The following is a 56,087-nucleotide window of genomic DNA, read 5'->3' on the forward strand; positions in this document are numbered from 1 at the left end:
TATGAAGAAAATGGCGAGCAGATCCACGATGGCCGTAACAATATCGGCGTTATCAGCCTGAACCTGCCGCGTATTGCGCTGGAAGCAAAGGGTGATGAATCTGCCTTCTGGAAACTGCTCGATGAGCGCCTGGAACTGGCATACAAGGCACTGATGACGCGCATTGCACGTCTGGATGGCGTTAAAGCTCGCGTGGCACCTATCCTGTATATGGAAGGAGCTTGCGGCGTGCGTCTGAAAGCAGACGACGACGTTTCTGAGATTTTCAAAAATGGCCGCGCGTCGATTTCCCTGGGTTACATCGGTATCCACGAAACGGTGAATGCGCTGTTTGGCAATCAACACGTTTACGATAGCGAAGAGCTGCGTGCTAAAGCCGTCGCAATTGTTGAGCGCCTGCGCCTGGCGACCGACACCTGGAAAGATGAAACCGGCTACGGTTTCAGCCTTTACAGTACGCCAAGTGAAAATCTGTGTGACCGTTTCTGCCGTCTTGATACCGCCGAATTTGGCGTAGTTCCGGGCGTGACCGACAAAGGTTACTACACCAACAGCTTCCACTTAGACGTTGAGAAGAAAGTTAACCCATACGACAAAATCGACTTTGAAGCGCCATACCCACCAGTGGCCAACGGCGGTTTCATCTGTTACGGCGAATATCCAAATATTCAGCACAACCTGCAAGCGCTGGAAGATGTCTGGGATTATAGCTACAAACACGTTCCGTATTACGGCACCAACACGCCAATTGACGAATGCTACGAGTGCGGTTTTACCGGTGAATTTGAGTGCACTAGCAAAGGTTTCACCTGCCCTAAATGTGGCAACCACGATGCCGCTCGAGTATCCGTAACGCGCCGCGTCTGCGGTTATCTGGGCAGCCCGGATGCACGTCCATTTAACGCCGGTAAGCAGGAAGAAGTGAAGCGCCGCGTGAAGCATTTGGGTAACGGGCAGATTGGTTAATGCGTTGTCATCAATACTACCCGGTAGATATCGTTAACGGGCCTGGGACACGCTGCACGCTGTTTGTTTCTGGCTGCGTGCATGAATGCCCCGGGTGTTACAACAAAAGCACCTGGCGGTTAAATTCAGGCACGGCGTTCACGCAGGAAATGGAAGATCGGATAATCAACGATCTGAATGACACGCGTATTCGCCGCCAGGGATTGTCGCTTTCGGGCGGCGATCCGCTTCACCCGCAAAACATCGCGGATGTGCTGAAACTGGTGCAGCGAGTGCGGGCGGAATGCCCTGGCAAAGATATCTGGCTGTGGACGGGTTATAAGCTTGGTGAGTTAACGGCAGCTCAGCGCGAAGTGGTTGATTTAATCAATGTGCTGATCGACGGTAAATTTGTTCAGGATCTCAAAGATCCGGCGCTTATCTGGCGTGGTAGCAGCAACCAGGTTGTGCATCATTTACGGTAAAGCCCCTTAAGGGGCTTTTGCTATTTCCCGCAACTGCCGCGAGTCCAGAATGTTCACACCTTCGCGAGACGGATTCAGCGCTTCTCGCAACATCGCTTTTGCCACATCCCTCGCTTCAATTGACTTCCATTTCCCTGGCATGATTTTAAACAGCGGCGCAAACAGCGATTCATTAAAGCGTTGCGATTCACGGTGCCCAAGCAACATGGACGGGCGAGCAATGGTTAAACGTGGCCAGTCTTGCGCGATCAGCGCCTCTTCCATTTCGCCTTTCACACGATTGTAGAAAAACGGTGATTTACTATTAGCGCCAATCGCGCTCACCACCAGCATATGCTTCGCGCCAAGGCGTTGAGCGGTTATGGCGGTATCCACCACCAGCGTGTAATCCGCCAGCACAAAAGCTTCTTTGCTGCCCGCTTCTTTCATCGTGGTGCCGAGACAACAAAACACAGTATCAAGCGGCTCGGTTAATTGTGTGAGTGCATCACTCAATTGAGGATCGTGGGGATTGGTGACTTTATTCATTGCAGGCAACGGACGCCGTGTCGCCGCAGTGATATGGCTGACTTGCGGCGCCTCGATCAACATGCGTAATAGATGTCCGCCAATGAGGCCCGTGGCCCCTGTTAACAAAACCCGGCTCATAAGTTCTCCTGTCGCTTATTCACCAAGCTTAGTGTCATCTCGCAGCCAGTGCAGTTTTTTCCCAAAACCGAGTGTGTTATCTGTCATTTTCAGCTCATCGAGCCGAATTTCCCAGACCGGAGCAGACATCACTCTCGCTACAGGGAAGCGTTTGCAGTAAAGGTTACGAATATTTGCCGCTTCAGATTCTTCAATCAGCGTAATCTCCCCACGGAACTGCACGCCACGAATAAGTGCGACGGTTTTCGGCTGCCCGTTAACGGTTCCGGCCACACTGGCTTGTTTACCAATCAACTCGCCATGGCGGGTGTGGGATTCGCTTAACAGATAAAAAGCCACGCGCTGCGCATCGTATAAATAGAACGCATTAGCGCACCATAAATCACTATGACCGCCAGCGCAGTAAGTCAGTACATGCTGTTTGTTCAGCCAGCGACTGATGGCATTGAGAGTTTCCATGGACAACCTGAAGAGTGATATTCTGCGTAAAACGTTAATTATGCGCCTGACCTATGTCTCCCTGGTATCTCTATTTAGTTCGCACTCTTGATAACCGTTTATATACCGGTATAACCACCGATGTGGAACGCCGCTTCTCGCAGCATCAGGCTGGAAAAGGCGCTAAAGCATTACGCGGGAGAGGTGAATTGACGCTGGCATTCAGCCATCTGGTTGGCGATCGTTCAAGCGCCTTGCGCCTGGAATATCGCATTAAGCAGCTAACTAAAGCGCAGAAAGAGATGTTGGTAAAAGGAGCGTTGTCGTTTGAAGACCTGCTGGCAAGCCTTCAAACGTCATCAGAGATCAAAACTCTCGGTTAAAATGCTCGTGATATTCCACTAATCCACTTACGCCATTAAGCGCGTCATCGGCCAGCGGGTGAATCAGGAAATAGGCTTCGGTATCAGGCCACGCACAACGCAAATCGAATTGTGCAGCAGGAACAAAACCAAAACGCCCGTACAATGCCGGTTCGCCTAACGTGACAACCGCCGCGTAGCCAAACTCATTGAGTGAATCCAGCCCTTCATAGACCAGTTGTTTTGCCAGCCCCTGACCACGATAAGCTTCATCAACTGCCAGCGGCGCTAAACCAACCCACTGAAGCTCTTCACCTTCTACCGCAACCGGGCTAAAGGCGGCATAACCGACAACCTGACCTTCGTCATCGGTCGCCACAACGCCAAGTGTTAACAGGCCGTCTTCTCGTAAATCCTTCACTAAATCTGCCTCACCATTGCCCTTAAAGGAACGGCGAAGTAAAGCGTCGATGCCGGGAGCATCAATAGGTATTTCTACACGAATTAGCATGGCTCACCTACCGAGTTACTTTCTGGAACAGGTTTGTGTTTCATACCTGCTTCGACAAAATCAGCCAGTTGCAGCAGCAGTATGCGTAAAGGTTTCGGCATCGCATCCAGCTCAATGGCATCCATTAAATTTTTGACGTACAGACCCAATTCGGTGTCCCCTTCAATAACCAGGCGACGTTGGAAAAACAGGGTATCGGGATCTTGTTTGCGTGCAGCGATCATCAACAAATCATTCGCCGTTGCGCTAAAGCTGACATCAGCAGGAGCGTCTTCACGAACCACCAGTTTATTATCTTGTACCGAAGTAAACCACTTCAGGCCGAGATCGCGGACTTCAATGCTTAACCAACGATCCTCAAGAAATTCGAGCTCACCCTCTTCCATTGCCTGACGAAACTGCCAGCCCAGAACCTGTTCAAGTACCTGGCGCTTCAGAGTAAAGGGCGTCAGTTTAACCGGTGTTCTTAACAATGACGGGCCTAAATGGACCAGGCGTGAACGCAATTTATCCAACACGAGCTTTACTCCTTGAGAAATTTGAACGCTATTTTGCCACACCAGCCATTCTCCGTAGCGGTGCAAATCAACAATTACGCGGGTTATCGATACCTCTATATTGATGTCATCAATACGCCATTAACTGCCTTAAATCAAAATTTGTCGTGGACGGGTTAACTAAAATCCCAGTTCGTTAACAATTTTGTGGCCCTTGCCCTGGGCTGCATGGGGTGCCTCAAAGGTTACCCGATGATTCAGGATAAATTATGGAGTTGCTTTGCCCAGCCGGAAACTTACCGGCGTTGAAAGCGGCCATCGATAATGGTGCCGATGCGGTTTACATTGGTCTTAAAGATGACACCAACGCCCGCCATTTTGCTGGACTGAATTTCACGGAGAAGAAACTGCAAGAAGCGGTGAGTTACGTGCATCTACATGGCCGTAAATTGCATATCGCTATCAATACGTTTGCGCACCCTGACGGCTATGTGCGCTGGCAACGAGCAGTGGATATGGCAGCGCAACTCGGAGCCGATGCTTTAATTCTCGCCGATCTGGCGATGCTTGAGTACGCAGCAGAACGATATCCGCAGATTGAGCGCCATGTTTCGGTACAGGCCTCCGCCACCAATGAAGAAGCGATTCGTTTTTATCATCGCCATTTCGATGTCGCGCGAGTGGTTCTGCCGCGCGTGTTATCCATTCATCAGGTAAAACAGTTAGCCAGGGTAACTCCAGTGCCGCTGGAAGTCTTTGCTTTTGGCAGCCTGTGCATTATGGCTGAAGGCCGTTGCTACCTTTCTTCTTATCTGACTGGTGAATCGCCAAATACAGTTGGAGCCTGTTCTCCTGCACGGTTTGTGCGCTGGCAGCAAACGCCGCAAGGGCTTGAGTCTCGTCTCAACGATGTACTAATTGACCGTTATCAGGATGGCGAAAACGCAGGTTATCCGACGCTGTGTAAAGGCCGCTATCTGGTAGATGACCAGAAATATCACGCGCTTGAAGAGCCAACCAGCCTGAACACGCTTGAACTGCTGCCTGAATTACTCGCGGCAAATATTGCTTCGGTGAAAATTGAAGGCCGCCAGCGCAGCCCGGCGTATGTCACCCAGGTCGCCAAAGTCTGGCGTCAGGCTATCGACCGCTGCATGGCCGATCCGGAAAACTATCGCGCTCAACCCGCATGGATGGAAGCGCTAGGCGAGATGGCCGAAGGCACGCAAACCACACTCGGTGCCTATCACCGTAAATGGCAGTAGGAAAACCCATGAAATATTCATTAGGGCCGGTGCTCTATTACTGGCCAAAAGAGACGCTGGAAAAATTTTATCAGGCTGCCGCAAACAGCAGTGCTGAGACTATTTATCTTGGCGAGTCAGTGTGTAGTAAGCGTCGTGCGACAAAAACTGGCGACTGGTTAGATATGGCGAAAAACCTCGCAGACCAGGGCAAACAAGTGGTGCTTTCGACCCTCGCACTAGTTCAGGCTCCGTCTGAACTCAACGAGCTAAAACGCTACGTTGAGAATGGCGATTTCCTGATTGAAGCCAATGACCTGGGTGCCGTGAATATGGCGGCAGAGCGCAAGCTGCCGTTTGTCGCCGGTCATGCGCTTAACTGCTATAATGCGGTGACTCTGCGTCTGTTACTCAAACAAGGCATGATTCGTTGGTGCATGCCTGTGGAGCTGTCACGCGACTGGCTGGCAAACATGCTGACTCAGTGTGATGAGCTGGGTATTCGCAACAAGTTTGAAGTGGAAGTCCTGAGCTACGGTCATTTACCGCTGGCCTATTCTGCGCGCTGCTTTACCGCTCGTTCTGAAGATAAGCCAAAAGATGAATGCGAGACCTGCTGCATTAAATATCCTGTAGGGCGCAATATGCTTTCGCAGGAAAACCAGCAAGTGTTTGTGCTCAACGGCATTCAGACCATGAGCGGCTATGTGTACAACCTCGGTAATGAACTGGCATCGATGAAAGGACTGGTCGATATGGTACGTTTATCGCCGATGGGGATGGAGACATTGCGCGTACTGGAAGCCTTCCGCAAAAATGAGAATGGCAATGCGCCTTTGACGCTAGCGCAGCAAAGTGATTGCAATGGTTACTGGCGACGCGTCGCTGGATTAGAACTGGTGACTCAGAGCTGAGAAAAGGCTCACTTTGTTACTTAATTGTTGATGGTTCTGCGCAATACTAAGGCTAATTATCAGCAAACGAAGTTACCCACTTCGTCTAACAAAGTGAGCCGTTATGTCTGACATCACCCAAGTTCCTTTCTCTCTACTCGATTTAGCCCCGATTCCACAAGGCTCCCAGCCTCGTGATGCGTTCCATCGTTCTCTTGATTTAGCCCGCCTTGCCGAAAAGCGCGGCTACCATCGCTATTGGCTGGCTGAACACCACAATATGACCGGTATCGCCAGTGCGGCGACATCCGTGCTGATTGGCTATCTTGCGGCGAATACCGAAACTTTGCGCCTGGGTTCAGGCGGCGTGATGTTGCCAAACCATTCGCCGTTAGTGATTGCTGAGCAGTTTGGCACGCTTGAGACGCTCTATCCGGGCCGTATCGATCTAGGTCTGGGCCGCGCACCGGGAAGCGACCAGCGCACAATGATGGCGTTGCGCCGCCATATGAGCGGCGATATCGACAACTTCCCACGCGATGTCAGTGAGTTGGTTTCGTGGTTTGACGCAACCGACCCCAACCCGGCGGTACGCCCGGTTCCGGGTTACAACGCGAAAATCCCCGTCTGGCTGTTAGGTTCCAGCTTGTATAGCGCGCAGCTTGCCGCGCAACTTGGGTTGCCGTTTGCCTTTGCTTCGCACTTTGCTCCAGATATGTTGTTCCAGGCGCTGCAACTTTACCGAGCTCAATTCAAACCGTCTGCGCGTCTGGAAAAACCGTATGCGATGGTGTGTATAAATATCGTTGCCGCCGACAGCAACCGTGATGCCGAATTCCTGTTTACCTCTATGCAGCAGGCTTTCGCTAAACTCCGTCGCGGTGAGACTGGCCAACTACCACCGCCAATTGAAAATATGGATAATTTCTGGAGTCCCGCCGAGAAGTATGGCGTTCAGCAAGCGTTGAGCATGTCGCTCGTGGGCGATAAAGCGAAAGTGCGCCACGGGCTGATTTCACTGCTGCGGGAAACCCAGGCCGATGAAATCATGGTGAACGGGCAGATTTTTGATACCGAAGCCCGACTACATTCATTTGATTTGGCAATGGATGTGCATGAAAGTTTGACGAGTTAATGATGTCGCCCCTCAATGGAGGGGCGACAAATTTAATGATAAACCGGTAATAGATCGAAGCTTGAAAGGATATGAATTGCTGCGTTGGTCACGCCAAAGATCAGAATCAGCGCAATCATTTTATTGCCGCCCCACACCCGATAAATTGGGCTGCCAAACTTTTTACGGGAGGCTTTTGCCAACAGCGCGGGAACGATTGCCGCCCAGATAGTCGCCGCCAGCCCGGCAAAACCAATCGCGTAGATAAACCCATCAGGCCAGATTACACCACCTAACATTGGCGGGATAAATGTCACCAACGCGGTTTTCAGGCGCCCGGTCGGTGAGTCATCGAACTTAAATAAATCAGCAAGGTAATCGAATAATCCTAACGTCACGCCCAGGAAGGAACTCGCAACGGCAAAGTTAGAGAATACGATCAACAGCAAGTCCAGCGCGCGGCTATTCAACACACCGCTCAATGCCCCAACCAGCACATCAATATTTCCGCCTTTGTCGGCAATAGCAATAAAATCACTGCGCGGAATATTTCCCATACTGCCCACCAACCAAATGATGTACAGCACCAATGCCATCAGCGTTCCCCAAATCAGACAGCGCTTAATGGTTTGCGGATCTTTGCCGTAATACTTCATCAGACTCGGCACATTACCGTGATAGCCAAATGAGGCGAGACAAAATGGCAGTGTCATAAAGAGATACGGCAAATAGCTCGGATTAATCGCTTTGCTATCCAGTAATGTTGCCGGTTCGACGTGCCACATCAAGCCGCCAAACGTCATAAAGAAAGTGAGTATTTTTGCACCGAGAACGATAGTGGTCATGCGGCTAACGGCGCGCGTGCTCATCCAGACAATAAACGCCACCACCAGGGCAAAGATCAATCCGGCAAATCTTGCGGGGAAATCGACAGACATTTTGCCAAGCGTGTGATGGATAACTGAACCGCTCGCCGAAATATAGGCGTAGGTCAGGATATACAGCACAAACGCGATGGACAGGCCGTTAATCAGATTCCAGCCTTTGCCCAATAAGTCTTTAGTCACGGTATCGAAACTCGAGCCGACTCGATAATTAAGATTGGCTTCGAGAATCATCAAACCAGAGTGCAGCATACAAAACCACGTCACCAGCAGCGCAGCGAGTGACCAGAAAAACCACGCACCAGACATAACCACTGGCAGAGAAAACATCCCCGCACCAATAATTGTGCCGCCAATAATCATGACCCCGCCGAAAATAGACGGCGATGCGTGAGTGGTAGATAAGGTTGCCATACGAATTCCTGAAACAATGAACGACTGTCGAAGCGACAGGTTTGCTGTGAAACATTGTACCAGTACATGAGTACAATTTGGATAAAAAAAATCCCGGTTACAATAACCAGGATTTTTATCACTGCCTGCTGATTAACAGCAGGCATAAACTTCTGTCAATTAAGCTTCAGTTGTACGACGACGAGTTGGAGCTGCGCCATCTTCACGACGTGGGCCACGACCGCCTTCACGACGTTCGCCGCTGAAGCTACGTGGAGCACCAGCACCTGCAGGGCCATCACGACGTGGACCGCGACCGCCTTCACGACGCTCACCACCACCGAAGCTACGGCCAGCACCTGCACCAGCACCGCCGCCACGACGTTCGCCGCCACGATCGGTACGAGGTTGTGCATCACCCATCAACTGCATATTCATTGGTTTGTTCAGAATACGAGTACGGGTAAAGTGCTGCAGGATTTCGCCCGGCATGCCTTTTGGCAGTTCGATAGTAGAGTGAGTACCGAACAGCTTGATGTTACCGATGTAACGGCTGCTGATATCACCTTCGTTAGCGATAGCGCCAACGATATGACGAACTTCAACACCATCATCACGGCCAACTTCAATACGGTACAGTTCCATATCGCCAACATCGCGGCGTTCGCGACGTGGTGCATCGCCATCACGCTGTGGACGATCTGAACGCTCTGGACGGTCACCGCGTGGTGCACGATCTGGACGATCGCCACGTGGTGCACGGTCTGAACGCTCGAAACGCTCATCACGTTCACGGAATTCACGACGTGGACGCATCGGTGCATCTGGTGGCAGGATCAGAGGACGTTCGCCCTGTGCCATTTTCAGCAGTGCTGCAGCCAGTGTTTCCATATCCAGCGCTTCTTCTGATTCAGCAGAAGGTTGGATTTTTGCCAGCAGACCACGGTACAGATCCAGATCGCTGCTTTCCAGTTGCTGCTGAACTTTAGCGGCAAACTTAGCCAGGCGACGCTCGCTCAGCAGTTCACGGTTTGGCAGTTCAACTTCAGGAATAGTCAGCTTCATGGTGCGTTCGATGTTGCGCAGCAGACGACGCTCGCGGTTCTCAACGAACAGCAGCGCACGGCCAGCACGACCTGCACGACCAGTACGGCCGATACGGTGAACGTAAGACTCTGAGTCCATCGGGATGTCATAGTTAACAACCAGGCTGATACGCTCAACGTCCAGGCCACGAGCCGCAACGTCGGTTGCAATCAGGATGTCCAGACGACCGTCTTTCAGACGCTCCAGGGTTTGCTCACGCAGTGCCTGGTTCATGTCACCGTTCAGTGCAGCACTGTTATAGCCGCTTTGTTCCAGCGCTTCTGCCACTTCCAGAGTTGCGTTTTTGGTACGTACGAAAATGATCGCCGCATCAAAATCTTCAGACTCAAGGAAACGAACCAGTGCTTCGTTCTTACGCATGCCGTGCACAGTCCAGTAGCTCTGGCTGATGTCCGGGCGAGTCGTTACGCTAGACTGAATGCGAACTTCCTGCGGATCTTTCATGAAGCGACGAGTAATACGACGAATCGCTTCTGGCATAGTTGCAGAGAACAGAGCGGTCTGATGACCTTCTGGGATCTGCGCCATGATGGTTTCAACGTCTTCGATGAAGCCCATACGCAACATTTCATCAGCTTCGTCCAGTACCAGACCTTTCAGGTTGGACAGATTCAGCGTACCGCGTTTTAAGTGGTCAAGCAGACGACCTGGGGTACCAACAACAATTTGTGGTCCCTGACGCAGGGCGCGCAGCTGCACGTCATAACGCTGGCCACCGTAAAGGGCTACAACGTTTACGCCGTGCATATGTTTAGAGAAATCCGTCATGGCTTCTGCAACCTGAACCGCCAGTTCGCGGGTCGGTGCCAGCACCAGGATTTGTGGTGCTTTCAGCTCTGGATCAAGGTTGTGCAGCAGTGGTAAAGAGAACGCTGCAGTTTTGCCGCTACCCGTCTGGGCCATACCCAGTACATCGCGGCCAGCCAGCAGTTGTGGAATACACTCTGCCTGGATTGGAGAAGGTTTTTCATAACCCAGATCGTTCAGGGCTTTAAGGATGGAGTCGTTAAGACCCAGATCAGAAAAAGTAGTTTCGATAGTAGTAGTCTCGATGATATCAGTCATGTAGTACACGTGCCTCGTAGATGGCGGCCAGTCTACATAACTCATCGTGAAATTGACCTGCAATTTTCATTGAAAAGTGTGAACCGGCTCAAATTTGGTTGATTAACGAACAAAAACGCCCTCACCCGTTAAGGTGATGACTTTAATAAAAAAGTTTATGGGCTGATCGATGTTCGTCAGCTATTGCTGGTCCGATTCTGCCAGGTCATCTTGCTCCTGGCCCAAGAGCGCTAATTCCAACAATGCATAACGATGCTCAACGTAGTTGTGTACGTTGTTAGCGACCGCTAACTTGAACAGTGCCGTGGCGCTGTCCTTTTCCCCCAGACTTAGGTAGTACTTACCTAAATAGAAGTTGGTTTCACTGAGATGCTCAGCGAGCGAGGTGTTATCCGTTGCGTCCGCCTCGAGGCGTTCCATTAACGTTTTTTCGTTAATGTTCCCCAGGTAGAACTCGACAATGTTCCATCCCCATTGCTCTTTATCCGATTTATCGAGGCGTTGTTGTAACGCCACCTTAGCCTGCTTTGCATCTAAATTGCTTTCAGCAATGTAGAGCCACAGACTACGGAAAGGATCATTGGGATCGTCTTGATAAAACGCTAGCAGATCATCTTGCGCTAAACGATAACGACCACCGTAGTAGAGGGCGATACCGCGATTTAAATGCGCGTAGTTGTAAGTTGGATCAAGCTCAAGTACAGAATCAAACGCTTCATAGGCAGCATCAAAATTGCCTGCCTGCGTTAAATATATACCTAAGTAATTGAATACTTCAGGCATATCGGGGCGGATTGCCAACGCTTGTGAAAAATCATTTCGCGCCAGAGCCCGCAAGCCGAGGCTATCATACAACACTCCGCGCTCATATAAAAGCTGTGCGCGTTCATCATCGGTTAAAGCCCTGCTGGCAAGTATCTGTTCCATGCGTGCAAGAATGACTTCTTGCTGCAGAGTCGGCTGCAAAGGCACCGCCAGGACTTCACTTTTACGCCAGGCAGAGTTGCTGCATCCTGCCAGCGTGAGAGCTGTCGCAACGAAACACCAGCGCAAAAAAGGCTTCATTTCCCACTCCCGAAGACAACAATTGGATGACGTCCTGTCCGCCGGCCCTAAAACGAGACTCCCTGCCCCGTAATAAACAGCTCCCCATGTTGCCACGGGGAGCTTAATCGGTATCGCTTACTCAGCTTCTGGTGCAGCAGGAGCTGCGCTTTCTGCTGGAGACTGCTCAGTTGCTTCTTTGATGCTCAGACGTACACGGCCCTGGCGGTCAACTTCCAGAACTTTAACTGGAACTTCTTGACCCATTTGCAGGTAGTCAGTCACTTTCTCTACACGCTTGTCAGCGATTTGAGAAATGTGCACCAGACCTTCTTTGCCGCCGCCAATCGCAACGAATGCACCGAAATCTACGATACGAGTAACTTTACCCTGGTAGATACGGCCGACTTCGATTTCAGCAGTGATCTCTTCGATACGACGAATTGCGAATTTCGCTTTGTCGCCGTCGGTCGCAGCAATCTTAACTGTGCCGTCATCTTCGATTTCAATGGTAGTACCGGTTTCTTCGGTCAGCGCACGAATCACAGAACCACCCTTACCGATCACGTCTTTGATCTTGTCTGGGTTGATTTTGATAGTGTGAATACGTGGAGCGAATTCAGAGATGTCACCACGTGGTGCATTGATAGCTTGTTCCATCACGCCAAGGATATGCAGACGCGCACCTTTAGCCTGGTTCAGAGCCACCTGCATGATTTCGCGGGTGATACCTTCGATTTTGATATCCATCTGCAGTGCAGAGATACCTTCACGGCTACCAGCAACTTTAAAGTCCATGTCGCCCAGGTGATCTTCGTCACCCAGAATGTCAGACAGAACAACAAAGTTTTCGCCTTCTTTGACCAGACCCATCGCAATACCGGCTACAGCGGCTTTGATTGGCACGCCTGCATCCATCAGTGCCAGAGAAGCACCACATACGGAAGCCATAGAAGAAGAACCGTTAGATTCAGTGATTTCAGACACTACACGTACGGTATATGGGAAGCGGTCAGCTTCTGGCATAACAGCCAGTACGCCACGCTTAGCCAGACGACCATGACCAATCTCACGACGCTTCGGTGAACCGACCATGCCGGTTTCGCCTACGGAGTACGGAGGGAAGTTGTAGTGGAACAGGAAGTTGTCGGTACGTTCGCCCATCAACTCGTCCAGGTTCTGTGCGTCACGTGCGGTACCCAGAGTTGCTGTAACCAGCGCCTGAGTTTCACCACGGGTGAACAGTGCAGAACCGTGAGTACGTGGCAGAACGCCAGTACGCACATCCAGACCACGGATCATGTCTTTTTCACGGCCATCGATACGCAGCTCGCCAGCCAGAATACGGCTACGAACAACATTTTTCTCGATAGCGTGCAGGATGTCGCTGACTTCGCCAGCATCAATTGAATCGTCTTCAGCTGACAGTGCAGCGATAACGTCAGATTTGATGATGTCGACTTGTGCGTAACGCTCTTGCTTATCAGTGATACGGTAAGCATCGCTCAGGCGGGATTCAGCAAGTGCAGCAACGCGCGCATTCAGCGCTTCGTTAGCGGCTTCAGGCTTCCAGTCCCAACGTGGTTTGCCAGCTTCAGCAACCAGGGAGTTGATGTTCTGGATAACAACTTGTTGTTGTTCGTGGCCAAATACTACCGCGCCCAGCATCTGGTCTTCGCTCAGCAGTTCAGCTTCGGATTCAACCATCAGCACAGCACCTTCGGTACCGGCAACAACCAGATCCAGCTTGCTGGTTTTCAGTTCGTCAGCAGTTGGGTTCAGCACGTACTGGTCATTGATGTAGCCCACGCGAGCAGAACCAATTGGACCATTGAATGGAATACCAGACAGGCTAAGAGCTGCAGAAGCACCGATCATGGCAACGATGTCTGGGTGAACTTGTGGGTTCACAGAAACAACGGTCGCGATAACCTGAACTTCGTTCACGAAACCTTCCGGGAACAGCGGACGCACTGGGCGGTCAATCAGACGCGCAATCAGTGTTTCGCCTTCGCTTGGACGGCCTTCACGACGGAAGAAGCTGCCAGGGATACGACCAGCAGCATAAGTACGCTCCTGATAGTTAACAGTCAGTGGGAAGAAGTCTTGACCTGCTTTCGCTTTTTTCTGACCGACTACGGTCACGAATACAGCTGTGTCGTCCATGCTTACCATTACTGCTGCGGTAGCCTGGCGAGCCATCATACCGGTCTCTATTGTGACCGTATGCTGACCGTATTGAAATTTACGGACAATCGGAGTTAGCAAAATAATATCCTTAATAATCTTTGGTAGCAGGTGATTGCACTTGCTCCGTTTAACCCGACCTTCATCGCATCCTCGCGACTAATGACAACCCTGACCCGCCCATGCGGATAAAGCCTCTCATTAGCCGCGCGAACCTCTGCAACAAAGATCACACCCTGCAACAATACATTAGTTTCCATAGAATTGCTGCCATATGGTTGAAAAAAGGGGCCTTAAAAGGCCCCTTTTTCTGAAACTCGCAAGACTTAGCGACGCAGACCCAGACGCTCGATCAGGCTGGTGTAACGTGCTACATCTTTACGCTTCAGGTAGTCGAGCAGTTTACGACGCTGAGAAACCATACGCAGCAGACCACGACGGCTGTGGTGATCTTTTTTGTGCTCTGCAAAGTGACCTTGCAGGTGGTTAATCTGTGCTGTCAGCAGTGCAACCTGAACTTCGGTAGAACCGCTGTCGTTAGTACCACGACCAAACTCAGAAACGATCTTAGCTTTAGCTTCAACGCTTAGAGACATTTTAAACTCCAAAATTATAGATAAAAAGATAGAGTGCCGATCTCTAATTCAGCAACTCCAGTGCACTTTCACAACAATGTTAAACAAAGGTATGAAAGTTAAGCCGCGCCATTTTACCTGTAGCCACCGCTTATCGCAAGGCAACTCCAGGTGTCAGAGCGGATACTCAACGACCAGACGACGAGGCGCAACGCGTCCATCATCGTCTATTTCGGCCATGCCGATAAATTTGCCTTCATCACCTTCGGTGACGCGGACTAGCCCTTCTGCTGGGCTACCCGAGACTTGCACCGGCTGCCCATTCTTGAAGTAACCCGCAACAGCAGGTAATAAATTCACGATTGGGAAATCCGACGCAGGGCTATCCATTGGCATCAATAACGGATCTAACAGCACGGATGACTCAATTTCTTGCGCTTGTGCTTGCTCAACCAATGCATGCAATTGCTCAAGCGTTACCATGCGTTCGACGGGATACTTGCTTACTGCAAGGCGACGCAGGAAAGTCACATGGGCACCACAACCGAGTTTCTCACCTAAATCATCAGTGATGGTCCGGATGTACGTTCCCTTAGAACAGTGAATTTCCAACTCAAGTTCATTGCCTTCATGGCGAATAAACAGAAGTTCGTAAACCGTGATAGACCGCGCTTCACGCGGCACTTCGATACCCTGACGCGCATACTCATAAAGTGGCTTGCCTTGATATTTCAGTGCAGAGTACATCGATGGAACTTGCTGTGTTTCACCACGAAAGCTTTCTAACGCTTGCGCCAGCTGTTGCTCGGTAAAGGCTACCGGACGCTCCTGAACGACTGTGCCATCAGCATCAGAAGTATCAGTGCGCTGCCCAAGGCGGGCAATAACACGGTAACGCTTATCGGAGTCCAGCAGATAGCGCGAGAATTTTGTCGCTTCACCGAGGCAAATCGGCAGCATTCCAGTTGCAAGCGGGTCAAGCGCTCCGGTATGACCGGCACGGTTAGCGTTATAAATACGCTTAACTTTCTGCAACGCATCGTTTGAAGATAAGCCCTGAGGTTTATCTAACAACAGTACTCCGTGGATATCACGACCACGACGACGAGGACGACTCATTAATCCTCCTTGCTGTCATCCGTATCGTTTACACGGCGCTCATCATCGTTTCTGATGACGTTAGAAACCAGATTCGACATGCGCATACCTTCAACTAACGAGTTATCGTAGAAGAAGGTCAATTCAGGCACGATGCGCAGGCGCATTGCTTTGCCCAGCAAAGAACGAATGTAACCAGAAGCATCTTGCAGAACTTTGATGCCTTCTTTAACAGCCTGTTCGTCTTTATCGTTCAGGAAGGTTACAAACACTTTGGCATAGGCCAGGTCACGTGACACTTCGACACCAGAAACGGTGGTCATCATGCCCAGACGCGGGTCTTTAATTTCGCGTTGCAGGATGATTGCGATTTCTTTCTGCAATTCCTGAGAAACACGCTGCGGGCGACCAAATTCTTTCGCCATAATAAATTCTCCATAAAATCAGGGGGCGCTCGGCCCCCTAAAGATATTAGCTATGTACTCGGCTGATATCAGGCGATAGTACGCTGGATTTCGATGATTTCGAATACTTCGATCACGTCACCAACACGCACATCGTTGTAGTTCTTCACGCCGATACCACATTCCATACCGTTACGAACTTCGTTCGCGTCATCTTTGAAGCGGCGCAGAGATTCCAGCTCGCCTTCATAGATAACAACGTTGTCGCGCAGTACACGGATTGGGTTGTGACGTTTGACCACACCTTCGGTAACCATACAACCTGCGATTGCGCCAAATTTAGGTGATTTGAACACGTCGCGAACTTCGGCCAGGCCGAGGATCTGTTGTTTGAGCTCAGGAGACAGCATACCGCTCATTGCTGCTTTAACTTCGTCAATCAGATGATAGATGACGGAGTAGTAACGCAGATCCAGGCTTTCAGATTCAATTACGCGGCGAGCAGATGCATCAGCACGTACGTTGAAGCCAACCAGAATAGCGTTAGAAGCTGCAGCAAGCGTTGCGTCAGTCTCAGTGATACCGCCCACGCCTGAACCGATGATTTTAACTTTAACTTCATCAGTTGACAGTTTCAGCAGGGAATCGCTGATCGCTTCAACAGAACCCTGAACGTCTGCTTTGAGCACAACGTTCACTTCAGACACTTCGCCTTCGGTCATGTTGGCGAACATGTTTTCCAGCTTAGATTTCTGCTGGCGAGCCAGTTTAACTTCGCGGAATTTACCCTGACGATACAGAGCAACTTCACGAGCTTTTTTCTCGTCACGAACAACTGTTACTTCATCACCCGCTGCCGGAACACCGGACAGACCCAGGATTTCAACAGGAATAGACGGACCCGCTTCAGTCACTTCACGACCCATTTCGTCACGCATTGCACGAACACGGCCATATTCGAAACCACAAAGAACGATGTCGCCTTTGTTCAGGGAACCTTCACGAACCAGAACAGTTGCTACCGGACCACGACCTTTATCAAGGAAGGATTCGATAACCACACCGCTCGCCATACCGTCACGCATTGCTTTCAGTTCAAGAACTTCAGCTTGCAGCAGGATTGCGTCCAGCAGTTCGTCAATACCTGTACCTGCTTTAGCAGACACGTGGATGAACTGGCTTTCGCCGCCCCACTCTTCTGGCATGATGCCGTACTGAGACAGTTCCTGCTTAACGCGGTCTGGATCAGCTTCTGGCTTATCGATTTTGTTCACCGCAACAACTACCGGCACCTGCGCCGCTTTCGCGTGCTGGATAGCTTCGATAGTTTGTGGCATTACGCCATCGTCTGCAGCAACAACCAGAACAACGATATCCGTCGCCTGAGCACCACGAGCACGCATAGAAGTAAACGCTGCGTGGCCCGGGGTATCCAGGAAGGTAACCATACCGTTGTCAGTTTCTACGTGGTATGCACCGATGTGCTGGGTAATACCACCCGCTTCGCCAGACGCTACTTTAGTAGAGCGAATGTAGTCGAGCAGTGAAGTTTTACCGTGGTCAACGTGACCCATGATGGTAACAACCGGCGCACGTGACTCAGCAACTGCGTCAGTGTCACGGTCGCTCATCAGCGCTTCTTCCAGTTCGTTTTCACGACGCAGGATGACTTTGTGGCCCATCTCTTCGGCAACCAGCTGTGCGGTTTCCTGGTCGATGACCTGGTTGATGGTTGCCATTGCACCCAGTTTCATCATTGCTTTGATGACCTGAGAGCCTTTAACAGCCATTTTGTTAGCCAGTTCTGCAACAGTAACGGTTTCGCCGATTACGACGTCACGGTTAACTGCTTGTGCAGGCTTGTTGAAGCCTTGCTGCAGTGAACTTGGTTTACGCTTGCCTTTACCACCACGAACTGCAGCACGAGCTTCTTCACGGTCAGCTTTAGACTCGCCGTGTTTGCCGCCTTTTTTCTGGCGTGGTGCTTTAGTTGTCGCAGTACGAGCGCGAGTACGACCTGCTTCAACTTCACGGTCGTTTTCGTCTTCAGCCTGGCGAGCATGCTGAGAGGTGGTGACATGGTAATCAGATTTGTCGTCTTCCACTTTCTCTTCTTCCGTCCATACACCTGCGTTAGCTTCAGCCATTTTACGGGCCTCTTCAGCTACACGGCGGGCGTCTTCTTCTAATTTGCGACGGGCTTCTTCTTCAGCAGCGCGCTTCAGCTCGGCAGCTTCTGCTTCGCGGCGGGCTTTGTCGGCCTGGGCGCTTTTCGTCATATCGTCTTGTTGATTGCTCACTTTGTCTTTTTCCGCAGCTTCACGTTTCGCTTTATCAGCGGCTTCACGCTTAGCTTTATCTTCAGCTTCACGTTTAGCTTTTTCTTGCGCCTGACGATTGGCAGCTTCCTGCGCCTCACGTTGGGCTTGCTCTTCCGCTTCACGCTGCGCCTGTTCTTCCGCGGCAAGACGTTCAGTCTCTTGCGGATCACGTTTCACAAAGGTGCGCTTCTTGCGGACTTCGATTTGTACCGATTTACTTTTCCCACCGGTACCTGGAATGTTTAAAGTACTGCGCGTTTTGCGCTGTAATGTCAACTTATCTGGCGCAGAACCATGTTCACGGTTCAGGTGGGCCAGTAATGTTTGTTTCTCCTGGGCCGAGACAGAATCATCAGCAGCCTTAGGGATCCCTGCATCAGCAAATTGCTGTACCAGGCGGTCCACGGAGGTCTGAATCTCTGCGGCCAGCGCTTTTACGGTTACATCTGTCATGCTGTTCCTTCCTGCTACAGTTTATTACGCTTCGCCGCCAAACCAGCAGATATTGCGAGCAGCCATAATCAATTCACCGGCCTTCTCGTTAGTTAAACCTTCAATATCTGACAGATCGTCGACACCTTGCTCAGCCAAGTCTTCCAGCGAGCTCACACCGCGCGAAGCGAGTTTAAAGGCCAGATTGCGATCCATACCTTCGAGGTTCAGCAGATCCTCTTTAGGTTTGTTATCGCCCAGGCTTTCTTCCTGCGCCAATGCCAGCGTGGTGAGGGCGTTTTTGGCGCGATCACGTAATGCTTCCACTGTATCTTCATCAAGGCCATCAATTTCCAGCAGCTCTTTCATTGGCACGTAGGCCAGTTCTTCGAGAGTGGAGAAACCTTCTTCTACCAATACAGTGGCGAAGTCCTCGTCGATTTCGAGGTATTTAGTAAAGGTATCAATGGCCGCATGTGCTTCAGCCTGATGCTTAGCTTGCAGGTCATCAACAGTCATAACGTTGAGTTCCCAGCCGCTCAGTTGAGCAGCCAGACGCACGTTCTGACCATTACGACCGATAGCTTGTGCCAGATTGCCTGCCTCTACCGCGATGTCCATTGTATGTTTGTCTTCATCAACAACAATGGAAGCTACGTCTGCTGGAGCCATAGCATTGATAACAAATTGTGCTGGGTTATCGTCCCACAACACGATATCAATACGCTCGCCACCCAGTTCAGTAGAAACAGCCTGGACACGCGCACCACGCATGCCAACACAAGCCCCTACTGGGTCGATACGCTTATCGTTGGTTTTCACAGCGATTTTCGCACGAGAACCAGGATCACGCGCCGCAGCTTTAATTTCAATAACTTCTTCGCCGATTTCCGGCACTTCAATGCGGAACAGTTCGATCAGCATTTCAGGCTTAGATCGACTAACAAACAGTTGAGCGCCGCGAGCTTCCGGACGCACAGCATAAAGCACACCGCGGATACGGTCACCTGGGCGGAAGTTTTCACGCGGCAACATATCTTCGCGAGGAATTACTGCTTCAGCACTCGTGTTAGAACCATCGATCGGGCGAACTTCTAGCGAAATATTATCACGGTTAACTTTCTTAACCACGCCTGTGATGATCTCACCTTCTAGCTCGCGGAACTGATCAACTACCATTGCGCGTTCAGCTTCACGTACTTTTTGTACGATAACCTGTTTTGCGGTCTGAGTAGTGATACGGTCGAAAGTCACAGATTCGATCTGGTCTTCAACGTATCCGCCAACATTCAGCTCTGGATCTTCGAATTGAGCTGCATCAAGGGTAATTTCACGCGTAGGTTGGGTCACTTCTTCAACAATAACCCAGCGGCGGAAAGTATCGAAGTCACCACTTTTACGATCGATGCTGACACGCACATCAATCTCTTGTTCGTATTTTTTCTTGGTCGCTGTTGCAAGTGCACTTTCCAGCGCTTCGAAAATCTTCTCGCGCGGCAGTGATTTTTCATTGGAAACTGCTTCTACAACAGCCAAAATTTCTTTGTTCATCCTGGGTTTTCACCTCAATCCAAACTATTAAAAGTGGGGTACCAGGTTCGCTTTCTGGATGTTGCTCAGCGCGAACACTTCATCTTTACCTTCCACCGTGACCGTGATCATCTCACCTTCTACGGCTTTAATTATACCCTGCCATTTACGACGGTTTTGCACAGCCATTCGCAACACAATGCTCACTTCTTCGCCGGTAAAGCGAACGTAATGCTCCGCGGTGAACATTGGTCGATCAAGGCCTGGTGAGGAAACTTCCAGGTTGTAAGCTACAGTGATAGGGTCTTCGACATCCAGAACTGCACTTACCTGGTGACTGACATCAGCACAATCATCAACATTGATGCCAGCTTCACTATCAATATAGATGCGCAGCGTAGATTGGCGACCTCGAACGAATTCGATACCGACTAATTCATAGCCCAGCGCCTCGACCGGTGCTGAAATCATCTCTGTTAATTTTTGCTCTAATGTGGACAAGCCCACCCCCGAGAAATAAAAAAAGGGCATATAGCCCAGTTATTCTGAAGTCAGATAACAAAAAACCCCGATAAATCGAGGCTTTATATAACTGAACCCTGTACACCGCGATTGCGGCCCGGACACCATCCAGGAGAATTTTTTTCTAAATTCTTCGCGAGGCACCAACTGGTGTTCACACTATATTTGAAAAAGAACTCTCAGGGAAAGTGGTTGCGGGGGCCGGATTTGAACCGACGACCTTCGGGTTATGAGCCCGACGAGCTACCAGGCTGCTCCACCCCGCGTCCGAAAACGTGGCAAATATTACGCCGATATTGCATAAAATGCAAGAAATGCAGATATTTTGGTACCGAGGACGGGACTTGAACCCGTAAGCCCAATCGGGCACTACCACCTCAAGGTAGCGTGTCTACCAATTCCACCACCTCGGCACTTTGCGTACGGCAATCATTTCTTACCGTACAGAAGCTTACTACTTACTGCGGGATATCGCTGCTCGGCTTGGTAGGTGCCGCTGGCTGTGACTCAGTTTTTGTTGGCTGAGTTAAGTTATCCCACACACTTCCTTTATCGGTTTTGTTGGTATTGAGGTTACCCAGTACCAGGCTGATGATAAAGAACAGCGTTGCTAACACAGCGGTCATACGGGTCATGAAGTTACCAGAACCGTTAGAACCAAACAGCGTAGCGGAAGCGCCTGCTCCGAAGGAGGCTCCCATATCAGCGCCTTTACCTTGTTGCAGCATAATAAGACCTACAAGGCCCAGAGCTACAATAAGGAAAACAACTAAAAGAGCTTCGTACATATTATCAACCTGTTCCTTGCGGTATTACCGCATACCAAAGCTTCAAACCAGTCAAGCGGATATGTTTAAGTTTACCCACTGAAGCGGGTGAGAATACTAACCAAAGCCTTCGAACTGCGCAAGGGCAATTTATTCACATTTCGCTGACTGCGGAAAAAAACAGCAACACACCCACTTTCGCCTGGAAAACAGGCGGCAAGTGCCGCCTTTTCACACAATAACCAAGAGTGACTTTACACTGCTTTTACAGCATCAGCGATACGGTTGGCATATTCAATGACCAACGCTTCATCTTCGCCTTCCACCATTACGCGGATGAGAGGCTCTGTGCCGGATTTACGTAGTAACACGCGGCCACGATTGCCTAGCGCCTCTTCAACTTCAGCAGTCACTTTTTTCACTGAGTCGTGTTCAAGTGGATCACCGCTGCCTGCGGTAAAGCGTACATTAACCAAAATTTGCGGGAATAACTTCATTCCGCTGCATAAGTCATGCAAGCTCATATGGTTACGCACCATTGCTGTGAGTACTTGCAAACCTGCAACGATACCGTCGCCAGTAGTGGTTTTATCCAGAAGAATTACGTGACCTGAATTTTCAGCGCCAATTCTCCAGCCTTTTTCCTGAAGTTTTTCCAGAACATAACGGTCGCCCACTTTTGCGCGAGCAAACGGAATACCGAGCTGTTTGAGTGCCAGTTCCAGTCCCATATTGCTCATCAGTGTACCGACAGCGCCACCGCGTAATTGGCCCTGACGCAAACCTTCACGAGCAATGATGTAAAGAATTTGGTCGCCATCAACTTTATGGCCCAGGTTATCCACCATGATGACACGGTCGCCATCCCCATCAAGAGCGATACCAATATCAGCTTTTTCAGCCAGCACACGCTCCTGAAGCATACGCACGTCAGTCGCACCGCATTTTTCGTTGATGTTGACGCCGTTAGGCTCACAGCCCACGGTAATAACCGTTGCACCCAGCTCGCGCAGCACATTCGGTGCAATGTGGTACGTTGCACCGTTAGCACAATCGACAACAATTTTCAGGCTGTTGAGGCTTAATTCGTTCGGGAATGTGCCTTTACAGAATTCAATGTAGCGACCTGCAGCGTCAACGATACGGCTGGCTTTGCCCAGCTCCGCTGAATCCACGCAGGTAATTTCTTTTTCCATTTCCGCTTCGATAGCTTCTTCGACTTCGTCCGGCAATTTAGTACCGTCGATCGAGAAGAATTTAATCCCGTTATCATAGAACGGGTTATGGGAGGCAGAGATAACTATCCCTGCTTCAGCACGGAATGCACGGGTCAGATAAGCAACGGCAGGCGTTGGCATCGGGCCAGTGAATGAGGCAGACAGCCCTGCTGCCGCCAGACCAGCTTCCAGAGCAGATTCCAGCATATAACCAGAGATACGGGTGTCTTTACCGATAATAATTTTACGCGAGCCGTGGCGCGCTAATACCTTACCTGCGGCCCAGCCGAGTTTGAGCACGAAGTCAGGAGTAATTGGAGAATCGCCTACACGACCGCGGATGCCATCTGTGCCAAAATATTTACGGTTACTCATAGCGTTTTTTTTCCTTCGCTGAAAGTGTGGCTTCCACCACGCGCATCGCTTCGACTGACTCTTTTACATCGTGAACTCTAATGATATTAGCCCCTTGCATTGCAGATATTACCGCGCAAGCAAGACTGCCGCTCAGACGTTGATCCGGTCCGACGTTCAGCAATTGGCCAACCATTGATTTACGCGACATCCCCACCAGCAGCGGTAAGCCAAAGTGGTGGAATTCGGAGAGTCGGGCTAAAAGTTGATAATTATGGGTTAGATTTTTACCGAAACCAAAGCCCGGGTCGAGCAACAATTTTTCTTTTGAGATTCCGGCCGCTTCGCAGCGAGCTATTTGGTCGATAAAAAAGCGGTTCACATCGGCAAAGACATCATCGTAATGAGGTGCTTGCTGCATATTTTTAGGCTCGCCCTGCATATGCATCAGGCAAACAGGTAACCCTGTTTCGGCAGCGGCTTCGAGCGCCCCTGGCTCTTGTAATGAACGAATATCATTGATGATATGCGCACCGACTCTTGCAGCTTCGCGAATCACTTCCGGTTTCGACGTATCAACAGAAATCCACACTTCGAAGCGCTGTGCAATGGCTTCTACAACTGGGATCACACGAGACAACTCTTCCTCGACACTCACTTCAGCCGCGCCCGGGCGCGTTGACTCACCGCCAATATCAATAATCGTCGCACCCGCGTTGATCATCGCATTAGCGTGTTTTACGGCCTCAACTAACGAATTGTGCTGCCCACCGTCAGAAAACGAATCAGGTGTGACATTTAAGATCCCCATAATATGAGGGTGCGAGAGATCGAGCGTAGTGCCCTGTGCGGTGAGTTTCATCAAAATTCCCTGCATAGACTTTGGTTAAAACAAAAAACAAAAACCCCGGGACAAGCCCAGGGTTTTATAGATTACTGCATTAACATCTGGCAGTGACGACTTATTTATCGCCCAACTGCTCTGACATAGTATTTCCAGGATTCGGCGTGCGCGGTTCATCGACCGGACGCGGTGCACGTGGTGTACCGTTATTATCAGAATTGTTGTTGCCGTTGTTTGAATCTTCCCAACCTGCTGGCGGTCGCACATCGCGACGATTCATCAGGTCATCAATCTGAGGCGCATCTATGGTTTCATACTTCATCAATGCGTCTTTCATGGTGTGGAGAATATCCATATTTTCATTCAGGAGCTGGCGCGCGCGAGCATAGTTACGCTCAATCAACAGCTTCACTTCCTGATCGATGATACGCGCAGTTTCATCGGACATATGTTTTGCTTTCGCCACGGAACGACCCAGGAATACTTCGCCTTCCTCTTCCGCATACAGCAACGGACCGAGTTTCTCAGAGAAGCCCCATTGGGTGACCATGTTACGGGCAATAGATGTCGCTACTTTGATGTCGTTAGACGCACCGGTAGAAACATGCTCAGCACCGTAAATAATCTCTTCAGCAAGACGGCCACCGTACAAAGTAGAAATCTGGCTTTCCAGTTTCTGGCGGCTTGCGCTGATTGCATCACCTTCCGGCAAGAAGAACGTTACACCCAGTGCACGACCGCGCGGAATAATCGTTACTTTATGCACAGGATCGTGTTCTGGAACCAGACGACCAATAATCGCATGCCCTGCTTCATGATAGGCAGTGGATTCTTTTTGCGCTTCTGTCATCACCATGGAGCGACGTTCCGCACCCATCATGATTTTGTCTTTCGCTTTTTCGAATTCAACCATCGAAACTACGCGCTTGTTGCCACGGGCAGCAAACAGAGCTGCTTCGTTGACCAGGTTTGCAAGGTCTGCACCGGAGAAGCCTGGCGTACCACGTGCAATAATTGCTGCGTCGATGTCCGGAGACAACGGTACACGGCGCATATGCACTTTCAGGATTTGCTCACGGCCACGTACATCTGGCAGACCAACCACAACCTGACGGTCGAAACGGCCCGGACGCAGCAATGCTGGGTCAAGTACGTCTGGACGGTTAGTCGCAGCGATAACGATGATACCTTCGTTACCTTCGAAACCATCCATTTCAACCAGCATCTGGTTCAGTGTTTGTTCACGTTCATCGTGACCACCACCCAGACCCGCGCCACGCTGACGGCCTACGGCGTCGATTTCATCGATAAAGATGATGCAGGGTGCCGCTTTCTTGGCTTGCTCGAACATGTCGCGAACACGGGAAGCACCCACACCGACGAACATTTCTACGAAGTCAGAACCGGAAATAGTAAAGAACGGCACTTTCGCTTCACCTGCAATAGCTTTCGCCAGCAAGGTTTTACCGGTACCAGGAGGGCCAACCATCAGCACGCCTTTCGGGATTTTACCGCCCAGTTTCTGGAAACGGCTTGGCTCACGAAGGTACTCAACCAGTTCAGCAACTTCTTCTTTTGCTTCGTCACAACCAGCAACATCAGCAAAAGTGGTCTTAATTTGGTCTTCGGTGAGCATACGCGCCTTGCTCTTGCCGAACGACATGGCACCTTTGCCACCCCCGCCCTGCATCTGACGCATAAAGAAGATCCAGACCCCAATTAGCAATAGCATTGGGAACCAGGAGATGAAAATAGAAGCCAGCAAGCTTGGCTCTTCAGGCGGTTCGCCTACTACTTTCACATTTTTGGTCAGCAGGTTATCAAGCAGTTTAGGATCGTTAACGGGGATGTAAGTCGTGTATCGGTTACTATCTTTCTTGGTAACTTTGATTTCACGTCCATTGATACTCGCTTCACGAACCTGATCCTGATTCACTTCAGACAGGAAAGTGGAGTAATCCACCCTACGGCCGTTTGACTCGCTGGGCCCAAAGCTCTGGAACACAGACATCAGCACAACCGCGATGACCAGCCAGAGTATTAGGTTTTTCGCCATGTCACTCAAGGGATTAACCTCATATTACAACTGTGTTAACAAACAGCGTCAGGGGACTATAGTTTTCGCCCAGTCGCTACAATGTACACTTCACGTGAGCGGGCACGAGAAGAGTCCGGTTTACGAACTTTAACTGTCGTAAACAGGGAGCGAATTTCTCGTAGATACTCATCGAAACCTTCGCCCTGAAACACTTTCACTAAAAAACTACCGCCCGGTGCCAGAACATCACGACACATTTCCAGTGCCAGTTCTACTAAATACATAGACCGAGGAATATCAACTGCCGGTGTCCCGCTCATATTTGGAGCCATATCTGACATGACAACCTGAACTTTACTGTCACCAACACGATCCAGCAGAGCTTTCACGACTAGTTCATCACGAAAATCGCCCTGAAGGAAATCAACACCAACGATAGGATCCATTGGTAAAAGATCGCAAGCAATGATTCGCCCCTGGTTCCCGATTTGAGTCACAACATATTGTGACCAGCCTCCGGGAGCCGCGCCAAGATCAACAATAGTCATTCCTGGCTTAAAAAGTTTGTCACTTTGCTGTATTTCATCAAGTTTAAACCAGGCACGGGAACGCAACCCTTTTTTATGCGCCTGAATTACATATTTATCGCTAAAGTGTTCCTGCAGCCAGCGACCAGAGCTGGCAGAACGCTTTTTACCTGTCATCTCATTTTCCAACTTTGTTCATCGTGAGTAGCAGGCTGTAGACTTATCAGCACAGCCGATTTGGCGATACAGTAGAGATGGCGGTAGAATGAACCGTTTTCAATCCCAACGTAAGCAAAAAATACGATGAATCTGAGTACTAAACAAAAACAGCACCTGAAAGGTCTTGCACATCCGCTCAAGCCTGTAGTCATGCTTGGCAATAACGGTTTGACCGAAGGGGTACTGGCCGAGATTGAACAAGCGATCGAACATCATGAGTTAATCAAGGTGAAAATCGCAACTGAAGATCGCGAAACTAAAACCTTAATCGTGGATGCCATCGTGCGTGAAACCGGCGCCTGTAATGTACAGGTTATCGGTAAAACGCTGGTGCTCTATCGCCCGTCTAAAGAGCGCAAGATTTCTCTGCCGAAATAAGCAGAGAGTGTGCAAAATGCCACGCTCTGTTAGTTGATAAAAGGCCGCGGTGCGGCCTTTTTCCTTTCTTTACAATACTCCACGCCATAAAAAAGCGTAGCAGAAATTATAAATATTCCACTTTCACTATCTCAAACTCTACATCGCCACCCGGGGTACGGATAACAACAACATCATCCTGCTCTTTACCCACAAGGCCACGAGCAATCGGTGAGTTCACCGAAATAAGATTCTGTTTAAAATCAGCTTCATCGTCGCCAACAATGCGATAAGTCTGCTCTTCGTCGTTGTCCAGGTTCAAAACAGTCACACTCGCACCGAAAATAACGCGGCCATTATTTGGCATTTTTGAGATGTCTATAACCTGAGCGTTGGAGAGCTTAGCTTCGATGTCCTGGATACGGCCTTCACAAAAACCCTGTTGCTCACGCGCGGCATGATATTCAGCGTTTTCTTTCAAATCGCCGTGTTCGCGGGCGTCAGCAATCGCGGCAATAATTTGCGGGCGGCGTACGGACTTCAGGAAATCCAGCTCTTCACGTAATCTTTCTGCGCCACGTAGGGTCATCGGAATAGGTTGCATTGTTATACCTCTTCAAAACTTTCCTGTTCAGAACTGCCCTGCGGCACTCCTGAATCCAGAGCCGAGTCTGCATTAATAAGGCAAACCCCTGGCACTAAGCAAAATAAAACTGACCCGGCGCAAAGCGCCAGGTCAGGAACGGTTTCCAAATTGACCTGTATTTTACCCTGGAGTTCCCTGAGGGTCATCGTTTACTTTGCACTGCGATGCACCGTAGTATGACGGCACGTTTCCAGGTTGTTACCGCGAGATTATGCGATTTTTTAGATTTGTCATTGGATTGACCAGTGCTGTGGTGTTTACCGTCCAGGCTGCCAACATTGAAGAATATACTTCCCAGTTGCCTGCTGGTGCGAATTTGGCTTTGATGGTGCAAAAAGTGGGTGCTCCCGCTCCGTCGATTGACTATCACAGTCAACAGATGGCGCTGCCTGCCAGTACCCAGAAAGTCATTACTGCGCTAGCCGCACTGCTGCAACTCGGTCCAGACTTCAGGTTTACTACCACCCTTGAAAGCCGGGCTCAAGTGAGCAACGGTGTTTTACAAGGCGACCTTATTGCACGATTTGGCGGCGATCCGACGCTAAAACGCCAGGATATTCGCAATATGGTTGCGGTTCTGAAGAAATCGGGCGTTCAGCAAATTCAGGGCAATGTGCTCATCGATACTTCCATTTTTGCCAGTCATGACAAAGCGCCTGGCTGGCCGTGGAATGACATGACGCAATGCTTTAGCGCCCCACCGGCAGCGGCCATTGTTGACCGAAATTGTTTTTCTGTTTCGCTCTACAGCGCGCCTAAAGCGGACGATTTAGCCTTTATTCGCATTGCCTCTTACTACCCTGTCGTGATGAATAGCCAGGTTCGTACCCTCGCCAAAGGCTCTCCAGACGCACAATATTGCGAGCTGGATGTCGTTCCAGGCGATCTGAATCGTTTTACGCTCACCGGGTGTATGACTCAACGCGCCGACCCATTGCCACTCGCATTTGCGATTCAGGATGGCGCAAGTTACGCAGGTGCGATTTTAAAAGCCGAGCTTAAAGAGGCGGGAATCAACTATAGCGGAACTCTATTACGTCAGACGCTATCTAATACCCCAGGAACGGTGATCGCCAGCAAACAATCGGCACCCTTGCACGATTTGCTAAAGGTCATGCTGAAGAAATCAGACAACATGATTGCCGATACCGTTTTTCGTACCATCGGCCATAACCGCTTTGGGGTGCCGGGAACCTGGCGTGCCGGCGCGGACGCTGTGCGGCAAATTCTGCGGCAGAAAGCAGGTGTCGATTTAGGTAACAGTATTGTTGTGGATGGTTCAGGCTTATCTCGCCACAATCTCATTTCTCCAGCCACGATGATGCAAGTGTTGCAATACATCGCGCAGAATGACACTGAGCTTAACTTTATCTCAATGTTACCGTTAGCGGGTTATGACGGGTCATTGCAGTACCGCGCAGGTCTTCATCAGGCGGGTGTTGATGGAAAAGTTTCGGCGAAAACAGGTTCACTGCAAGGGGTCTATAACCTTGCTGGATTTATTACCACTGCCAGCGGCCAGCGCATGGCCTTTGTGCAATATTTGTCAGGTTATGCTGTAGAGCCTGCCGATCAACGTAACCGTCGTATCCCGTTAGTGCGCTTTGAAAGTCGCCTCTATAAGGATATCTACCAGAATAATTAAGTTATGAAACTGCTGATTGTTGAAGACGATTTACTGTTACGGGAAGGCCTGGTGCTGGCACTGAACAGCGAGGGTTATGCTCTGGATTGCGCAACAACAGCTGCTGAAGCAGATGCGCTGATTGAAAGCGGTGAATACGGCATGGTAATCCTTGATCTTGGCCTGCCGGACAAAGATGGCGCTACGCTGCTCAGGCAGTGGCGCCGTCGCAGTATTAGCACGCCAGTGCTAATACTTACAGCACGTGATGCGCTGGAAGACCGTGTTAATGGCCTGGACTCAGGCGCTGATGATTATCTGGTTAAACCCTTTGCTTTAGCCGAGTTACAAGCCCGCACCCGGGCGCTAATTCGCCGTTATCAAGGCCACAGCGATAACCTTCTCCAGCATGATGACCTGACGCTCAACCTGCAAACTCAGCAGGTATTATTGCAAGATAACCCCGTCGAGATCACACCTAAAGAATTCGCATTACTGACACGCTTGATGATGCGTATCGGGCAGACGGTACACCGCGAGACATTACAGCAAGATATCTACAGCTGGCAGGACGATCCTGGCTCCAATACGCTTGAGGTACATATTCACAATCTCAGGCGTAAATTAGGCAAGGACAGAATCAAAACCGTACGTGGCGTGGGCTATCGGCTGGAGAGTCGAAAATGAACAGTATGCGCCAGAGGCTAATGATTCTCCTCGCGCTTATCTTGCTGTTTTTCCAGTTAATCAGCGTTATTTGGTTGTGGCATGAAAGCCGTGAGCAAATCAGTTTCCTGGTCAGTGAAACGCTATCAGCCAAAGCTCGAAACCAGCATGTAGAGAAGGAAATCCGGGAGGCGATTGCATCTTTGTTGGTTCCTTCTCTGGTGATGATTGGATTCACGCTATTCTTCTCATTCTGGGCAATCACCTGGATTACACGTCCGTTGAATCGCCTGCGCACCAGCCTTGCTAATCGATCGGCCGACAACCTGTCACCTCTGCCTATGTATTCAGACATGGATGAGATGGTGGCTGTAACTAATTCGCTAAACCAGTTGCTGGCACGTCTGGACAATACTATCCAGCAGGAACGTTTATTTACTGCTGATGCCGCCCACGAATTACGCACGCCACTGGCTGGCCTGCGTTTGCACCTGGAGTTAATGGCTAACTCAGGCGTTCAGCAAGCCCCTATGCTGCTGGAGCGCATCGATCAGCTCATGCATACCATTGAACAGTTGTTGATGCTCTCGCGTGCCGGGCAAGCGCTGGCAAGCGGTCATTACGATACATTGAACTGGAATCGCGACATCATCGCCCCGCTCAAAATGGAAATGGAGGAGATGATTGCCCTGCGTGGGCAAAACATTATCTGGCCAAACGAAAGTGCTGATATGGTGCAAGGAGATGCAGTGCTGCTTCGCCTGATGTTGCGGAACTTGATGGAAAATGCATCCCGCTATAGCCCAACAGAAAGCACCATCACGGTGTCATTAGTGACTCAGGGAAATGGCGCAGTGCTGGGGGTTTCCGACCAGGGACCAGGTATTGAGGAAGAACATCGCCAGACGATAACCGATCCCTTCCGCCGTATGGATCAACGCTATGGTGGCAGCGGGCTGGGACTGAATATTGTCCAGCGTATTGTTCATCTTCATAACGGGAAATTGACGTTAGATAGCGGAGCGGATGGCATTGGCCTGCAAGCCAACTGCTGGATCCCAGCGCAAAACCAATAATTGAGACATAAAAAAGCCGGGAAATTTCCCGGCTTTTTATTAGATAACGTTTTATTTCTGATAGATGATTTCGACGCCTTCGTCGTCATCTTCATCCCAGTCGTCATCCCAGTCTTCGTCTTCCTCTGCTTCCACCGCATCGAGTTGCTGCTGATGATAATCATCCCACATAAACTCGACTTTCTCTGGCGCGACAGGTTGAAGCTCGGCAACTTTCGGGTTAGCAATGATAAAGTCCATCACATCCCAGCAAAGTGCATTAACGCCTTCGCGATTAACCGCTGAAATCAGGTAGTACTTCTCTTCCCAACCCATCGCAGTAGCAATTTCTTTCGCACGCGCTTCTGCGTCTTCTTTGCTCATCAAATCGCATTTGTTGAAGACCAACCAGCGTGGCTTCTCAGCAAGTTTCTCGCTGTATTTTTCCAGTTCACCAATGATGACACGGCCATTTTCAACCGGATCAGATTCATCAATTGGCGCGATATCGATGAGGTGCAATAACACACGGCAACGCTCAAGGTGTTTCAGGAAGCGAATACCAAGGCCTGCACCGTCAGCGGCACCTTCAATCAACCCTGGAATATCGGCAACCACAAAGCTCTTCTCGTTATCCATACGAACAACGCCAAGGCTTGGGATTAATGTGGTGAACGGATAGTCCGCTACTTTTGGTTTAGCCGCAGAGACAGAACGGATAAAAGTGGATTTACCCGCATTCGGCAAGCCAAGCATGCCGACGTCAGCCAGCAGCAACAGCTCAAGCTGAATATCACGCTTCTCACCCGGCGTACCCATGGTTTTCTGACGTGGGGTACGGTTTACAGAGGATTTGAAACGGGTGTTACCCAGACCGTGCCAACCGCCCTTAGCTACCATCAGCTTCTGACCATGCTGGGTCATATCACCCATGGTTTCGCCAGTGCCCTGGTCAATTACACGCGTACCTACTGGGACTTTTACGGTGATGTCTTTACCACGTTTACCGGTGCAATCACGGCTCTGGCCATTTTGACCACGTTCAGCGCGGAAAGATTTTTCAAAGCGATAGTCGATTAGGGTATTGAGGTTTTCATCCGCCTCAAGCCACACATCGCCGCCATCGCCGCCATCACCACCGTCCGGGCCGCCCCTGGGAATATATTTTTCACGACGGAAGCTAACGCAGCCGTTACCGCCATCACCTGCTACGACCAGGATCGTTGCTTCATCAACAAACTTCATTTTACTTCTCCGTAAATCATTCGCCCGAACGTTGTACTGGAAGAACAGCTTCGGTTTTGCGCCAACGTCCCCAAAGACGGTGACCAATGGCTGAATACATTGCACCTGCAACCACGACGAACGCGCCGAAATAACCCACGAGGTTAAGTATCGGCATGGCGAAGAAATCGGGCCAGGCTAACGCTAATAAATCTGAAAATAGCAAAGTAAACAGCGGGGTTAGCGTAATAATGGCGCTAACCTGTGCCGCCTGCCACCGTGCCATGGCTTCTGCCAGTGCCCCATACCCAACCAGTGTATTCAGGCCACAGAAAACTAAACATGCCAGTTGCCATTGACTGAGTTGGAAGACTTTATCCAACTGAGCCAGCGGCAAAAGCGCAAGAGTACATAAAGTGTACAGCAAAAAGAGGATCTGTTGCGAGGCCAGGCGGCGTAATAATACCTTCTGCGCCACACCATAGGTGACCCACACTGTCGCCGCCAGAACACCAAAAATCACCCCAAGGGTGTAATCTGTCAGGCGGGTAAAAATTTCTATCAGGCTAGTGTTAAAGAACATCACCAAGCCACAAAGCAGCATTATGGCGCCGATGACCTGTGTGCCGCGCATTTTCTCTTTAAGCACAACCACACTTGCCACCATCATTCCCACTGGGGAAAGCTGGCCAATAACCTGAGATGCCGTTGGACTCAAGTACTGCAAAGACGAACTAAACAGCAAGAAGTTACCGAACAATCCCCCCGTTGCGATGGCAAGTAATACCAACCAACGTGGTTTTCGGAACAGGCGCAAGGGCGGTAATTTCCCGCGTATAGCGAGAATAGTACCTAAACCCAAACTGGCCATCAGGAAGCGATAAAAGACGACTGTCGGCGGTTCCATTACCGTCAGGACTTGTTTCATCGCGATTGGCAAAGCACCCCAGCATATTGCTGTAGTCAGTGCCAACAGAATGCCAATGCCTGCCTGCTGTTTCATTTTCTATTCCTGCAACCCGAAATCTGAAGAATATACTTCATTGATTTACCGGTCGCAGAATGTAAAAAGCCCCGCAACGTGTTGCGGGGCTTTTATCCGTTACCGGGACGCGAAAAACTTATTCAGCAACGATGCTGATGAATTTACGGTTTTTCGGACCTTTAACTTCGAACTTAACTTTACCGTCAGTCAAAGCGAACAGAGTATGATCTTTGCCGCAACCTACGTTGGTGCCCGCGTGGAATTTAGTACCACGTTGACGAACGATAATGCTGCCTGCCAGAACTGCTTCACCGCCGAAACGTTTTACGCCCAGACGTTTAGCTTCGGAATCGCGACCGTTACGAGTAGAGCCGCCAGCCTTTTTATGTGCCATTTAATATGCTCCCCTGTATTAAGCGCTGATGCCGGTGATTTTCACATCAGTGAACCACTGACGATGACCCTGCTGCTTACGGTAGTGTTTACGACGACGAAACTTAACAATCTTAATTTTCTCGCCACGACCATGAGCAACAATTTCAGCTTTAACTACGCCGCCATCGACGAAAGGAACGCCGATTTTGATTTCTTCACCATTAGCGATCATCAGAACTTCTGCGAACTCAACTGCTTCGCCAGTTGCGATGTCCAGCTTTTCCAGGCGAATGGTTTGACCTTCGCTTACTCGGTGTTGTTTACCACCACTTTGGAAAACCGCGTACATATAAAACTCCGCTTTCCGCACGCACCTTACGTATGTTTCAGGTGGCGCTATAAATATTCACAATAGGGCGCGAATATTACGCAAAACGAGAGCCTTTGACAAGCCCTGTCATGAAACATGGTAGAAAAAAAACGCAACATCACACCAGCCGTTTATCTGCCTCGTTTTTTCAGTACAATCTGTACTACATTATTACTCCTCTACCCTCACGTGATTCCGTAAAGACATGTGGTAAACAGGACTTTAAGCCAGACTTTTGCGATGAATTTAGAAAAAATTAATGAGTTAACCGCGCAAGATATGGCGGGAGTCAATGCGGTCATCCTTGAGCAGTTGAACTCAGATGTCCAATTGATCAATCAATTAGGGTATTACATCGTCAGTGGCGGTGGTAAACGTATCCGTCCAATGATCGCCGTTCTTGCTGCTCGCGCGCTGGGTTATCAGGGCAACGCGCATGTCAATATTGCTGCGCTCATTGAGTTTATCCATACCGCAACGCTGCTGCATGATGATGTGGTGGATGAATCAGACATGCGCCGCGGAAAGGCTACAGCCAATGCCGCATTTGGCAACGCTGCCAGCGTATTGGTGGGTGATTTTATTTATACCCGTGCCTTCCAGATGATGACGCAACTCGGCTCGCTCAAGGTACTTGAGGTCATGTCCGAAGCGGTAAACGTGATTGCCGAAGGTGAAGTTCTGCAATTGATGAACTGCAATGATCCCGATATTACAGAAGAAAGTTACATGCGGGTGATTTACAGCAAAACGGCACGTTTGTTTGAAGCAGCCGCGCAATGTTCCGGTATTTTGGCCGATGCCACTGAAGAGCAAGAGAAAGCATTGCAGGACTATGGTCGTTATCTGGGAACCGCTTTCCAGCTGATTGACGACCTGCTTGACTACAGTGCCGACGGGCAAACGCTGGGCAAGAATGTTGGTGATGACCTGAATGAAGGCAAACCGACTCTTCCGTTGCTGCACGCAATGCGTAACGGTAATGCAGAGCAAGAAAAAATGATTCGTGAAGCCATTGAGCAAGGCAACGGGCGTCATTTACTTCAACCCGTACTGGATGCGATGGCGGCCTGTGGTTCTCTCGAGTGGACTCAATTACGCGCAGAGCAAGAAGCGGATAAAGCGATTGCGGCTTTAGCCGTTCTTCCAGAAAGTGAGCATAAAGAGGCTTTAATTGCTCTTGCTCATATGGCTGTTCAACGCGACCGTTAAACTTCCTGGCGCGCCATTTTAATGGCGCGTTAAGTTTCCAATAAATTTATCCACCACCTCGCTCGCTCACCTCATAGCAATCTGTTTTCATTGATTTTCATTCACTTTGTGTGGGCTCACGCAGATTTAATTTTTTACGTTATTTATTGGAATCTTTTGGGTGATTGTCATGTTATAAATGCTCTTGAGTAAACCGGTAAAACGAAGCGGTTTCAGGGAGAAACATGGAAAGTAAAAATTCTGACTGGCACCCAGCAGACATCATCGCAGGGTTACGTAAACGGGGAACATCTCTGGCAGCTGAATCAAGGAAAGCAGGCCTGAGTTCATCGACGCTGGCTAACGCGTTGACGCGCCCCTGGCCCAAAGGTGAGTTAATCATCGCACAAGCGTTAGATATTTCGCCGTGGGTAATTTGGCCCTCTCGTTATTACGATCCGCAAACCGATCAGTTTATTGATCGAGCTTGTTTGATGCGTAAACGATAAAAAAACCGGGCAAGCCCGGTTTTCTCTTTTTGAGTATCAGCAGAAAAATTTATTCGCCGCTGCCACTACCTTTCACGCGTTCAATCTGCGCACCTAACGCTTGAAGTTTATCTTCAATGCGCTCGTAGCCACGATCGATGTGGTAAATACGGTCAACAACTGTCGTTCCTTCGGCGATACAACCCGCCAGAACCAGGCTTGCCGAAGCACGCAGATCTGTTGCCATCACTTGCGCACCAGACAGTTTTTCAACGCCGTGGCAAATCACGGTATTGCTCTCGATTTCTGCATGAGCGCCCATACGGATAAGCTCAGGAACATGCATGAAACGATTTTCAAAGATGGTTTCAGTGATAACGCCCGTACCTTCAGCCACCAGGTTCAACAGGGTAAACTGAGCCTGCATATCGGTTGGGAAACCAGGGTGTGGTGCAGTACGGATTGTCACGCCTTTTGGACGTTTGCCGTGCATATCCAGGCTCACCCAGTCTTCGCCAACTTCTACATCAGCGCCAGCTTCGCGTAGTTTCGCCAGCACGGCATCAAGCGTGTCTGGTTGAGCATTACGGCAAACAATTTTGCCACCAGAAATGGCCGCAGCAACCAGGAAAGTCCCGGTTTCAATACGGTCAGGCACGACGCGATAAACACCGCCACCGAGGCGTTCAACGCCCTGGATAGTAATGCGGTCAGTACCTGCACCGGTGATTTTCGCACCCAGAGTATTCAGGAAGTTCGCCGTATCAACGATTTCCGGTTCGCGGGCAGCGTTTTCGATGATGGTGGTGCCTTCAGCAAGCGTTGCAGCACTCATGATGGTAACAGTAGCGCCAACGCTTACTTTATCCATCACGATATGCGCGCCTTTCAGACGGCCATTAACGGAAGCTTTAACGTAGCCTTCTTCCAGTTTGATTTCCGCACCAAGCTGTTCAAGACCTGTAATGTGCAAATCGACTGGACGTGCGCCGATTGCACAGCCACCAGGTAAAGAAACCTGACCCTGGCCAAAACGTGCAACCAACGGCCCAAGCGCCCAGATAGAAGCACGCATGGTTTTCACCAGGTCGTACGGCGCACAGAAAATATTAACTTCACTGGCGTCGATCCACACTGAACCGTTACGTTCAACTTTGGTACCCAACTGGCTTAACAGCTTCATTGTGGTATCAATGTCTTTCAGTTTTGGAACGTTTTGAATCTCAACTGGCTCTTCGGCCAATAGAGCGGCAAAGAGGATCGGCAGAGCGGCATTCTTCGCCCCGGAGATCGTCACTTCACCACTCAGTCGGGTTGGCCCGTGAACTCGAAATTTATCCATTGAAACTGCTCTCTATTAAATTCAAATCGTTACAACCCGCCGTGGCGAATTGCTCAAAAACCATTAAGTTTACGATCGCGATCCCACTCTTGCGGAGTATAGGTCTTGATGGAAACCGCATGAATACGGTTATCTGCAATCAGTTCCATCAATGGCGCATAAACTGTTTGTTGCTTCTTCACGCGACTTAACTCGGCGAATAACTCACCCACCGCAATCACCTGAAAATGGCTGCCATCGCCTGAGACGTGGACTTCCTGTAGGGGCAGTGCGTTCATCAGCACTGTCTGAATTTCATGATTTTCCATGGGATATAATTCGTCGATTAATGAAACAAGCCACACATCTTAGAGGAAAGTGGCGCTGGCTTAAATAAGCAAAAAGCCCCTGATCTAATTAGATCAGGGGCAATGATAGTAACGCTATGAAAACACTAGCCTGCAAAAGCAGGAAGGATGTCTTCAGGTAGGTTATAAAGTTTGGTCAAAGTCTGAAGGTTATCGCTAGCACCCTGAAGCTCAACCTCCACATTTTGGCGTCGAGCAAAGGCCACAAGATGAATCAGCAGCGCTAAACCTGAGGTATCTACGCGCGAAAGGCCTGAAAGATTCAAAACCTTGATACCCGCCATGATTTGCTCACGCTGACGCCATAACGGCCCCACGGTATCGCTGTCCAACTCACCTGTCAGATGCAAGGTTTCAGATTCACACTGCCAGCTAAGCTCGTCGGCCATTACTTTTTATTTTCCAGAGTGATTGGCAGTTTAGAGATTGATTGCAGTTGAGCCGTCAAACCTTCAATCCCTTTGGTGCGTAGGATATCGCTCCACTCATTTTGTTTGGTGGTGATCATACTTACACCTTCAGCAATCATATCGTAAGCCTGCCAGTTGCCTGTCTGGCTGTTCTTACGCCACTGGAAATCAAGACGCACCGGTGGACGCCCATTCGGGTCAATGATAGTGACGCGAATAGCAATAATGGTGGCATTACCCAGCGGTTGCTCTGGGGCGATTTGATAAGATTGCCCGTTATACATAGCAAGTGCCTGGCCGTAAGCCTGTTTCAGATACTCTTCAAATGCTTTGAAATAGGCTTCACGCTGCGCAGGCGTTGCATCTTTATAGTAACGACCTAATACCAGCGCACCTGCGTATTTAACCTGCACATACGGCAGAAGCTCCTGACCCACGATCTCGCGCAGATAGTCAGGATTTTGACGGATTTTAGGTTGTTCGTTTTTGAGACGATCAAACGTTTTTTGCGCCGCTTCGCCCATCAGCTTGTAAGGATTGCTCTGATCCACGGCATGCGCCAGCGGTGCGATAACCAACATAGCAATCATAATAAGTCGTTTAAACATAACACTCGTCCTCTTAGATTAGTGCGTCGTGCCAGGCTGTGGCTCTGCGCTATTATTCTCTGAATTCTGCGAAGGGGTATCCCCTGAATTCTTATTATCACCATTGCCGCTCTTATACAGGAACTGACCAATCAGGTCCTCCAGTACCAGCGCTGATTTAGTGTCCTGAATCGTACCGCCTTCTTTAAGGATAGATGACCCAAGCTCAGGGTCATCAAAACCGAGGTTAAGGGCAAGATATTGCTCACCCAGTAAACCCGAGGTGCGGATCGCCAGCGAGCTGGTATCCGGGATGCGGTCATAGCGTGTTTCGATATCCATGGTGACGCGAGGTAAGTACGTTTTCGGATCAAGTGTAATATCGTCAACACGACCAATCACCACACCACCGAGGCGCAGCGGAGAACCCGTTTTCAGGCTACCGATGTTATCGAAAGTCGCATATACCCGGTATGTTGGCTCACTGCGTAACGAAGTGACATTTGCCACTTTCAGGCACAAGAAGACGATGGCAGCCAATGCGATAATTAAAAATGCGCCAACCCCAGTTTCAAATTTCTTAGTTTGCATGAACTTAATTCCCAAACATCAGTGCTGTGAGCACAAAATCCAGACCTAAAACGGCCAGTGAGGCATGCACAACGGTACGTGTTGTTGCCCGGCTAATCCCTGCGGACGTAGGAATGGCATCGTAGCCATTGAATAATGCAATCCAGGTCACTGTTATCGCGAACACCACACTCTTGATGACACAGTTAACCAGATCGGTACGCCAGTTGACGGCATTTTGCATCGCAGACCAGAAGAACCCTGCATCAATTCCCTTCCAGTTAACGCCAACCAATGCGCCACCCCAGATACCCACAGCGACAAAGATAAGCGTCAGCAGTGGCAACGAAATGACACCGGCCCAAAATCGAGGTGAAACGACGCGACGCACCGGGTCAACCGCCATCATCTCCATACTCGAGAGTTGCTCTGTCGCTTTCATCAGGCCAATTTCCGCAGTCAACGCTGAACCTGCGCGCCCGGCAAATAAAAGAGCTGCAACAACAGGCCCAAGTTCACGCAGTAGCGACAATGCGACCAACATGCCGAGACTTGATTCCGCACTATAAGTTGTCAGAACTAAATAACCTTGCAGACCAAGAACCATGCCGATGAATAGGCCTGACACAATGATGATTAGCAGCGACAAAACGCCTACATTGTAAATCTGGCGAATGAGTAATGGCGCATGTTTGCGGAATTCCGGTTTCCCCACCACCGCATTAACAAGCATTATCCCGGCCCGGCCAAATGACGCGCAGGTTTTCAATCCCCGCCGCCCGAACGATGCCAGTGCATTAAAGAGCATGAGCAACTTAACTCCCTGTTTCTGATAATAAGTCATCCCGATAATCCGCTGCCGGATAACGGAACGGTACAGGTCCATCGGCAATACCATCGAGGAATTGACGTACACGTGGATCGCTATTTTCACGCAAAGCTGTTGGAGTCCCTTCGGCTACTATGTGCTGATCCGCCGCAATATAGGCATAATCGGCAATGCTAAGCACTTCAGGCACGTCGTGGGAAACTACAATACAGGTCACACCCAACGCACTGTTTAATTCTGAAATCAGTTTTACCAATACCCCCATAGTAATAGGGTCCTGGCCAACGAATGGCTCATCAAACATAATCAAATCGGGTTCGAGTGCGATGGCACGGGCAAGTGCTGCCCGTCGGGCCATACCGCCAGACAGCTCGTTAGGCATCAGTTTAGCGGCTCCACGTAATCCAACCGCTTCAAGCTTCATCATCACGGTGCTACGCAGCAACTCTTCCGGTAAGCGGCGGTGCTCCCGAAGAGGATATGCAACATTTTCAAAGACATTGAGATCGGTAAACAGCGCGCCGGATTGAAACAGCATACTCATGCGTTTGCGAACAGTGTATAAACGTGAGCGCGACATCGCGGGTACATTTTCACCGTCAAACAGGATTTCACCGCTGTCGGGCTGAATTTGTCCACCGATCAACCGCAGTAGTGTTGTTTTACCAATACCTGAAGGCCCCATGATGGCGGTAATCTTGCCACGCGGCACGTTCAGTGAAATATTGTCAAAGATGCGCCGACTGCCGCGGGTAAAACTAACACCGCGAATTTCGACCAGATTCGTCTGCGCCTGGCTCATCATCTTTCCTTTTATCAAGTTCACGGACGAGGCATTGAACGGAAACTCAGTTCCAACCCATCATTTTTACAGAATATTACCCGTCCCGATTAGCGAAAACTGGCATTTGTTTTACTTTTCTGCCGCATAAAGTCAGAATTAAGAATTATGCTCAGCCCTACAGATCTGTACGCTCTGCCGGTACTTTCACAGCACAAGACCGGCGATTATACCTGAATAAAGGATTTTGAATGCTGTTAGCTACAGCTCTGTTAATCATTGGTTTGCTTTTGGTCGTCTATGGCGCCGACCGGCTGGTGTTTGCCGCGTCCATTCTTTGCCGTAGTTTTGGGGTTCCACCACTGCTTATCGGTTTAACAGTCGTCAGCATCGGGACTTCGTTGCCTGAACTTCTCGTCGCAAGCTCTGCCGCCCTTCATGGTCAATTGAATCTGGCGGTGGGGACAGCACTGGGTTCGAATATCACCAATATTCTGCTGATTCTCGGCTTAGCGGCGCTTTTACACCCATTTACCGTGAATTCCGATATTCTTCGTCGCGAATTGCCCCTAATGTTAGTCGTCAGTGCAATTATTGGCTGGCTGCTTTTTGATAATCAGTTAAGCCGCGTCGATGGCTTAATTTTGATTGCTGTAGCGATAGCGTATCTGCTGTTTACCATTAAAATAGCACGCCTCGCCGGACATGAAGGCTCTGACAATTTAACGCGCGAGCAACTGGCAGAACTTCCCAGAGAAGGTAATCGCCCTGTTGCGTTTTTATGGCTGGCCGTCGCCCTAATCATTATGCCGATGGCGACACGCATGGTTATCGATAACGCCAGCGTGCTGGCTCATTACTTTGGTGTGAGCGAATTAGTGATTGGCCTGACGATTATTTCGGTCGGCACGAGCCTGCCAGAGTTAGCCACGACGATCGCTGGAGCCCGTAAAGGTGAAGATGATATTGCGATTGGTAATATCATTGGCTCGAATATTTTCAATATTGTTCTGGTGCTGGGCATTCCGGCGTTAATCGCGCCTGGCGAAATAGACCCGCTCGCTTTTGCTCGGGACTATTGGGTCATGTTGATTGTTAGTGCCATTTTCGCCGTACTTTGCTGGCGTAAGCGTCGCTCTATCGGCAAGACTGCTGGTGCTCTGTTAACATGTAGCTTCTTCGTATGGATTGCGGTGCTGTGGTTACTTGCATCACCGGTCGTTGGGTAAAACGGAACGGAAATTATGTCACAGATTAATTTACAACCGGGTTTTGACTTTCAACAAGCAGGCAGAGATGTCCTGAAGATCGAACGTGAAGGCCTGGATCAGCTTGAGCAATACATCAATTCAGATTTCACGCAAGCCTGTGAAAGAATGTTCTATTGCCAGGGCAAAGTGGTCGTTATGGGCATGGGCAAGTCAGGGCACATCGGTAAAAAGATGGCCGCGACGTTTGCCAGTACCGGCACACCTTCGTTCTTCGTCCATCCTGGTGAAGCCAGTCACGGCGATCTCGGCATGGTGAGCGCGCAAGATATTGTCATCGCTATTTCAAACTCTGGCGAGTCGAACGAAATTCTGGCGCTGATCCCCGTTCTCAAACGCTTGCATGTGCCACTCATTTGCATCACCAGCCGTCCCGAAAGTTCGATGGGGAAAGCGGCGGATATCCATCTGTGCGTGAAAGTGCCACAAGAAGCCTGCCCGCTGGGCCTGGCTCCGACATCAAGCACCACTGCCACATTGGTCATGGGTGACGCACTTGCTGTTGCGATGCTCAAAGCCCGCGGCTTTACCGCAGAAGATTTTGCACTTTCTCACCCAGGCGGCGCATTGGGTCGTAAACTGTTATTACGTGTCAGCGACATCATGCACAGCGGCGATGAAATACCGCATGTCAGTAAAGATGCTTCATTGCGTGATGCACTGCTGGAAATAACGCGTAAAAATATGGGGATGACCGTAATCTGTGATGACCTGATGAAAATCGAAGGGATCTTCACGGATGGTGACTTACGTCGTGTCTTTGATATGGGCGTAGATCTCCACACCCTGAATATCGCAGATGTCATGACCGTCGGCGGAATTCGCGTTCGCCCAACAGTCCTGGCGGTTGATGCATTGAATTTGATGCAGTCTCGCCATATTACCTCGGTATTGGTTGCAGATGGCGACCAACTACTCGGTGTGGTACATATGCATGACATGCTACGCGCAGGCGTGGTTTAACAAAGGATTAGCCTTAATGAGTAACCATGAAGCGTCTCTTGCCACTTGTTATGGGCCGGTAAGTGCGCGCGTTATGGAGCGGGCCGCTAATGTGCGCCTGCTCATTTTAGACGTTGACGGTGTGATGTCTGATGGCCTGATTTATATGGGCAACAGTGGCGAAGAGCTGAAAGCATTCAATGTGCGTGATGGCTATGGTATTCGCTGTGCGCTGACATCAAATATAAACGTCGCGATTATTACCGGTCGTAAAGCAAAATTGCTTGAAGACCGCTGTGAAACGCTGGGTATCAAGCATCTCTATCAAGGTCAGTCCGATAAGCTTGTGGCTTTTCAGGATCTTTTAGATAAGCTCGCAATCCCAGCTGAACACGTGGCTTATGTGGGTGATGATTTAATCGACTGGCCTGTGATGGCAAAAGTCGGTTTGAGCGTTGCGGTATCGGATGCACATCCTTTACTCATTCCTCGTGCCGACTACGTGACGCGTATTGCTGGCGGCCGTGGAGCAGTGCGTGAAGTCTGCGACTTGCTGTTACTGGCACAAGGTAAGCTTGATGAGGCCAAAGGGCTATCTATATGAGTAAGACCAGACGTTGGGTTATCATCCTGCTTTCATTGCTGGTGCTGATTTTGATCGGTGTGAATCTGGTCGACAAAGACGCCGTTGCGCCTCCAACAGTGAACACGAATGAACCAACCTATAAAAGTGAACATTCCACGACTCTCGCCTACAGTCCTGAAGGGGCTTTAAATTACCGACTGGTTGCTGAGCACGTTGAATATTTTTCCGAAACCGCCGTTTCGTGGTTCACCAATCCGGTGATGACGCAATACGACGAAAACAAAGTCGCCACCTGGTCATTACGAGCAGATCGCGCCAAACTTACTAACGATCGGATGCTGTATCTGTATGGGAATGTGGTGCTTACAGCTCTGACGCCAGATTCGCAGCTACGCAAAATTACCACGGATAATGCGCAGGTTAATTTAGTCACTCAGGATGTTGCCTCTGATGACCAGGTAACCTTGTACGGAACCAGCTTTAACTCCACCGGCCTCAAAATGCGTGGTAATTTACGCAGCAAAAATGCCGAGCTGATTGAAAAGGTTAGAACATCCTATGAAATCCAGAATAAACAAACTCAGCCGTAATTTAGTACTGACCAGTACGCTTTTAGCCGCCAGTTTTTCGGCATTTGCGCTGACCGGTGATACCGATCAGCCGATTCACATTGAATCTGACCAACAGTCGCTGGATATGCAAGGCAACGTCGTCACCTTCACCGGCAATGTGGTTGTGACGCAAGGTAGTATCAAGATTAATGCCGATAAAGTCGTTGTCACACGCCCCGGCGGCGAGCAAGGTAAAGAAGTGATTGATGGCTACGGTAATCCAGCCACTTTCTATCAGATGCAAGATAGCGGCAAACCCGTTAGCGGCCACTCATCGACTATGCACTATGAGCTGCAAAACGATTTTGTCGTGCTGACCGGCAATGCCTATCTGGAGCAGGTCGATAGCAATATCAAAGGCGACAAAATTACTTACCTCGTTAAAGAGCAGAAAATGCAGGCCTTTAGCGAAAAAGGTAAACGCGTTACGACCGTTCTGGTTCCTTCTCAGTTGCAGAAAAAAGACGGCAAGGCTCCGGCACCCGCCCCTGCGCAGAAAAAGAGTAACTAATTCGTTATGGCTACTTTAATTGCAAAAAATCTCGCGAAAGCCTACAAAGGCCGCCGCGTTGTAGAAGACGTCAGTCTGACCGTTAAATCAGGTGAGATTGTCGGTTTGCTCGGCCCTAACGGTGCAGGGAAAACCACCACTTTTTATATGGTGGTCGGTATTGTTCCGCGTGATGCGGGCAACATTATTATTGATGATGAAGACATCAGCCTGCTGCCGCTTCATGCACGTGCACGACGTGGCATTGGGTACTTGCCTCAAGAAGCGTCTATTTTCCGCCGTTTAAGCGTGTTCGATAACTTAATGGCCGTGCTGCAAATCCGCGATGATCTTTCTACCGAGCAGCGTGAAGACCGCGCTAATGAGCTAATGGAAGAGTTCCACATTGAGCATTTGCGTAATAGCCTCGGGCAATCTTTGTCCGGTGGTGAGCGTCGCCGTGTTGAAATTGCTCGCGCATTGGCTGCAAATCCAAAATTTATTCTTTTGGATGAACCTTTTGCAGGTGTTGACCCAATTTCCGTTATCGACATCAAGCGAATCATCGAGCATTTACGCGACAGCGGGCTTGGGGTGCTGATAACTGACCATAACGTACGCGAAACGTTAGCCGTATGTGAACGCGCTTACATCGTAAGCCAGGGCCATTTAATCGCCCATGGCACTCCAGCTGAGATCCTGGAAGACGAGCATGTTAAACGCGTGTATCTGGGCGAAGAGTTCAGACTCTGATAGGGTAGGAATAATTAACGATTACACCTGAGGAAGTTCGCTCTGAATATGAAGCAAGGTTTGCAATTACGGCTCAGCCAACAACTTGCTATGACGCCACAGTTACAGCAGGCAATTCGTCTGTTGCAGCTGTCGACGTTAGAATTACAGCAGGAACTTCAGCAAGCACTGGAAAGTAACCCGCTGCTTGAGCAAACCGATCTGCATGAAGAAATTGAAACTCAGGAAGTTCGTGAAAATGAAGCGTTAGATACTCGTGAGGCACTCGAACAAAAAGAGATGCCCGACGAGTTACCGTTGGACACCAGCTGGGACGAAATTTACACCGCAGGTACGCCATCGGGAACCGGAACTGACTATATAGACGACGAGTTACCGGTTTATCAGGGAGAAACCACCCAGTCACTCCAGGATTACCTGATGTGGCAGGTCGATCTCACCCCGTTTTCTGATACCGACACCGCGATTGCAACGTCTATTGTTGATGCCGTTGACGAAATGGGCTATCTGACCGTTTCGCTGGATGAAATTCTCGAAAGCATGGGTGATGAAGAAATCACCCTCGACGAAGTGGAAGCGGTGCTCAAACGCGTGCAACGCTTCGATCCTGTCGGCGTCGCCGCACGCGACCTTCGTGATTGCCTCCTGATACAGCTTTCACAATTCGCGCGGGAAACACCTTGGCTAGCCGAAGCTCGCCTTATTGTTAGCGAACATCTCGACTTGCTCGCCAACCATGATTTCCGCAGCCTGATGCGCGTCACGCGTCTGAAAGAAGAAGTACTGAAAGAGGCGATGTGCCTGATTCAGTCGCTTGATCCTCGTCCGGGCCAGTCCATTCAGACCAGCGAACCAGAGTATGTAATCCCTGATGTGTTGGTCAAAAAAACTCAGGGCCGCTGGACGGTAGAACTCAACGCCGACAGCATCCCACGTCTAAAAATAAATCAACAGTACGCTGCTATGGGCACCAATGCCCGCAATGACAGCGACTCACAATTTATTCGTAGTAACCTGCAAGAAGCGAAGTGGCTGATCAAAAGCCTTGAAAGCCGCAATGATACCTTGCTGCGGGTTAGCCGCTGCATCGTTGAACAGCAACAAGGCTTTTTTGAGTTCGGTGCAGAGCATATGAAACCGATGGTTCTTGCTGATATCGCCCAAGTGGTCGAAATGCACGAATCCACTATTTCCCGCGTGACCACGCAAAAGTATTTGCACAGTCCGCGAGGCATTTTTGAATTGAAGTATTTCTTCTCAAGTCATGTCAATACCGAGGGCGGCGGTGAAGCCTCCTCCACGGCTATTCGGGCTTTGGTGAAGAAATTAATTGCTGCGGAAAACCCTGCGAAACCGCTGAGTGATAGCAAGTTAACGACTATGCTATCGGATCAGGGGATCATGGTGGCACGCCGCACTGTTGCGAAGTACCGAGAGTCTTTATCCATACCACCGTCAAACCAGCGTAAACAACTGGTGTGACTTAACCGATAAGGAAGACACTATGCAGCTCAACATTACAGGACAAAACGTCGAAATCACTGACGCACTGCGCGATTTTGTGAGCACGAAGTTTGCCAAACTGGAGCAGTACTTCGATAGGATTAACCAAGTCTATATTGTGTTAAAAGTGGAAAAAGTCACGCATATTGCCGACGCAACACTTCATATCAATGGTGGTGAAATACATGCCAGCGCTGAAGGGCAGGATATGTATGCAGCGATTGACGGTCTGATTGATAAACTGGCGCGCCAGTTAACCAAACATAAAGATAAACTAAAACAACACTGATAATCCAGGCAACGGTTTTGGCATTCACGGCTCGTTACGGAAGTAACGAGCCGTTGCCACAACAGAGTGCTTAGGTGAACTTATGATGAACAACGATTCTGCTCTACAACTTAGTAATGTCCTGAACAAAGAATGTACCCGTAGCAATGTACATTGCCAAAGTAAGAAGCGTGCGCTGGAAATTATCAGTGAACTCGCGGCGAAACAGCTCGGTCTGCCACCTCAAGTCGTTTTTGAGGCGGTACTGACGCGTGAGCGAATGGGTAGTACCGGTATCGGCAATGGTATCGCCATTCCTCACGGAAAACTGGAAGAAGATACCACCCGCGCCGTAGGGGTGTTTATTAAACTGGAAACCCCTATCGCGTTTGATGCTATTGATAATCAGCCGGTCGACCTGATGTTTGCGCTACTTGTTCCGGCCGATCAGACAAAAACACATTTGCACACTTTGTCTTTGGTAGCAAAACGTCTCGCGGACAAAACGATTTGCCGACGCCTGCGTTCAGCGCAGAGCGATGAAGAGCTTTATCAGATCATTACCGAAACCGAACATGGTAGTGAAAGTGAATAATCTGGCTGCGGTCATGTGCGTGCCACAGCAAGAGAAGTTGGGGGAGTGATAAAATGGTGCTGATGATTGTCAGCGGCCGCTCTGGTTCAGGGAAGTCTGTAGCCTTGCGTGCACTAGAAGATATGGGATTCTACTGTGTAGATAACCTGCCAGTGGTGCTGTTGCCTGATCTTGCCAAAACTCTCGCAGAGCGACAGATTTCTGCGGCAGTCAGCATCGACGTGCGTAACATGCCGGAAAACCCGGAAATTTTTGAACAGGCGATGACCAATCTACCTGATTCATTTTCTCCACAATTGCTGTTCCTCGATGCCGATCGCAACACGCTGATTCGTCGTTATAGCGACACACGTCGTTTACACCCGCTTTCCAGTAAAAACTTGTCGCTGGAGAGTGCGATTGATGAAGAAAGCGATCTGCTGGAACCGTTGAAATCCAGAGCCGATTTAATCATCGACACCTCTGAAATGTCGGTGCATGAACTCGCGGAAATGCTGCGGACTCGTCTGCTCGGCAAGCGTGAACGTGAATTGACGATGGTCTTCGAATCCTTCGGCTTTAAGCACGGCATTCCGATTGATGCAGATTACGTATTTGACGTGCGCTTCCTGCCAAACCCGCACTGGGATCCAAAACTGCGTCCAATGACGGGTCTCGACAGGCCTGTTGCAGCGTTCCTTGATCGTCATACCGAAGTACACAACTTTATCTACCAGACGCGTAGCTATCTTGAGCTTTGGTTACCGATGCTGGAAACCAACAACCGCAGCTATTTGACTGTAGCGATTGGTTGTACTGGCGGTAAACACCGTTCGGTTTATATTGCAGAGCAGTTGGCAGACTATTTCCGCTCACGTGGGAAAAACGTGCAGTCCCGTCACCGTACGCTGGAAAAACGCAAACCATGACCGTAAAACAAACCGTTGAGATCACCAATAAGCTGGGCATGCATGCGCGCCCGGCTATGAAACTATTCGAACTTGTGCAAAGTTTTGATGCCGAAGTGATATTGCGTAACGAGGCTGGCACCGAAGCCGAAGCTAATAGTGTCATTGCACTACTGATGCTGGATTCAGCCAAAGGTGGCCACATTGAAATTGAAGTCACCGGGCCTGAAGAAGAACAAGCATTGAACGCTGTTATCGCGCTGTTCAATGCAGGTTTTGACGAAGATTAACTTATTACGTATTTTGATATTTATCCTTAGAAATACTTAAATGTTTATACAGCCACGCTAATTAACACAATCAACTTATTATATTTAATAGGTTGATTGTCAGCCTCCTCCTTTAATTTTACATATAAAAACTATCAATCCTATAGTTTATATTCACCTCCCAAATACCCCGCAAATTAATCTTATTACAAACATATCTTATCGTTGCTTAAATTTAAAAGCCTATCAATACTCAGCGCACCAATATACTTGCATCTATTTTTATTCCGATAAAAACGATGTATCAATGGTGTGATGATAAAAGGATTTATATTATGGCCTCAGACGGCACCCGCTTTACCTTCATCGCGGGGCGCACTCCTGCGGACACCTTCGCGGTGGTGGGCTTTAAATTAAAGCAGTCTCTCTCTTCCCTGTTCAGCCTGGAGATCACCGTCGCCTGCAATGACCCGGCGATTGGCTTTAAAGCTATTCTCGATGAATTCGCGCTGCTCACCATCTGGCAGGGCGATGTGATCAAGCGCCGGGTGCGCGGTATCGTCACCTTCTGCGAGCAGGGCGATTCCGGCAAACACCAGACGCTCTACCGCATGACGGTACGCCCCGAGTTCTGGCGCAGTTCACAACGGCAGAACTGCCGCAGTTTTCAGAACTACGACATCCAGTACATCTTCGCAAAGCTGCTCAAAGAAATGCGTATCCGCACGCATGACGCCCTGTTGCGTCGTCCGCATCCGGCGCGGGAATTCTGCGTGCAGTTTATGGAATCGGATTACGATTTCATCGCCCGCCTCGCCGCCGAAGAAGGCATTTTTTTCTTCGAGGATGAATATCTCGATGACAGCGACCAGAAACTGACCTTCACCGATGACCGCTGCAACCTGCGCGGCCTCGGGGCTTTCCCGTACAACCCGAATGCCGCCTCGGAATCGTCCACCTACTGCATCAACACCTTTCGCCGCAGCGCGCAAATCCGCCCGGCAAAAGTCACCACAAAGGATTACACCTTCACCGCCCCCGGCTGGCAGGCGCAGTACCAGGAAGAAGGGGCAGACCTGTCTTATCAGCGTCCGGACTATGAAATTTTTGACTATCCGGGGCGTTTTAAGGATGAACAGCACGGTGCGGACTTTGCGAAATATCAGATGGACGGCTGGCGTAATAACGTCGATTTTGCCAGCGGCACCAGCAACTCCCCGCAGCTCCAGCCGGGGCGCTGGTTCACCCTCACCGACCATCCGCGTGAGGATTTAAACAGCCCGTGGCAGGTGGTGTCGAGCGAAATTTCCGGCAACCAGCCGCAGGCGCAAATCGGCAGTTCAGGCCAGGGCACCACGCTCACCAACCGCTTTTATGTTATTCCGGCCACCCAGACCTGGCGCCCGACACCGTTGCCGAAACCGCTGGTGGACGGCCCGCAAATCGGCATTGTCACCGGTCCGGCCGGGGAAGAAATCTACTGCGACGAGCACGGACGTGTGACGGTGAAATTTGCCTGGGACCGCTATAACAAAAGCAACGAAGAAAGCTCGTGCTGGGTGCGCGTCTCCCAAGCGTGGGCAGGCACCGGCTTCGGCAACATCGCCATTCCGCGCGTCGGCCAGGAAGTGATTGTCGATTTCCTCAACGGCGACCCGGACCAGCCCATCATTACCGGGCGAACCTATCACGCCGCTAACCGCTCCCCGGGCGACCTGCCGGGGACTAAAACCCAGATGGCGATACGCTCGCAGACGTATAAGGGTAATGGCTACAACGAATTAATGTTTGACGACCAGACCGGCCAGGAACTGCTGTCGATGCATGCCCAGAAGGACATGAGTCGGATAGTCAATAATCGAGATGCTTTCTGGGTAGGTGAAAATCAGCTGATGCATATCAAAGGCGAAAATCATTTACGAGTTGAAAGCGAAAAACGTGATTTAGTTAAAGAAGATTACTCACTCACTGTTTCACAGACTCTTCATATTAAAACTGAAGAAAATATGCTGATAGTAAATGGCAGTGAATATCACGTCAAAGCAGGCAGTAAAGTCACACTTGATGCAGGATGCGAGTTAACACTACAAGCCGGTGGTAACTTTATAAAAATTGACGCCAGCGGCATCCAAACCAGTGCAATTGTAAATATGGGGATGGGTTCTCCGGGTAAGGGTACTGAATGGAATGGGCAACTCCCGGATGAACTCACGCCTTCTCAGGGAAAATTAACATTGGGAAAAAATAAGGCCGAATCGTCTGATATGACGGTTCGGCCTGAACTCGAAGAAGATATATGCCTGGAATGCATGATGAATTCAATGCGTGAAGATTCGGCAATAGTGGGTGGAAACTAACATAATGATACTGTCTGAATTACTCATTGTCAGCCATATGGCTAAAGAGGCTACTGCTTCATCGTATGCATTATTTGAAGCTGGATTAGTTGAAAATAAAGTGCTGCGAGAAATATGCGCATCTGCGAGTGACCGAATGAGATCTCTCTTTATTCACCCACAACTTGAATCATTAGTGTCCGTTGGTCCATGGCTTATAAAGATTACTGACCTGAATGACACTATTCCAGACGTTCTGGATAAACAAGGTGCGCTGAGAGGGATCATCATTTCCAGCCTTGCGTTACCACAACTGGCAGAGCAATTATCCTGGGGATGTATCGTAAAATCTCCTGATGATAAAGGTCTGTTGTTGCGATTCTATACGCCTTATGTATTACAGCATTTATCGCAACGTAACGATTTAAATGGATATTCGGCTCTTTTTAACGGGATCGATAAATGGTTTGTTCCCAATATGGATCAACAATGGTGGCCATTATCTTTAACACCAGCTTTAAACACCGAATATGATAAGACCCACAAAACCATTGAACTCGATCAAGCTCTTTGGGAATTATTAAACGGTGACACCGACGTCAGCGCCTTGTTAAGAATCTGGATACAACAACCACAGAGTAAACATTTCCCAGCATGTATTCAGCGTGCAATGGTTCATAAGGCGCTCAATAAAGCTCAACAAGCGGGGTTATCACGACCCATTGATAAAAAAATATACGCCCTGCATTACTTGAGCGGCGGAAATAAAGAAATTCAATCATCTGATATGACTCGAGCACTCGAAAAAGTTACAGCGGGAAATATCACTCTCACCGAAGCACTGCTTCAGGAGACTTAACTATGAGTCTACTTTCTCGACTGGAAAAAATAGATGCTTCATTAAATCGTTTCTGGGCTCGCTGGAGTCGCTGGTTACGCAGAGGGTTAATTCTTCTGGTTGTCATCTGGGGGGGTAATCTTGCCTGGGCGGTATTTTTTGGTCCACCGACTGGAGGTGTTGCACTGATCATTCATAGTGAGATAGATCGTCCTATTCTTGGTTTTAGCGTTAATGGTGTCGCGGGGGGAAATGCTTTTGCACATGGGGGAGGTGCTCTTACATGCTGCGGAACAATTGAAGGTGATACTGCTGAAGTTATATGGACACTGGATATAACTCATTCTCAATATTTACAAGGAATGCGACTGGAAAAACGCCTTAAAACTCTGCCATTGCCGGAAAGAAAATGGGGAGAAGACAATTTGCATGTTCATTTCCTGCCAAATGATCAGGTCAAACTGGGGTGGAGTCGTGATGCATGGTCACCCTTTGAAATACGGCCCGAAATAAAGACTAAGAAATAAATAAAGGACAGAGTGATATTAAGGATCTCAAAAATATGAATTTACTTTCCCGACTAGAAAAAATAGATGCGGCGCTGCATCGCTTTTGGGCACGCTGGAGCCGCTGGATGTGCAGAGGGTTAATTCTACTGATAATAATCTGGGGTCTGAACCTTGCCTGGGATGTCTTTTTTGGGCCACCGACTGGAGGTGTTGCACTGATCATTCATAGTGAGATAGATCGTCCTATTCTTGGTTTTAGCGTTAATGGTGTCGCGGGTGGAAATGCTTTTGCACATGGGGGAGGTGCTCTTACATGCTGCGGAACAATTGAAGGGGATACAGCTGAAGTTATATGGACACTAAGTACTACACGCACACAATATGATGCTGGTTTGCGTAAAGAAACCCGCCACAAAACTCTGCCATTGCCAGAAAGAAAATGGGGGGAAGACAATTTGCATGTTCATTTCCTGCCAAATAATCAGGTCAAACTGGGGTGGAGTAGTGATGCGTGGTCACCCTTTGAAAAGCGGCCAGAAAACAGGAATAAAAAAGGGAATAATACTAAATGAACAAGGAACAAATGATTGCGAGTGCCAACCGGGCGCAACAGAATGAAGATAGCCATTCAAACTCTTGTGGCCGTACCTGGCACCTGGGGTTATTTTTTGATGGTGTGGAACGTAATATTGAACAAGATGCAATAGAACATCGACTCAGTAATGTTGCACGTCTTTTTCGGGCATACCCGGATAGCAGCTCAAATACGAACAATTCCTGCTTTGATAAATTTTATTTTTCAGGTCTGGGTACTCCTTTCAAAGAGGAACTTTCTGCAAAACTACATGCAGCAATGGATGTTAGTATTGATAAATTTATTGATGAAGTTAAAAGCATTCCAAAAGATGCTATTGAGGACTCAGCCAAAGAAGTATTAAGCAAATCCTGGTATGAAATCCTGGATAATCAATTTAAGAAACTTTGTAACCCTTTCGAATGGAAAAAGGTCACTACCGCTGCAATGGGTAAGATCATGACTAAAGTTAGCATTGAGTCAACACCATGGTTACGAGATAGCAAAATTATGTCAACTATGTTTCTAACAGGTGTTGACACCAGAGTTTCATCAGCGAAAACTCGTTTTGAAAATTTCTTTAAAAAAATCAACAGTAATAGCGCACTCCCTATAAAAAACATTTCCATTTCCATTTTTGGTTTTGATCTTGGTGCTACCCTCGCGCGAAAATTCATCGATGATCTACTTAAAGATATTTGCCAAAAAGAAGTGACAAAAGATGTACCAGTAAAATATTTATATAACAAAGTTCCAGTAGATATAATATTTGCTGGTTTTTTTGATTGCTCACGCCATAGCCCTGCTAGTAGCAATAATGGGTTGGATTATTATGTCGCTTTGCTGGGTACTCCAGGAAAAAGCGTAAGTCTTTTTATGGGAGATAAATCTATCGACCAGGATACTCCCTTACCTTCGATGGTGCGCAATGCTCTACATTTGGTTGCTGCGCATGAGCGTCGCCCATGGCGTGGAATCTATTCTTTGGGTAAGGGGAACTGGCAAGAAATATTGCTACCCGGAAGTAGTGAAGATATTGGTGGCGGATTACTGCCTGATGAACAAAAACCCAGTGCTGAATTATGCAGGGTGGCCCTGCATCAAATGTACCGTACCGCATATATGGCTGGCGTACCTTTCCCTGATTATCAAACTTTGCCCGAGCTATCAGCGACGGTTGCAAATTATTTTTATATGAACGACACCATTGAAGGCCGTTCGGCACAATACTGGGCAAAACGCTATCAGTCTATCATCGGCTACCAAACACTCAGTACTCATGCCCAAAATGCTCATCTTGACAGCTATTTTAACTGGCTTAGTCAACAGTACTATTTGTATTGCACAGAGCTGCAAAGAATAGATGCGGAAAAAGCAGACATTATGAGCACCATAACATTATCGACAGAAGACCCCGAATTACGGAAAAAAATAGCAGACAATCATCTTGCCAGAGAAACGCTGAAAAACAATTGGGGTTGGCTGGATGATGTTAAAGATCAGGCGCGCTGGTTTATTAATAGTGTGATGACAAACCCTAATGAGACACGAATGCGAGTGGCCCCAAAGATTTATATTCCTGCATTCAGGCGGGCAAAAAAATTTCTGGAATACAGCGTTTGTGCTTATCAGCAAAAACCTATGCCTGCCTCAACAGATAACGCCCCAGAGGAAATTTTTACTTGGCTGGTTCACGATATTCAAAAAGTTGATCCGGCCTCCTCAATTAGTGTGGATTTCCTGGCTATTCGCTCATTCGAAGTACCTGAAGCAGAAGAAGACGAACCAGAAGCCGAGTCTCCAGCTGAAAACTCAACACCCGCCAATGCCTAAGAAAATAATTCAGGAATAAACAATGAGAGCAATGATGACTCAAACCTGCCCAACAACAACGGGCGGGAAAATACTTGAAGGTGTTCCGACGATCACCATCGCAGGATTACCGGTTGCACTGATCGGAATGAAAGCTTCCTGCCAGGTTTGTAAAGGAGTCGGGGCAATCACCCCCTTGGGTCCGCATCTGCAGACATTCAACGATATCCCCGTAGCTCTTCAGGGGGATATCGTTACTTGTGCTTGTCCTAAAGGGAGTAATACTCTTTTGCCACTGGTGCCAACGGTAACGGTTTTATAGTTGTCTAACTCACTTCAATTCATGCTGCGCCATAAACGATTCGCCACCTAGCTGGCGCATCTGGCGCAAAATCCATTGCTGGCGCTGCCGAACATAACCTGAAGGTGCATTCGCTTTAAAGCGAATGGGATTAGGTAATACTGCGGCAAGCAAAGCAGCTTCCGAGGCCGTCAGGCGACTTGCTGGTTTATGGAAGTAACGCTGCGAAGCTTCTTCCACGCCAAAAATTCCGTCACCAAATTCTGCGATATTCAGATACACCGTGAGAATGCGGCGTTTCGTCCACACCACTTCCATACCGAGCGTTATTCCCGCCTCCAGGCCTTTGCGAACATAGCTCCGTCCATCCCATAAAAACAAGTTTTTCGCCGTTTGCTGGGAAAGCGTTGACGCACCGCGAACGCGATTTTCATTGCGTTCATTGTGTGCAATGGCTTTTTCAATCGCGGAAACATCAAACCCCCAATGGTCCGGGAATTTCTGATCTTCTGCCGCAATAACTGCAAGCCCCATCCACGGTGAGATTTCGTCCATGCTGACCCAATCTGAATGCGCCACGTAACCAAAATCACCTGAGAACCAGGCGCTGAATTGCCGTTCGACCATGACTGCCGAAAACGGTACCGGCATAAAGCTGAACAGGATTATCCCTACCAACCAAACTCCCACCAGCGCCAGCGCAAAGCGTAATAGCCAACGCTTGAGGGTGGATAAGAGCGCAACACGCCCTTTCTTCATGCAATCATACTCACAACGCGAGCCACCAGTTTTTCTATACCTAATGCCGCTTCATCAATGCGTGTGGCCAACATATAAGCAGGCGTCGTCACCACTTTGTGTTCTTCATCAACCACGATGTCGTCAACCGGACATGGAACATGTTCAGCCCCCATCTCTTCAACAATTTCTGCCGTATCAATATCAGTGCCGATGGTCAAACGCACCGGAACATCGAGAATTTTTGGCAGCATCACCGGGGCAATACAGATAAAGCCAAGCGGTTTACCCTGTG

General features: G+C 49.4%; 63 protein-coding genes and 2 tRNA genes (2 of these 65 cut by a window edge). 29 read left to right on the forward strand and 36 right to left on the reverse strand.

Going from position 1 to position 56,087, the window contains the following annotated elements:
• On the forward strand, positions 1 to 966 hold the end of the coding sequence (gene nrdD / locus GBAG_RS17810; protein ID WP_034498791.1) for an anaerobic ribonucleoside-triphosphate reductase. The gene continues 1,170 nt to the left of window position 1, outside the view; 966 of the gene's 2,136 nt are visible here — the last part of the coding sequence; its start codon lies off the left edge, out of view; the stop codon is at positions 964 to 966.
• A complete protein-coding gene (gene nrdG / locus GBAG_RS17815) occupies positions 966 to 1,430 on the forward strand; it encodes an anaerobic ribonucleoside-triphosphate reductase-activating protein (RefSeq protein WP_034498793.1) in 465 nt (154 codons plus the stop codon). The genes nrdD and nrdG overlap by 1 nt, the downstream gene beginning before the upstream one ends.
• Before the next feature lie 6 nt (positions 1,431 to 1,436).
• On the opposite strand, the gene GBAG_RS17820 is transcribed toward nrdG, so the two are convergent.
• A complete protein-coding gene (locus GBAG_RS17820) occupies positions 1,437 to 2,078 on the reverse strand; it encodes an NAD(P)H-binding protein (RefSeq protein WP_034498794.1) in 642 nt (213 codons plus the stop codon).
• Between the two features lie 15 nt (positions 2,079 to 2,093).
• The gene (locus tag GBAG_RS17825; protein WP_034498795.1) at positions 2,094 to 2,537 is read right to left on the reverse strand and encodes a YhbP family protein; all 444 of its coding nucleotides are present in this window, start codon (positions 2,535 to 2,537) and stop codon (positions 2,094 to 2,096) included.
• Positions 2,538 to 2,590: 53 nt separating this feature from the next.
• Between GBAG_RS17825 and GBAG_RS17830 the strand changes: the two genes are divergently transcribed.
• Positions 2,591 to 2,899 carry a GIY-YIG nuclease family protein gene (locus tag GBAG_RS17830; protein ID WP_034498797.1) on the forward strand — a complete coding sequence of 103 codons (309 nt, stop codon included), beginning with the start codon at positions 2,591 to 2,593 and terminating at the stop codon, positions 2,897 to 2,899.
• Here the strand turns inward: GBAG_RS17830 and GBAG_RS17835 are convergent.
• Positions 2,883 to 3,389, reverse strand: a complete 507-nt coding sequence (locus GBAG_RS17835) for a GNAT family N-acetyltransferase (protein WP_034498799.1) — start codon at positions 3,387 to 3,389, stop codon at positions 2,883 to 2,885. The two genes, GBAG_RS17830 and GBAG_RS17835, sit on opposite strands and share 17 nt — an antisense overlap.
• Positions 3,383 to 3,907 carry a ubiquinone anaerobic biosynthesis accessory factor UbiT gene (ubiT, locus tag GBAG_RS17840; protein WP_034498800.1) on the reverse strand — a complete coding sequence of 175 codons (525 nt, stop codon included), beginning with the start codon at positions 3,905 to 3,907 and terminating at the stop codon, positions 3,383 to 3,385. Before ubiT ends, GBAG_RS17835 begins: the two co-directional genes overlap by 7 nt.
• Positions 3,908 to 4,155: 248 nt before the next feature.
• On the opposite strand from ubiT, the gene ubiU reads away from it, so the two are divergent.
• The 3 genes from ubiU to GBAG_RS17855 all read left to right on the forward strand — a co-directional run bounded on the left by ubiU (position 4,156) and on the right by GBAG_RS17855 (position 7,158).
• Positions 4,156 to 5,151: a ubiquinone anaerobic biosynthesis protein UbiU gene (gene ubiU / locus GBAG_RS17845; protein ID WP_034498802.1), complete on the forward strand. Its 996-nt coding sequence runs from the start codon at positions 4,156 to 4,158 to the stop codon at positions 5,149 to 5,151.
• Positions 5,152 to 5,159: 8 nt separating this feature from the next.
• A complete protein-coding gene (locus tag GBAG_RS17850; protein WP_034498803.1) occupies positions 5,160 to 6,044 on the forward strand; it encodes a U32 family peptidase in 885 nt (294 codons plus the stop codon).
• A gap of 103 nt (positions 6,045 to 6,147) precedes the next feature.
• Positions 6,148 to 7,158, forward strand: a complete 1,011-nt coding sequence (locus GBAG_RS17855; protein ID WP_034498805.1) for a luciferase-like monooxygenase — start codon at positions 6,148 to 6,150, stop codon at positions 7,156 to 7,158.
• A gap of 32 nt (positions 7,159 to 7,190) precedes the next feature.
• On the opposite strand, the gene mtr is transcribed toward GBAG_RS17855, so the two are convergent.
• From mtr to rlmE, 18 genes are all read right to left on the reverse strand, one after another.
• Complete coding sequence (gene mtr, locus GBAG_RS17860; protein ID WP_034498806.1) at positions 7,191 to 8,435, reverse strand: tryptophan permease; 1,245 nt, start codon at positions 8,433 to 8,435, stop codon at positions 7,191 to 7,193.
• A 159-nt stretch (positions 8,436 to 8,594) separates the two neighbouring features.
• Positions 8,595 to 10,586 (reverse strand): DEAD/DEAH family ATP-dependent RNA helicase, encoded by a 1,992-nt coding sequence (locus tag GBAG_RS17865; protein ID WP_034498808.1) that lies wholly within the window; start codon positions 10,584 to 10,586, stop codon positions 8,595 to 8,597.
• On the reverse strand, positions 10,579 to 10,656 hold the full coding sequence (yrbN, locus tag GBAG_RS22840; RefSeq protein ID WP_110510645.1) for a protein YrbN: 78 nt from the start codon (positions 10,654 to 10,656) through the stop codon (positions 10,579 to 10,581). The genes GBAG_RS17865 and yrbN overlap by 8 nt, the downstream gene beginning before the upstream one ends.
• 110 nt (positions 10,657 to 10,766) lie before the next feature.
• A complete protein-coding gene (gene nlpI, locus GBAG_RS17870) occupies positions 10,767 to 11,651 on the reverse strand; it encodes a lipoprotein NlpI (RefSeq protein WP_034498810.1) in 885 nt (294 codons plus the stop codon).
• Between the two features lie 117 nt (positions 11,652 to 11,768).
• Positions 11,769 to 13,898 carry a polyribonucleotide nucleotidyltransferase gene (gene pnp / locus GBAG_RS17875; RefSeq protein ID WP_034498811.1) on the reverse strand — a complete coding sequence of 710 codons (2,130 nt, stop codon included), beginning with the start codon at positions 13,896 to 13,898 and terminating at the stop codon, positions 11,769 to 11,771.
• A gap of 245 nt (positions 13,899 to 14,143) precedes the next feature.
• A complete protein-coding gene (gene rpsO, locus GBAG_RS17885; protein ID WP_002434239.1) occupies positions 14,144 to 14,413 on the reverse strand; it encodes a 30S ribosomal protein S15 in 270 nt (89 codons plus the stop codon).
• Between the two features lie 153 nt (positions 14,414 to 14,566).
• Positions 14,567 to 15,511 carry a tRNA pseudouridine(55) synthase TruB gene (truB, locus tag GBAG_RS17890; protein WP_034498815.1) on the reverse strand — a complete coding sequence of 315 codons (945 nt, stop codon included), beginning with the start codon at positions 15,509 to 15,511 and terminating at the stop codon, positions 14,567 to 14,569.
• Positions 15,511 to 15,915 carry a 30S ribosome-binding factor RbfA gene (gene rbfA / locus GBAG_RS17895; protein ID WP_034459684.1) on the reverse strand — a complete coding sequence of 135 codons (405 nt, stop codon included), beginning with the start codon at positions 15,913 to 15,915 and terminating at the stop codon, positions 15,511 to 15,513. Before rbfA ends, truB begins: the two co-directional genes overlap by 1 nt.
• Before the next feature lie 68 nt (positions 15,916 to 15,983).
• Positions 15,984 to 18,668, reverse strand: coding sequence for a translation initiation factor IF-2 (gene infB / locus GBAG_RS17900; protein ID WP_034498817.1), 2,685 nt, complete (start codon positions 18,666 to 18,668; stop codon positions 15,984 to 15,986).
• Between the two features lie 24 nt (positions 18,669 to 18,692).
• A complete protein-coding gene (gene nusA / locus GBAG_RS17905) occupies positions 18,693 to 20,198 on the reverse strand; it encodes a transcription termination factor NusA (protein WP_034498819.1) in 1,506 nt (501 codons plus the stop codon).
• 27 nt (positions 20,199 to 20,225) lie between these two features.
• Positions 20,226 to 20,678, reverse strand: a complete 453-nt coding sequence (gene rimP / locus GBAG_RS17910) for a ribosome maturation factor RimP (protein WP_034498954.1) — start codon at positions 20,676 to 20,678, stop codon at positions 20,226 to 20,228.
• 210 nt (positions 20,679 to 20,888) lie between these two features.
• Positions 20,889 to 20,965, reverse strand: a tRNA-Met gene (locus GBAG_RS17915).
• Between the two features lie 60 nt (positions 20,966 to 21,025).
• Positions 21,026 to 21,112: transfer RNA gene (locus GBAG_RS17920), tRNA-Leu, on the reverse strand.
• A gap of 45 nt (positions 21,113 to 21,157) precedes the next feature.
• On the reverse strand, positions 21,158 to 21,487 hold the full coding sequence (gene secG / locus GBAG_RS17925; RefSeq protein WP_034498820.1) for a preprotein translocase subunit SecG: 330 nt from the start codon (positions 21,485 to 21,487) through the stop codon (positions 21,158 to 21,160).
• 233 nt (positions 21,488 to 21,720) lie between these two features.
• Entirely contained in the window at positions 21,721 to 23,058 is a 1,338-nt protein-coding gene (glmM, locus tag GBAG_RS17930) for a phosphoglucosamine mutase (RefSeq protein WP_034498822.1), read from the reverse strand.
• Positions 23,051 to 23,899, reverse strand: coding sequence for a dihydropteroate synthase (gene folP / locus GBAG_RS17935; RefSeq protein ID WP_034498823.1), 849 nt, complete (start codon positions 23,897 to 23,899; stop codon positions 23,051 to 23,053). The genes glmM and folP overlap by 8 nt, the downstream gene beginning before the upstream one ends.
• 100 nt (positions 23,900 to 23,999) lie before the next feature.
• Complete coding sequence (ftsH, locus tag GBAG_RS17940; RefSeq protein ID WP_034498824.1) at positions 24,000 to 25,937, reverse strand: ATP-dependent zinc metalloprotease FtsH; 1,938 nt, start codon at positions 25,935 to 25,937, stop codon at positions 24,000 to 24,002.
• A 56-nt stretch (positions 25,938 to 25,993) separates the two neighbouring features.
• Positions 25,994 to 26,623, reverse strand: a complete 630-nt coding sequence (rlmE, locus tag GBAG_RS17945) for a 23S rRNA (uridine(2552)-2'-O)-methyltransferase RlmE (RefSeq protein WP_034498825.1) — start codon at positions 26,621 to 26,623, stop codon at positions 25,994 to 25,996.
• Between the two features lie 126 nt (positions 26,624 to 26,749).
• Between rlmE and yhbY the strand changes: the two genes are divergently transcribed.
• Positions 26,750 to 27,043 carry a ribosome assembly RNA-binding protein YhbY gene (yhbY, locus tag GBAG_RS17950; RefSeq protein WP_034498826.1) on the forward strand — a complete coding sequence of 98 codons (294 nt, stop codon included), beginning with the start codon at positions 26,750 to 26,752 and terminating at the stop codon, positions 27,041 to 27,043.
• A gap of 106 nt (positions 27,044 to 27,149) precedes the next feature.
• Here yhbY and greA read toward each other — a convergent pair whose 3' ends face one another.
• A complete protein-coding gene (gene greA, locus GBAG_RS17955; protein WP_034498827.1) occupies positions 27,150 to 27,626 on the reverse strand; it encodes a transcription elongation factor GreA in 477 nt (158 codons plus the stop codon).
• A gap of 253 nt (positions 27,627 to 27,879) precedes the next feature.
• Between greA and dacB the strand changes: the two genes are divergently transcribed.
• Genes dacB through pmrB form a run of 3 tightly spaced genes read left to right on the forward strand, consistent with a single transcriptional unit; the run spans position 27,880 to position 31,034 of the window.
• The gene (gene dacB / locus GBAG_RS17960) at positions 27,880 to 29,313 is read left to right on the forward strand and encodes a serine-type D-Ala-D-Ala carboxypeptidase (RefSeq protein WP_034498829.1); all 1,434 of its coding nucleotides are present in this window, start codon (positions 27,880 to 27,882) and stop codon (positions 29,311 to 29,313) included.
• Between the two features lie 3 nt (positions 29,314 to 29,316).
• Positions 29,317 to 29,979 (forward strand): two-component system response regulator PmrA, encoded by a 663-nt coding sequence (gene pmrA, locus GBAG_RS17965; protein ID WP_034498830.1) that lies wholly within the window; start codon positions 29,317 to 29,319, stop codon positions 29,977 to 29,979.
• Entirely contained in the window at positions 29,976 to 31,034 is a 1,059-nt protein-coding gene (gene pmrB, locus GBAG_RS17970; protein WP_034498832.1) for a two-component system sensor histidine kinase PmrB, read from the forward strand. The genes pmrA and pmrB overlap by 4 nt, the downstream gene beginning before the upstream one ends.
• Before the next feature lie 51 nt (positions 31,035 to 31,085).
• Here pmrB and cgtA read toward each other — a convergent pair whose 3' ends face one another.
• The 4 genes from cgtA to rplU all read right to left on the reverse strand — a co-directional run bounded on the left by cgtA (position 31,086) and on the right by rplU (position 33,946).
• Positions 31,086 to 32,258, reverse strand: coding sequence for an Obg family GTPase CgtA (gene cgtA / locus GBAG_RS17975; protein ID WP_034498833.1), 1,173 nt, complete (start codon positions 32,256 to 32,258; stop codon positions 31,086 to 31,088).
• A 16-nt stretch (positions 32,259 to 32,274) separates the two neighbouring features.
• Positions 32,275 to 33,240 (reverse strand): DMT family transporter, encoded by a 966-nt coding sequence (locus GBAG_RS17980; protein ID WP_034498835.1) that lies wholly within the window; start codon positions 33,238 to 33,240, stop codon positions 32,275 to 32,277.
• A gap of 118 nt (positions 33,241 to 33,358) precedes the next feature.
• The gene (gene rpmA / locus GBAG_RS17985; RefSeq protein ID WP_024549632.1) at positions 33,359 to 33,616 is read right to left on the reverse strand and encodes a 50S ribosomal protein L27; all 258 of its coding nucleotides are present in this window, start codon (positions 33,614 to 33,616) and stop codon (positions 33,359 to 33,361) included.
• Between the two features lie 18 nt (positions 33,617 to 33,634).
• The gene (gene rplU / locus GBAG_RS17990; RefSeq protein WP_034498836.1) at positions 33,635 to 33,946 is read right to left on the reverse strand and encodes a 50S ribosomal protein L21; all 312 of its coding nucleotides are present in this window, start codon (positions 33,944 to 33,946) and stop codon (positions 33,635 to 33,637) included.
• Positions 33,947 to 34,207: 261 nt separating this feature from the next.
• Here rplU and ispB point away from each other — a divergent pair, with 261 nt between their 5' ends.
• Both ispB and sfsB read left to right on the forward strand, forming a co-directional pair.
• Positions 34,208 to 35,179, forward strand: a complete 972-nt coding sequence (gene ispB, locus GBAG_RS17995; RefSeq protein ID WP_034498838.1) for an octaprenyl diphosphate synthase — start codon at positions 34,208 to 34,210, stop codon at positions 35,177 to 35,179.
• A 224-nt stretch (positions 35,180 to 35,403) separates the two neighbouring features.
• On the forward strand, positions 35,404 to 35,667 hold the full coding sequence (gene sfsB, locus GBAG_RS18000) for a DNA-binding transcriptional regulator SfsB (protein ID WP_034498839.1): 264 nt from the start codon (positions 35,404 to 35,406) through the stop codon (positions 35,665 to 35,667).
• 49 nt (positions 35,668 to 35,716) lie between these two features.
• Here sfsB and murA read toward each other — a convergent pair whose 3' ends face one another.
• The 7 genes from murA to mlaF form a co-directional block, all read right to left on the reverse strand.
• Positions 35,717 to 36,988 (reverse strand): UDP-N-acetylglucosamine 1-carboxyvinyltransferase, encoded by a 1,272-nt coding sequence (gene murA, locus GBAG_RS18005; RefSeq protein ID WP_034498841.1) that lies wholly within the window; start codon positions 36,986 to 36,988, stop codon positions 35,717 to 35,719.
• Positions 36,989 to 37,041: 53 nt separating this feature from the next.
• Positions 37,042 to 37,296: a BolA family iron metabolism protein IbaG gene (ibaG, locus tag GBAG_RS18010; RefSeq protein WP_034459734.1), complete on the reverse strand. Its 255-nt coding sequence runs from the start codon at positions 37,294 to 37,296 to the stop codon at positions 37,042 to 37,044.
• 125 nt (positions 37,297 to 37,421) lie between these two features.
• The gene (mlaB, locus tag GBAG_RS18015) at positions 37,422 to 37,724 is read right to left on the reverse strand and encodes a lipid asymmetry maintenance protein MlaB (protein ID WP_034498843.1); all 303 of its coding nucleotides are present in this window, start codon (positions 37,722 to 37,724) and stop codon (positions 37,422 to 37,424) included.
• On the reverse strand, positions 37,724 to 38,353 hold the full coding sequence (gene mlaC, locus GBAG_RS18020; protein WP_034498845.1) for a phospholipid-binding protein MlaC: 630 nt from the start codon (positions 38,351 to 38,353) through the stop codon (positions 37,724 to 37,726). The genes mlaB and mlaC overlap by 1 nt, the downstream gene beginning before the upstream one ends.
• A gap of 18 nt (positions 38,354 to 38,371) precedes the next feature.
• Positions 38,372 to 38,923, reverse strand: a complete 552-nt coding sequence (gene mlaD, locus GBAG_RS18025; RefSeq protein ID WP_034498847.1) for an outer membrane lipid asymmetry maintenance protein MlaD — start codon at positions 38,921 to 38,923, stop codon at positions 38,372 to 38,374.
• A 4-nt stretch (positions 38,924 to 38,927) separates the two neighbouring features.
• Entirely contained in the window at positions 38,928 to 39,710 is a 783-nt protein-coding gene (gene mlaE / locus GBAG_RS18030) for a lipid asymmetry maintenance ABC transporter permease subunit MlaE (RefSeq protein ID WP_034498957.1), read from the reverse strand.
• A 7-nt stretch (positions 39,711 to 39,717) separates the two neighbouring features.
• Positions 39,718 to 40,533: a phospholipid ABC transporter ATP-binding protein MlaF gene (mlaF, locus tag GBAG_RS18035; protein ID WP_034498848.1), complete on the reverse strand. Its 816-nt coding sequence runs from the start codon at positions 40,531 to 40,533 to the stop codon at positions 39,718 to 39,720.
• A 230-nt stretch (positions 40,534 to 40,763) separates the two neighbouring features.
• Between mlaF and GBAG_RS18040 the strand changes: the two genes are divergently transcribed.
• The 17 genes from GBAG_RS18040 (at position 40,764) to GBAG_RS18120 (ending at position 55,075) form a co-directional block, all read left to right on the forward strand.
• A complete protein-coding gene (locus GBAG_RS18040) occupies positions 40,764 to 41,741 on the forward strand; it encodes a calcium/sodium antiporter (RefSeq protein WP_034498850.1) in 978 nt (325 codons plus the stop codon).
• 15 nt (positions 41,742 to 41,756) lie between these two features.
• Positions 41,757 to 42,743, forward strand: a complete 987-nt coding sequence (gene kdsD, locus GBAG_RS18045) for an arabinose-5-phosphate isomerase KdsD (RefSeq protein WP_034498852.1) — start codon at positions 41,757 to 41,759, stop codon at positions 42,741 to 42,743.
• Positions 42,744 to 42,759: 16 nt separating this feature from the next.
• Positions 42,760 to 43,326, forward strand: coding sequence for a 3-deoxy-manno-octulosonate-8-phosphatase KdsC (gene kdsC / locus GBAG_RS18050; protein ID WP_034498854.1), 567 nt, complete (start codon positions 42,760 to 42,762; stop codon positions 43,324 to 43,326).
• Entirely contained in the window at positions 43,323 to 43,898 is a 576-nt protein-coding gene (lptC, locus tag GBAG_RS18055; protein WP_034498856.1) for an LPS export ABC transporter periplasmic protein LptC, read from the forward strand. The genes kdsC and lptC overlap by 4 nt, the downstream gene beginning before the upstream one ends.
• Complete coding sequence (lptA, locus tag GBAG_RS18060; protein WP_034498858.1) at positions 43,867 to 44,430, forward strand: lipopolysaccharide ABC transporter substrate-binding protein LptA; 564 nt, start codon at positions 43,867 to 43,869, stop codon at positions 44,428 to 44,430. The genes lptC and lptA overlap by 32 nt, the downstream gene beginning before the upstream one ends.
• Positions 44,431 to 44,436: 6 nt before the next feature.
• Positions 44,437 to 45,162 (forward strand): LPS export ABC transporter ATP-binding protein, encoded by a 726-nt coding sequence (gene lptB / locus GBAG_RS18065; RefSeq protein WP_034498860.1) that lies wholly within the window; start codon positions 44,437 to 44,439, stop codon positions 45,160 to 45,162.
• Between the two features lie 48 nt (positions 45,163 to 45,210).
• Positions 45,211 to 46,644 carry an RNA polymerase factor sigma-54 gene (gene rpoN, locus GBAG_RS18070; protein WP_034498862.1) on the forward strand — a complete coding sequence of 478 codons (1,434 nt, stop codon included), beginning with the start codon at positions 45,211 to 45,213 and terminating at the stop codon, positions 46,642 to 46,644.
• A gap of 22 nt (positions 46,645 to 46,666) precedes the next feature.
• The gene (hpf, locus tag GBAG_RS18075) at positions 46,667 to 46,954 is read left to right on the forward strand and encodes a ribosome hibernation promoting factor (RefSeq protein WP_034498864.1); all 288 of its coding nucleotides are present in this window, start codon (positions 46,667 to 46,669) and stop codon (positions 46,952 to 46,954) included.
• Between the two features lie 82 nt (positions 46,955 to 47,036).
• Positions 47,037 to 47,528, forward strand: a complete 492-nt coding sequence (gene ptsN / locus GBAG_RS18080; RefSeq protein ID WP_034498866.1) for a PTS IIA-like nitrogen regulatory protein PtsN — start codon at positions 47,037 to 47,039, stop codon at positions 47,526 to 47,528.
• Between the two features lie 53 nt (positions 47,529 to 47,581).
• The gene (gene rapZ, locus GBAG_RS18085; RefSeq protein WP_034498867.1) at positions 47,582 to 48,436 is read left to right on the forward strand and encodes an RNase adapter RapZ; all 855 of its coding nucleotides are present in this window, start codon (positions 47,582 to 47,584) and stop codon (positions 48,434 to 48,436) included.
• Positions 48,433 to 48,705, forward strand: coding sequence for a PTS phosphocarrier protein NPr (npr, locus tag GBAG_RS18090; protein ID WP_034498868.1), 273 nt, complete (start codon positions 48,433 to 48,435; stop codon positions 48,703 to 48,705). The genes rapZ and npr overlap by 4 nt, the downstream gene beginning before the upstream one ends.
• A 314-nt stretch (positions 48,706 to 49,019) precedes the next feature.
• Complete coding sequence (gene tssI / locus GBAG_RS18095; RefSeq protein WP_051873752.1) at positions 49,020 to 51,041, forward strand: type VI secretion system tip protein TssI/VgrG; 2,022 nt, start codon at positions 49,020 to 49,022, stop codon at positions 51,039 to 51,041.
• A 4-nt stretch (positions 51,042 to 51,045) separates the two neighbouring features.
• Complete coding sequence (locus tag GBAG_RS18100; RefSeq protein ID WP_051873753.1) at positions 51,046 to 51,879, forward strand: DUF4123 domain-containing protein; 834 nt, start codon at positions 51,046 to 51,048, stop codon at positions 51,877 to 51,879.
• 2 nt (positions 51,880 to 51,881) lie between these two features.
• Complete coding sequence (locus GBAG_RS18105; protein ID WP_034498869.1) at positions 51,882 to 52,385, forward strand: DUF3304 domain-containing protein; 504 nt, start codon at positions 51,882 to 51,884, stop codon at positions 52,383 to 52,385.
• A gap of 35 nt (positions 52,386 to 52,420) precedes the next feature.
• A complete protein-coding gene (locus tag GBAG_RS18110) occupies positions 52,421 to 52,939 on the forward strand; it encodes a DUF3304 domain-containing protein (RefSeq protein WP_034498870.1) in 519 nt (172 codons plus the stop codon).
• Complete coding sequence (locus tag GBAG_RS18115; protein ID WP_034498871.1) at positions 52,936 to 54,774, forward strand: DUF2235 domain-containing protein; 1,839 nt, start codon at positions 52,936 to 52,938, stop codon at positions 54,772 to 54,774. The genes GBAG_RS18110 and GBAG_RS18115 overlap by 4 nt, the downstream gene beginning before the upstream one ends.
• A gap of 31 nt (positions 54,775 to 54,805) precedes the next feature.
• Entirely contained in the window at positions 54,806 to 55,075 is a 270-nt protein-coding gene (locus GBAG_RS18120; RefSeq protein WP_246864890.1) for a PAAR domain-containing protein, read from the forward strand.
• A gap of 9 nt (positions 55,076 to 55,084) precedes the next feature.
• Here GBAG_RS18120 and mtgA read toward each other — a convergent pair whose 3' ends face one another.
• Together mtgA and elbB are read right to left on the reverse strand one after the other, a co-directional pair.
• Complete coding sequence (gene mtgA, locus GBAG_RS18125; RefSeq protein ID WP_034498873.1) at positions 55,085 to 55,813, reverse strand: monofunctional biosynthetic peptidoglycan transglycosylase; 729 nt, start codon at positions 55,811 to 55,813, stop codon at positions 55,085 to 55,087.
• On the reverse strand, positions 55,810 to 56,087 hold the final stretch of the coding sequence (gene elbB / locus GBAG_RS18130; protein ID WP_034498874.1) for an isoprenoid biosynthesis glyoxalase ElbB. The gene runs 376 nt beyond the window's last position; only the last 278 of its 654 coding nucleotides appear in the window; the start codon falls outside the window, past its right edge; the stop codon is at positions 55,810 to 55,812. Before elbB ends, mtgA begins: the two co-directional genes overlap by 4 nt.

Origin of the sequence: Buttiauxella agrestis ATCC 33320, from assembly GCF_000735355.1 — a bacterium.
Taxonomy (GTDB): domain Bacteria; phylum Pseudomonadota; class Gammaproteobacteria; order Enterobacterales; family Enterobacteriaceae; genus Buttiauxella; species Buttiauxella agrestis.

Coding starts and splice junctions, on each gene's coding strand:
- nrdG (WP_034498793.1), top strand. CDS start 966: ATGCGTTGTCATCAATACTACCCGGTAGATATCGTTAACGGGCCTGGG.
- GBAG_RS17820 (WP_034498794.1), bottom strand. CDS start 2,078: ATGAGCCGGGTTTTGTTAACAGGGGCCACGGGCCTCATTGGCGGACAT.
- GBAG_RS17825 (WP_034498795.1), bottom strand. CDS start 2,537: ATGGAAACTCTCAATGCCATCAGTCGCTGGCTGAACAAACAGCATGTA.
- GBAG_RS17830 (WP_034498797.1), top strand. CDS start 2,591: ATGTCTCCCTGGTATCTCTATTTAGTTCGCACTCTTGATAACCGTTTA.
- GBAG_RS17835 (WP_034498799.1), bottom strand. CDS start 3,389: ATGCTAATTCGTGTAGAAATACCTATTGATGCTCCCGGCATCGACGCT.
- ubiU (WP_034498802.1), top strand. CDS start 4,156: ATGGAGTTGCTTTGCCCAGCCGGAAACTTACCGGCGTTGAAAGCGGCC.
- GBAG_RS17850 (WP_034498803.1), top strand. CDS start 5,160: ATGAAATATTCATTAGGGCCGGTGCTCTATTACTGGCCAAAAGAGACG.
- GBAG_RS17855 (WP_034498805.1), top strand. CDS start 6,148: ATGTCTGACATCACCCAAGTTCCTTTCTCTCTACTCGATTTAGCCCCG.
- mtr (WP_034498806.1), bottom strand. CDS start 8,435: ATGGCAACCTTATCTACCACTCACGCATCGCCGTCTATTTTCGGCGGG.
- GBAG_RS17865 (WP_034498808.1), bottom strand. CDS start 10,586: ATGACTGATATCATCGAGACTACTACTATCGAAACTACTTTTTCTGAT.
- yrbN (WP_110510645.1), bottom strand. CDS start 10,656: ATGAAAATTGCAGGTCAATTTCACGATGAGTTATGTAGACTGGCCGCC.
- nlpI (WP_034498810.1), bottom strand. CDS start 11,651: ATGAAGCCTTTTTTGCGCTGGTGTTTCGTTGCGACAGCTCTCACGCTG.
- rpsO (WP_002434239.1), bottom strand. CDS start 14,413: ATGTCTCTAAGCGTTGAAGCTAAAGCTAAGATCGTTTCTGAGTTTGGT.
- truB (WP_034498815.1), bottom strand. CDS start 15,511: ATGAGTCGTCCTCGTCGTCGTGGTCGTGATATCCACGGAGTACTGTTG.
- rbfA (WP_034459684.1), bottom strand. CDS start 15,915: ATGGCGAAAGAATTTGGTCGCCCGCAGCGTGTTTCTCAGGAATTGCAG.
- infB (WP_034498817.1), bottom strand. CDS start 18,668: ATGACAGATGTAACCGTAAAAGCGCTGGCCGCAGAGATTCAGACCTCC.
- nusA (WP_034498819.1), bottom strand. CDS start 20,198: ATGAACAAAGAAATTTTGGCTGTTGTAGAAGCAGTTTCCAATGAAAAA.
- secG (WP_034498820.1), bottom strand. CDS start 21,487: ATGTACGAAGCTCTTTTAGTTGTTTTCCTTATTGTAGCTCTGGGCCTT.
- glmM (WP_034498822.1), bottom strand. CDS start 23,058: ATGAGTAACCGTAAATATTTTGGCACAGATGGCATCCGCGGTCGTGTA.
- folP (WP_034498823.1), bottom strand. CDS start 23,899: ATGAAACTCACCGCACAGGGCACTACGCTCGATCTCTCGCACCCTCAT.
- ftsH (WP_034498824.1), bottom strand. CDS start 25,937: ATGGCGAAAAACCTAATACTCTGGCTGGTCATCGCGGTTGTGCTGATG.
- rlmE (WP_034498825.1), bottom strand. CDS start 26,623: ATGACAGGTAAAAAGCGTTCTGCCAGCTCTGGTCGCTGGCTGCAGGAA.
- yhbY (WP_034498826.1), top strand. CDS start 26,750: ATGAATCTGAGTACTAAACAAAAACAGCACCTGAAAGGTCTTGCACAT.
- greA (WP_034498827.1), bottom strand. CDS start 27,626: ATGCAACCTATTCCGATGACCCTACGTGGCGCAGAAAGATTACGTGAA.
- dacB (WP_034498829.1), top strand. CDS start 27,880: ATGCGATTTTTTAGATTTGTCATTGGATTGACCAGTGCTGTGGTGTTT.
- pmrA (WP_034498830.1), top strand. CDS start 29,317: ATGAAACTGCTGATTGTTGAAGACGATTTACTGTTACGGGAAGGCCTG.
- pmrB (WP_034498832.1), top strand. CDS start 29,976: ATGAACAGTATGCGCCAGAGGCTAATGATTCTCCTCGCGCTTATCTTG.
- cgtA (WP_034498833.1), bottom strand. CDS start 32,258: ATGAAGTTTGTTGATGAAGCAACGATCCTGGTCGTAGCAGGTGATGGC.
- GBAG_RS17980 (WP_034498835.1), bottom strand. CDS start 33,240: ATGAAACAGCAGGCAGGCATTGGCATTCTGTTGGCACTGACTACAGCA.
- rpmA (WP_024549632.1), bottom strand. CDS start 33,616: ATGGCACATAAAAAGGCTGGCGGCTCTACTCGTAACGGTCGCGATTCC.
- rplU (WP_034498836.1), bottom strand. CDS start 33,946: ATGTACGCGGTTTTCCAAAGTGGTGGTAAACAACACCGAGTAAGCGAA.
- ispB (WP_034498838.1), top strand. CDS start 34,208: ATGAATTTAGAAAAAATTAATGAGTTAACCGCGCAAGATATGGCGGGA.
- sfsB (WP_034498839.1), top strand. CDS start 35,404: ATGGAAAGTAAAAATTCTGACTGGCACCCAGCAGACATCATCGCAGGG.
- murA (WP_034498841.1), bottom strand. CDS start 36,988: ATGGATAAATTTCGAGTTCACGGGCCAACCCGACTGAGTGGTGAAGTG.
- ibaG (WP_034459734.1), bottom strand. CDS start 37,296: ATGGAAAATCATGAAATTCAGACAGTGCTGATGAACGCACTGCCCCTA.
- mlaB (WP_034498843.1), bottom strand. CDS start 37,724: ATGGCCGACGAGCTTAGCTGGCAGTGTGAATCTGAAACCTTGCATCTG.
- mlaC (WP_034498845.1), bottom strand. CDS start 38,353: ATGTTTAAACGACTTATTATGATTGCTATGTTGGTTATCGCACCGCTG.
- mlaD (WP_034498847.1), bottom strand. CDS start 38,923: ATGCAAACTAAGAAATTTGAAACTGGGGTTGGCGCATTTTTAATTATC.
- mlaE (WP_034498957.1), bottom strand. CDS start 39,710: ATGCTCTTTAATGCACTGGCATCGTTCGGGCGGCGGGGATTGAAAACC.
- mlaF (WP_034498848.1), bottom strand. CDS start 40,533: ATGAGCCAGGCGCAGACGAATCTGGTCGAAATTCGCGGTGTTAGTTTT.
- GBAG_RS18040 (WP_034498850.1), top strand. CDS start 40,764: ATGCTGTTAGCTACAGCTCTGTTAATCATTGGTTTGCTTTTGGTCGTC.
- kdsD (WP_034498852.1), top strand. CDS start 41,757: ATGTCACAGATTAATTTACAACCGGGTTTTGACTTTCAACAAGCAGGC.
- kdsC (WP_034498854.1), top strand. CDS start 42,760: ATGAGTAACCATGAAGCGTCTCTTGCCACTTGTTATGGGCCGGTAAGT.
- lptC (WP_034498856.1), top strand. CDS start 43,323: ATGAGTAAGACCAGACGTTGGGTTATCATCCTGCTTTCATTGCTGGTG.
- lptA (WP_034498858.1), top strand. CDS start 43,867: ATGAAATCCAGAATAAACAAACTCAGCCGTAATTTAGTACTGACCAGT.
- lptB (WP_034498860.1), top strand. CDS start 44,437: ATGGCTACTTTAATTGCAAAAAATCTCGCGAAAGCCTACAAAGGCCGC.
- rpoN (WP_034498862.1), top strand. CDS start 45,211: ATGAAGCAAGGTTTGCAATTACGGCTCAGCCAACAACTTGCTATGACG.
- hpf (WP_034498864.1), top strand. CDS start 46,667: ATGCAGCTCAACATTACAGGACAAAACGTCGAAATCACTGACGCACTG.
- ptsN (WP_034498866.1), top strand. CDS start 47,037: ATGATGAACAACGATTCTGCTCTACAACTTAGTAATGTCCTGAACAAA.
- rapZ (WP_034498867.1), top strand. CDS start 47,582: ATGGTGCTGATGATTGTCAGCGGCCGCTCTGGTTCAGGGAAGTCTGTA.
- npr (WP_034498868.1), top strand. CDS start 48,433: ATGACCGTAAAACAAACCGTTGAGATCACCAATAAGCTGGGCATGCAT.
- tssI (WP_051873752.1), top strand. CDS start 49,020: ATGGCCTCAGACGGCACCCGCTTTACCTTCATCGCGGGGCGCACTCCT.
- GBAG_RS18100 (WP_051873753.1), top strand. CDS start 51,046: ATGATACTGTCTGAATTACTCATTGTCAGCCATATGGCTAAAGAGGCT.
- GBAG_RS18105 (WP_034498869.1), top strand. CDS start 51,882: ATGAGTCTACTTTCTCGACTGGAAAAAATAGATGCTTCATTAAATCGT.
- GBAG_RS18110 (WP_034498870.1), top strand. CDS start 52,421: ATGAATTTACTTTCCCGACTAGAAAAAATAGATGCGGCGCTGCATCGC.
- GBAG_RS18115 (WP_034498871.1), top strand. CDS start 52,936: ATGAACAAGGAACAAATGATTGCGAGTGCCAACCGGGCGCAACAGAAT.
- GBAG_RS18120 (WP_246864890.1), top strand. CDS start 54,806: ATGATGACTCAAACCTGCCCAACAACAACGGGCGGGAAAATACTTGAA.
- mtgA (WP_034498873.1), bottom strand. CDS start 55,813: ATGAAGAAAGGGCGTGTTGCGCTCTTATCCACCCTCAAGCGTTGGCTA.